Annotated in this window: 59 protein-coding genes and 1 tRNA gene (2 of these 60 running past the window's edge); 15 read left to right on the forward strand and 45 right to left on the reverse strand. The window is 40.1% G+C overall.

Annotated features, from left to right (window positions below; genetic code table 11):
* The 12 genes from AAEU29_RS05980 to AAEU29_RS06035 all read right to left on the reverse strand — a co-directional run.
* Positions 1–519: the beginning of a FlgK family flagellar hook-associated protein gene (locus tag AAEU29_RS05980; RefSeq protein WP_421972472.1), read on the reverse strand. The gene continues 1,494 nt to the left of window position 1, outside the view; only the first 519 of its 2,013 coding nucleotides appear in the window; its start codon is at positions 517–519; its stop codon lies beyond the left edge, outside the window.
* Complete coding sequence (gene flgJ, locus AAEU29_RS05985; RefSeq protein WP_421972473.1) at positions 519–1,505, reverse strand: flagellar assembly peptidoglycan hydrolase FlgJ; 987 nt, start codon at positions 1,503–1,505, stop codon at positions 519–521. The genes AAEU29_RS05980 and flgJ overlap by 1 nt, the downstream gene beginning before the upstream one ends.
* Before the next feature lie 132 nt (positions 1,506–1,637).
* The gene (locus AAEU29_RS05990) at positions 1,638–2,732 is read right to left on the reverse strand and encodes a flagellar basal body P-ring protein FlgI (protein ID WP_421972474.1); all 1,095 of its coding nucleotides are present in this window, start codon (positions 2,730–2,732) and stop codon (positions 1,638–1,640) included.
* Between the two features lie 8 nt (positions 2,733–2,740).
* Positions 2,741–3,424, reverse strand: a complete 684-nt coding sequence (gene flgH / locus AAEU29_RS05995) for a flagellar basal body L-ring protein FlgH (protein WP_274761141.1) — start codon at positions 3,422–3,424, stop codon at positions 2,741–2,743.
* Between the two features lie 12 nt (positions 3,425–3,436).
* Positions 3,437–4,225: a flagellar basal-body rod protein FlgG gene (gene flgG, locus AAEU29_RS06000; RefSeq protein ID WP_274761142.1), complete on the reverse strand. Its 789-nt coding sequence runs from the start codon at positions 4,223–4,225 to the stop codon at positions 3,437–3,439.
* Between the two features lie 18 nt (positions 4,226–4,243).
* Entirely contained in the window at positions 4,244–4,990 is a 747-nt protein-coding gene (locus AAEU29_RS06005) for a flagellar basal body rod protein FlgF (RefSeq protein ID WP_421972475.1), read from the reverse strand.
* A 150-nt stretch (positions 4,991–5,140) separates the two neighbouring features.
* Positions 5,141–6,463: a flagellar hook protein FlgE gene (flgE, locus tag AAEU29_RS06010; protein ID WP_274761145.1), complete on the reverse strand. Its 1,323-nt coding sequence runs from the start codon at positions 6,461–6,463 to the stop codon at positions 5,141–5,143.
* An 81-nt stretch (positions 6,464–6,544) separates the two neighbouring features.
* Positions 6,545–7,231 carry a flagellar hook assembly protein FlgD gene (locus AAEU29_RS06015; protein ID WP_421972476.1) on the reverse strand — a complete coding sequence of 229 codons (687 nt, stop codon included), beginning with the start codon at positions 7,229–7,231 and terminating at the stop codon, positions 6,545–6,547.
* Positions 7,232–7,243: 12 nt separating this feature from the next.
* Positions 7,244–7,666 carry a flagellar basal body rod protein FlgC gene (gene flgC, locus AAEU29_RS06020; RefSeq protein ID WP_274761147.1) on the reverse strand — a complete coding sequence of 141 codons (423 nt, stop codon included), beginning with the start codon at positions 7,664–7,666 and terminating at the stop codon, positions 7,244–7,246.
* A gap of 2 nt (positions 7,667–7,668) precedes the next feature.
* Entirely contained in the window at positions 7,669–8,073 is a 405-nt protein-coding gene (gene flgB / locus AAEU29_RS06025) for a flagellar basal body rod protein FlgB (RefSeq protein WP_421972477.1), read from the reverse strand.
* Between the two features lie 65 nt (positions 8,074–8,138).
* A complete protein-coding gene (locus AAEU29_RS06030; RefSeq protein WP_421972478.1) occupies positions 8,139–8,963 on the reverse strand; it encodes a CheR family methyltransferase in 825 nt (274 codons plus the stop codon).
* Positions 8,964–8,980: 17 nt separating this feature from the next.
* A complete protein-coding gene (locus AAEU29_RS06035) occupies positions 8,981–9,913 on the reverse strand; it encodes a chemotaxis protein CheV (RefSeq protein ID WP_421972479.1) in 933 nt (310 codons plus the stop codon).
* A 140-nt stretch (positions 9,914–10,053) separates the two neighbouring features.
* On the opposite strand from AAEU29_RS06035, the gene flgA reads away from it, so the two are divergent.
* The 3 genes from flgA to flgN all read left to right on the forward strand — a co-directional run bounded on the left by flgA (position 10,054) and on the right by flgN (position 11,639).
* Positions 10,054–10,770 carry a flagellar basal body P-ring formation chaperone FlgA gene (flgA, locus tag AAEU29_RS06040; RefSeq protein WP_421972480.1) on the forward strand — a complete coding sequence of 239 codons (717 nt, stop codon included), beginning with the start codon at positions 10,054–10,056 and terminating at the stop codon, positions 10,768–10,770.
* A 131-nt stretch (positions 10,771–10,901) separates the two neighbouring features.
* A complete protein-coding gene (flgM, locus tag AAEU29_RS06045) occupies positions 10,902–11,222 on the forward strand; it encodes a flagellar biosynthesis anti-sigma factor FlgM (protein ID WP_421972481.1) in 321 nt (106 codons plus the stop codon).
* A 3-nt stretch (positions 11,223–11,225) separates the two neighbouring features.
* Positions 11,226–11,639: a flagellar export chaperone FlgN gene (gene flgN / locus AAEU29_RS06050; RefSeq protein WP_421972482.1), complete on the forward strand. Its 414-nt coding sequence runs from the start codon at positions 11,226–11,228 to the stop codon at positions 11,637–11,639.
* A 35-nt stretch (positions 11,640–11,674) separates the two neighbouring features.
* On the opposite strand, the gene AAEU29_RS06055 is transcribed toward flgN, so the two are convergent.
* Positions 11,675–12,139 (reverse strand): LPP20 family lipoprotein, encoded by a 465-nt coding sequence (locus AAEU29_RS06055; RefSeq protein WP_421972483.1) that lies wholly within the window; start codon positions 12,137–12,139, stop codon positions 11,675–11,677.
* Positions 12,140–12,215: 76 nt separating this feature from the next.
* On the opposite strand from AAEU29_RS06055, the gene AAEU29_RS06060 reads away from it, so the two are divergent.
* Positions 12,216–13,397: a flagellar assembly protein T N-terminal domain-containing protein gene (locus AAEU29_RS06060; RefSeq protein ID WP_421972484.1), complete on the forward strand. Its 1,182-nt coding sequence runs from the start codon at positions 12,216–12,218 to the stop codon at positions 13,395–13,397.
* 403 nt (positions 13,398–13,800) lie between these two features.
* Here AAEU29_RS06060 and AAEU29_RS06065 read toward each other — a convergent pair.
* From AAEU29_RS06065 to rppH, 10 genes are all read right to left on the reverse strand, one after another.
* A tRNA-Arg gene (locus AAEU29_RS06065) sits at positions 13,801–13,877 on the reverse strand.
* Between the two features lie 82 nt (positions 13,878–13,959).
* Entirely contained in the window at positions 13,960–14,520 is a 561-nt protein-coding gene (locus AAEU29_RS06070; RefSeq protein ID WP_421972485.1) for a FlgO family outer membrane protein, read from the reverse strand.
* Between the two features lie 10 nt (positions 14,521–14,530).
* Positions 14,531–15,187, reverse strand: a complete 657-nt coding sequence (locus AAEU29_RS06075) for a FlgO family outer membrane protein (RefSeq protein ID WP_421972486.1) — start codon at positions 15,185–15,187, stop codon at positions 14,531–14,533.
* A complete protein-coding gene (locus AAEU29_RS06080; RefSeq protein ID WP_421972487.1) occupies positions 15,187–15,786 on the reverse strand; it encodes a FlgO family outer membrane protein in 600 nt (199 codons plus the stop codon). Before AAEU29_RS06080 ends, AAEU29_RS06075 begins: the two co-directional genes overlap by 1 nt.
* Positions 15,787–15,880: 94 nt before the next feature.
* Complete coding sequence (galU, locus tag AAEU29_RS06085; RefSeq protein ID WP_421972488.1) at positions 15,881–16,759, reverse strand: UTP--glucose-1-phosphate uridylyltransferase GalU; 879 nt, start codon at positions 16,757–16,759, stop codon at positions 15,881–15,883.
* 23 nt (positions 16,760–16,782) lie between these two features.
* Positions 16,783–17,634 carry a thymidylate synthase gene (locus AAEU29_RS06090; RefSeq protein ID WP_421972489.1) on the reverse strand — a complete coding sequence of 284 codons (852 nt, stop codon included), beginning with the start codon at positions 17,632–17,634 and terminating at the stop codon, positions 16,783–16,785.
* Complete coding sequence (gene lgt, locus AAEU29_RS06095; protein WP_421972490.1) at positions 17,631–18,422, reverse strand: prolipoprotein diacylglyceryl transferase; 792 nt, start codon at positions 18,420–18,422, stop codon at positions 17,631–17,633. The genes AAEU29_RS06090 and lgt overlap by 4 nt, the downstream gene beginning before the upstream one ends.
* Before the next feature lie 18 nt (positions 18,423–18,440).
* The gene (locus AAEU29_RS06100; protein WP_421972491.1) at positions 18,441–19,244 is read right to left on the reverse strand and encodes a sulfite exporter TauE/SafE family protein; all 804 of its coding nucleotides are present in this window, start codon (positions 19,242–19,244) and stop codon (positions 18,441–18,443) included.
* A 14-nt stretch (positions 19,245–19,258) separates the two neighbouring features.
* Positions 19,259–21,535 (reverse strand): phosphoenolpyruvate--protein phosphotransferase, encoded by a 2,277-nt coding sequence (ptsP, locus tag AAEU29_RS06105; protein WP_421972492.1) that lies wholly within the window; start codon positions 21,533–21,535, stop codon positions 19,259–19,261.
* Positions 21,536–21,549: 14 nt separating this feature from the next.
* Positions 21,550–22,059 (reverse strand): RNA pyrophosphohydrolase, encoded by a 510-nt coding sequence (gene rppH, locus AAEU29_RS06110; RefSeq protein ID WP_274761166.1) that lies wholly within the window; start codon positions 22,057–22,059, stop codon positions 21,550–21,552.
* Between the two features lie 419 nt (positions 22,060–22,478).
* On the opposite strand from rppH, the gene mutH reads away from it, so the two are divergent.
* Positions 22,479–23,156: a DNA mismatch repair endonuclease MutH gene (gene mutH, locus AAEU29_RS06115; protein ID WP_274761164.1), complete on the forward strand. Its 678-nt coding sequence runs from the start codon at positions 22,479–22,481 to the stop codon at positions 23,154–23,156.
* 135 nt (positions 23,157–23,291) lie between these two features.
* Here mutH and eno read toward each other — a convergent pair whose 3' ends face one another.
* From eno to rlmD, 5 genes are all read right to left on the reverse strand, one after another.
* A complete protein-coding gene (gene eno, locus AAEU29_RS06120; protein ID WP_421972493.1) occupies positions 23,292–24,584 on the reverse strand; it encodes a phosphopyruvate hydratase in 1,293 nt (430 codons plus the stop codon).
* A 105-nt stretch (positions 24,585–24,689) separates the two neighbouring features.
* Positions 24,690–26,324, reverse strand: coding sequence for a CTP synthase (gene pyrG / locus AAEU29_RS06125; RefSeq protein ID WP_421972494.1), 1,635 nt, complete (start codon positions 26,322–26,324; stop codon positions 24,690–24,692).
* Between the two features lie 105 nt (positions 26,325–26,429).
* On the reverse strand, positions 26,430–27,221 hold the full coding sequence (gene mazG / locus AAEU29_RS06130) for a nucleoside triphosphate pyrophosphohydrolase (protein ID WP_421972495.1): 792 nt from the start codon (positions 27,219–27,221) through the stop codon (positions 26,430–26,432).
* Between the two features lie 8 nt (positions 27,222–27,229).
* Positions 27,230–29,416 carry a GTP diphosphokinase gene (relA, locus tag AAEU29_RS06135; protein ID WP_421972496.1) on the reverse strand — a complete coding sequence of 729 codons (2,187 nt, stop codon included), beginning with the start codon at positions 29,414–29,416 and terminating at the stop codon, positions 27,230–27,232.
* Positions 29,417–29,421: 5 nt separating this feature from the next.
* Positions 29,422–30,744, reverse strand: coding sequence for a 23S rRNA (uracil(1939)-C(5))-methyltransferase RlmD (rlmD, locus tag AAEU29_RS06140; protein ID WP_421972497.1), 1,323 nt, complete (start codon positions 30,742–30,744; stop codon positions 29,422–29,424).
* 95 nt (positions 30,745–30,839) lie between these two features.
* On the opposite strand from rlmD, the gene barA reads away from it, so the two are divergent.
* On the forward strand, positions 30,840–33,611 hold the full coding sequence (gene barA, locus AAEU29_RS06145) for a two-component sensor histidine kinase BarA (RefSeq protein WP_421972498.1): 2,772 nt from the start codon (positions 30,840–30,842) through the stop codon (positions 33,609–33,611).
* A 155-nt stretch (positions 33,612–33,766) separates the two neighbouring features.
* Here barA and pdxJ read toward each other — a convergent pair whose 3' ends face one another.
* From pdxJ to rpoE, 10 genes are all read right to left on the reverse strand, one after another.
* The gene (gene pdxJ / locus AAEU29_RS06150; protein WP_421972499.1) at positions 33,767–34,498 is read right to left on the reverse strand and encodes a pyridoxine 5'-phosphate synthase; all 732 of its coding nucleotides are present in this window, start codon (positions 34,496–34,498) and stop codon (positions 33,767–33,769) included.
* A gap of 3 nt (positions 34,499–34,501) precedes the next feature.
* Positions 34,502–35,182 carry a DNA repair protein RecO gene (gene recO, locus AAEU29_RS06155; protein WP_421972500.1) on the reverse strand — a complete coding sequence of 227 codons (681 nt, stop codon included), beginning with the start codon at positions 35,180–35,182 and terminating at the stop codon, positions 34,502–34,504.
* Between the two features lie 10 nt (positions 35,183–35,192).
* On the reverse strand, positions 35,193–36,119 hold the full coding sequence (gene era, locus AAEU29_RS06160) for a GTPase Era (RefSeq protein ID WP_421972501.1): 927 nt from the start codon (positions 36,117–36,119) through the stop codon (positions 35,193–35,195).
* Positions 36,109–36,786 carry a ribonuclease III gene (gene rnc / locus AAEU29_RS06165; RefSeq protein WP_010560767.1) on the reverse strand — a complete coding sequence of 226 codons (678 nt, stop codon included), beginning with the start codon at positions 36,784–36,786 and terminating at the stop codon, positions 36,109–36,111. The genes era and rnc overlap by 11 nt, the downstream gene beginning before the upstream one ends.
* A gap of 17 nt (positions 36,787–36,803) precedes the next feature.
* On the reverse strand, positions 36,804–37,739 hold the full coding sequence (gene lepB, locus AAEU29_RS06170; RefSeq protein ID WP_421972502.1) for a signal peptidase I: 936 nt from the start codon (positions 37,737–37,739) through the stop codon (positions 36,804–36,806).
* 12 nt (positions 37,740–37,751) lie between these two features.
* Entirely contained in the window at positions 37,752–39,542 is a 1,791-nt protein-coding gene (gene lepA / locus AAEU29_RS06175) for a translation elongation factor 4 (RefSeq protein WP_421972503.1), read from the reverse strand.
* 69 nt (positions 39,543–39,611) lie between these two features.
* Positions 39,612–40,061, reverse strand: a complete 450-nt coding sequence (locus AAEU29_RS06180) for a SoxR reducing system RseC family protein (protein WP_421972504.1) — start codon at positions 40,059–40,061, stop codon at positions 39,612–39,614.
* A gap of 1 nt (position 40,062) precedes the next feature.
* Positions 40,063–41,007, reverse strand: a complete 945-nt coding sequence (locus AAEU29_RS06185) for a MucB/RseB C-terminal domain-containing protein (protein ID WP_421972505.1) — start codon at positions 41,005–41,007, stop codon at positions 40,063–40,065.
* A gap of 3 nt (positions 41,008–41,010) precedes the next feature.
* Positions 41,011–41,604, reverse strand: coding sequence for a sigma-E factor negative regulatory protein (locus AAEU29_RS06190; protein ID WP_421972506.1), 594 nt, complete (start codon positions 41,602–41,604; stop codon positions 41,011–41,013).
* A gap of 9 nt (positions 41,605–41,613) precedes the next feature.
* Complete coding sequence (gene rpoE, locus AAEU29_RS06195; RefSeq protein WP_421972507.1) at positions 41,614–42,195, reverse strand: RNA polymerase sigma factor RpoE; 582 nt, start codon at positions 42,193–42,195, stop codon at positions 41,614–41,616.
* 289 nt (positions 42,196–42,484) lie between these two features.
* On the opposite strand from rpoE, the gene nadB reads away from it, so the two are divergent.
* Complete coding sequence (nadB, locus tag AAEU29_RS06200; protein ID WP_421972508.1) at positions 42,485–44,086, forward strand: L-aspartate oxidase; 1,602 nt, start codon at positions 42,485–42,487, stop codon at positions 44,084–44,086.
* Between the two features lie 5 nt (positions 44,087–44,091).
* Here the strand turns inward: nadB and AAEU29_RS06205 are convergent, their stop codons facing one another.
* Positions 44,092–44,457 (reverse strand): hypothetical protein, encoded by a 366-nt coding sequence (locus AAEU29_RS06205; RefSeq protein ID WP_421972509.1) that lies wholly within the window; start codon positions 44,455–44,457, stop codon positions 44,092–44,094.
* Between the two features lie 25 nt (positions 44,458–44,482).
* Positions 44,483–44,734, reverse strand: a complete 252-nt coding sequence (locus AAEU29_RS06210; protein ID WP_421972510.1) for an FAD assembly factor SdhE — start codon at positions 44,732–44,734, stop codon at positions 44,483–44,485.
* Between the two features lie 107 nt (positions 44,735–44,841).
* Between AAEU29_RS06210 and ygfZ the strand changes: the two genes are divergently transcribed.
* Together ygfZ and AAEU29_RS06220 are read left to right on the forward strand one after the other, a co-directional pair.
* Positions 44,842–45,744 (forward strand): tRNA-modifying protein YgfZ, encoded by a 903-nt coding sequence (ygfZ, locus tag AAEU29_RS06215; protein WP_421972511.1) that lies wholly within the window; start codon positions 44,842–44,844, stop codon positions 45,742–45,744.
* A gap of 7 nt (positions 45,745–45,751) precedes the next feature.
* Entirely contained in the window at positions 45,752–46,270 is a 519-nt protein-coding gene (locus AAEU29_RS06220) for an FKBP-type peptidyl-prolyl cis-trans isomerase (protein ID WP_421972512.1), read from the forward strand.
* Positions 46,271–46,303: 33 nt separating this feature from the next.
* Here the strand turns inward: AAEU29_RS06220 and AAEU29_RS06225 are convergent, their stop codons facing one another.
* From AAEU29_RS06225 to AAEU29_RS06245, 5 genes are all read right to left on the reverse strand, one after another.
* Entirely contained in the window at positions 46,304–46,735 is a 432-nt protein-coding gene (locus AAEU29_RS06225) for a hypothetical protein (RefSeq protein ID WP_421972513.1), read from the reverse strand.
* Between the two features lie 15 nt (positions 46,736–46,750).
* Positions 46,751–47,533 carry a DUF481 domain-containing protein gene (locus AAEU29_RS06230; protein ID WP_421972514.1) on the reverse strand — a complete coding sequence of 261 codons (783 nt, stop codon included), beginning with the start codon at positions 47,531–47,533 and terminating at the stop codon, positions 46,751–46,753.
* A 122-nt stretch (positions 47,534–47,655) separates the two neighbouring features.
* Complete coding sequence (locus tag AAEU29_RS06235; protein ID WP_421972515.1) at positions 47,656–47,970, reverse strand: HI1450 family dsDNA-mimic protein; 315 nt, start codon at positions 47,968–47,970, stop codon at positions 47,656–47,658.
* 93 nt (positions 47,971–48,063) lie between these two features.
* Complete coding sequence (locus tag AAEU29_RS06240) at positions 48,064–51,177, reverse strand: efflux RND transporter permease subunit (protein WP_421972516.1); 3,114 nt, start codon at positions 51,175–51,177, stop codon at positions 48,064–48,066.
* 9 nt (positions 51,178–51,186) lie between these two features.
* Complete coding sequence (locus AAEU29_RS06245) at positions 51,187–52,374, reverse strand: efflux RND transporter periplasmic adaptor subunit (RefSeq protein ID WP_372771520.1); 1,188 nt, start codon at positions 52,372–52,374, stop codon at positions 51,187–51,189.
* A 287-nt stretch (positions 52,375–52,661) separates the two neighbouring features.
* Here AAEU29_RS06245 and AAEU29_RS06250 point away from each other — a divergent pair, with 287 nt between their 5' ends.
* From AAEU29_RS06250 to AAEU29_RS06275, 6 genes are all read left to right on the forward strand, one after another.
* Complete coding sequence (locus AAEU29_RS06250) at positions 52,662–53,462, forward strand: crotonase/enoyl-CoA hydratase family protein (RefSeq protein ID WP_421972517.1); 801 nt, start codon at positions 52,662–52,664, stop codon at positions 53,460–53,462.
* A gap of 48 nt (positions 53,463–53,510) precedes the next feature.
* Entirely contained in the window at positions 53,511–53,870 is a 360-nt protein-coding gene (locus AAEU29_RS06255; protein WP_421972518.1) for a CidA/LrgA family protein, read from the forward strand.
* The gene (locus AAEU29_RS06260) at positions 53,867–54,559 is read left to right on the forward strand and encodes an LrgB family protein (RefSeq protein ID WP_421972519.1); all 693 of its coding nucleotides are present in this window, start codon (positions 53,867–53,869) and stop codon (positions 54,557–54,559) included. The genes AAEU29_RS06255 and AAEU29_RS06260 overlap by 4 nt, the downstream gene beginning before the upstream one ends.
* Positions 54,560–54,637: 78 nt before the next feature.
* Positions 54,638–56,095 carry a phospholipase D family protein gene (locus tag AAEU29_RS06265; protein ID WP_421972520.1) on the forward strand — a complete coding sequence of 486 codons (1,458 nt, stop codon included), beginning with the start codon at positions 54,638–54,640 and terminating at the stop codon, positions 56,093–56,095.
* A gap of 79 nt (positions 56,096–56,174) precedes the next feature.
* A complete protein-coding gene (locus tag AAEU29_RS06270) occupies positions 56,175–56,759 on the forward strand; it encodes a TetR/AcrR family transcriptional regulator (RefSeq protein WP_274761073.1) in 585 nt (194 codons plus the stop codon).
* Between the two features lie 196 nt (positions 56,760–56,955).
* A protein-coding gene (locus AAEU29_RS06275; protein ID WP_421972521.1) for an efflux RND transporter periplasmic adaptor subunit crosses the window boundary here: on the forward strand, positions 56,956–57,671 show its 5' portion. Its footprint extends 409 nt past the window's final position; the window shows 716 of its 1,125 coding nt (coding positions 1–716); the start codon lies at positions 56,956–56,958; its stop codon lies beyond the right edge, outside the window.

Consider the following 57,671-nt stretch of genomic DNA (forward strand, 5'->3'; position numbering starts at 1 on the left):
TAGGTTTAACTCACTAATTTTAGAAATAAGGCCATTGGCTTCATCGGCATAAATTTCCAATTGGTCATTCACAATCGTTTTTTGGTCAAAAACAATGCCCGATAAACGACCTAATTGATCAATGTAACCTTGCGCATCGTTAAAAAACAAACTGCGGCTAACGGTTGATGATGGTTGATTTAAACTTTCTTGTAATGAACTAAAAAGTGAATTTATGCTAGTCGATAAACTATTTGATTCTTCTGCAAACAAACTATCTACACGCGCAGATTCATCAACAAACTGATTAAAGAAAGCAAGGTTTGAAACATCGCGATTTAACTGCTGCTGAGCAAAATCATTTACTAAACGAAACGTCTGCCCAAGACCCACTTGGTTATCGAACAATGTTCTATGCTCGGTGCGTTCACGAACATATCCCTCAGTATTAACATTGGTAATGTTTTTACTGGTCGTTTGTAGCAGCTCTGAACTAGCACGAACCCCAGAGTTAGCAATATTAAGTAGATTAAAAGACATTAGTTACTGCCTCCTAAACCTGTTATCGAACTTTTCATAATATCCTTTACATTCATTCCAGCAGCGACAGATTTAATCGCATCATGAAATTCACTTCTGTTTAGTACATTAATTATTTTATTTGCGTAATTTGGGTCGGTTGCGTAACCCGCTTTTTGCAACTCGCTAAGATATTCAGTGGGGTTGTCAGTGGTTTTTAATGCAGATCGGTAACGCGGGTTCTGCTGTAAGAAATTAACAAAGTCATCAAAACTCTCTGCAATACTGTTATAGGCTCTGAAGTTAGACTGTTTTTTAACTGCAACACCATCTTCAAATTCAAGCGATGCTTTAGCGGCCTTATCACCTTGCCATGATTTATCTGCTTTAATATTGAAAAAGTTATTAGAGCTTTGCCCGTCACTTTTAGTAATAACATGTTTGCCCCACCCTGTTTCTAATGCCGATTGCGCAAGCATAACAGCAGGGCTTAAACCAATTTTCTCAGCAGCTTGTTTCGCATGTTGCCAAAGTTCTGACACAAATGACTGCTCACTTTCAATTGGCTTTGTATCCGCCGAGCTTGTAGTCGTTTCATCTGGGATAGCTTTCACTCTACTTGACTTAGAAACCTGAGGTGCAATCTGACTTGGCGCAAATAAACTTGCAGGTGTGTATTTTCCTGGTGTTGGCGAAAGCTGTTCAACAATAATATCTGCAAGGCCTAATGCCCCGCTTTGTGATAGCTCCATCGATAGCTGCTGATCATGCATATCACGATAAAACTTAACACTACTTGCATTAAATGGGCTGTCTTCATCTTCAAATGCTTCATTTGCTTTACGCATACTTTTAAACAGCATTTGCGTGAAGATTGATTCAAATTGCGCAGCAACCTGTTTCAATGCCTTTTTATCAGGATCGCCTTGCAACGCTTCTTTCCTAAGTGAGTTTAAGTTACTCAGGTCAAAAAAGCTTTGATGTTGATTTATGTTGTTGCCATCCATAATTCAGCTCTCATTCAATAAATTGGCTACGAAACACACTAGAAAAACAATGCAAAAATCAAGCCAACGAACTAAAATTAAAGCCCATAACAAAAAAGCCCTGCAATGCAGGGCTTTAAGAAATCGATAAACTTAAATCACTATTAACTGACCACTTATTGCGCCAGCTTCTTTCAGCGCCTCTAAAATCGCCATTAAATCACCTGGCGCTGCGCCAACTTCATTGATAGCACGTACCAAATCATCCAAACTCGCGCCAGGATCAAATACAAATGCACGGGTGTCATCTCGCGCAACATCAATAATACTCTGCTCTGTGACAACAGTTTGGCCACCAGCAAGCGCATTGGGCTGATTCACATTTTGCTGCTCAGCAATCGTTACGGTTAAACCACCATGGGTAATCGCAGCTGGTTCTAACGTCACATTTTTACCTATCACAATAGTGCCGGTTCGCGAATTAACGATAATTTTCGCGCTGTTATCTGCTGGTTCAAACTCTAGATTTTCAAGCGTTGCAAGGTATGCAACACGCTGTGCTGGATCACGAGGTGCTAATACTTTTACAGAGGCTGCGTCCATTGCCGTTGCCGTATTTGGACCAACTAAATCATTAATGGTATCTGACAACGCTTTTGCCGTAGAAAAATCTGGACGATGCAAATTAAATGTAATGTGATCCCCTTGATTAAACGGCGATGCAACAGCACGTTCAACAATTGCACCATTAGGTACCCGACCCACAGTCGGTGTATTGACTAATACCTTACTGCCATCGGCACCTTCGGCACCTAAACCACTAACAACTAAACTCCCCTGTGCAATCGCATATACATTGCCATCTACACCTTTAAGAAAAGTTTGAATAAGCGTACCGCCACGAAGGCTCAGTGCACTGCCAATTGACGAAACTGTCACATCAATTGTTTGCCCTGGTTTAATAAAGGGGGGTAAATCCGCATGCACGGCAACAGCAGCAACATTTTTGATTTTAGGTTTCAAATTCGCAGGTAATGTAATCCCAAAGCTACTTAACATTGCTTTAAAGCTTTGCTCCGTGAAGCTACTTTTTTCACCCGTTCCAGGCAAACCTACAACTAGACCATAGCCTACTAGTTGGTTACTTCTCACTCCTTCAACCGCTGTAACATCTTTGATGCGCTCAGCAGATAGCGGAAAATGAATCACACTCAGTAATGCGATAACGATAAACGCTAATTGACGCATGCTGCCTCCTAAAATGGATTTAATGGGCTTAAGAAAAACTGCGCTAACCAACCCGCTTCTTGCGCATCGGCAAGAGCACCTTTGCCAGAATACTGAATACGTGCATTAGCAATGCGATTTGACATCACCATATTATCAGCACTGACATCCTTAGGACGAACAATGCCTTCTAGGCGTATAAACTCTTCCCCAGTATTTAACGTTAGCCATTTTTCACCACGAATAACCAAGTTACCGTTTGGCAGAACGCGCATTACATTCACGGATATATTGCCATTTAAGCTATTGGATTGATCCGATTTTGCATCACCTTTGTAAGAGCCTTCCGAACCCACGCCATATTGCAATGCATCACCATTAATCGTAATTGGATTTCCACCTAACCCTGTCACGGGTGATAGTGCAAAGTCAGTTTCACGATCTGTTTCGGTTTTTGCCGTTTTAGATGCTTGTGTCGACTCGCTCAACACCACTGTAATAATGTCACCTTGGCGCAATGCCTTTTGATCAGAATAGAGGTCATTTGAGTAATGAGTATTAAATAGCGAACCTGTGTTTACTTGCGAAACATTGGTGTCTTCTGGGTACAGTGGCGCATAATAAGGATCATCCCGTTCAACAAAACGGTTCGCCGTCGTTACACATCCACTCAACAACACCCCTGAAACAACTGCCAAAACTAACTTACTCATGGGACTCACCTATTAAAGCTGCTGGTTAATGTAACTTAACATCTCATCAACAGATGAAATGACCTTTGAGTTCATTTCATAAACTCGCTGAGTTTCAATTAAATTAACTAACTCTTCGGTTACATTTACGTTTGAAGTTTCAAGGGCACCTTGCACAATAACACCTAAACCATCAATACTCGGATTACCTTGCACAGGCGCACCACTCACAGCCGTTTCGGTATAGAGGTTTTGCCCCATCGGTTCCAAACCAGAAGGATTAATGAAATCTGAAATTGTTAGCTGACCAATAACAGCGTTATCAGCCTGCCCTGCAATGCGTACAGACACCTCACCATCTTGCGAAACAATGATCTGCTGCGCATCATCAGGTACATTCATTTCTGGTTGCAAAGGATAACCTGCACCAGACGTTACGATGCGGCCCTCTTCATCGGTGGTAAACTGACCATTTCGCGTATAAGCAAGACTGCCATCAGGCATTGCAACTTCAAAAAAACCTTGCCCTTGGATCATCCAGTCCATTGAGTTGTCGGTTGTTAACATATTCCCTTGCGAGAAATTCTTTTGAGTTGCAACCACTTTTGAACCCGCGCCAAGCATTAAGCCTGACGGTAACTGCGTATCTTGTGATGAGCGGCCACCCGGTTGATTAATGTTCTGGTAAAGCAAATCTTCAAAAATTGCACGACTCTTTTTATAACCAACCGTACTTGCGTTCGCTAAGTTATTTGAGATGACAGACGTATCGGTTTGCTGAGCATCGATACCTGTTTTACTAATCCACAATGCAGGATGCATACTAACCTCCAAAAACCATTAATAAATTCGCATAAGAGAAGCTTGGCTTTCGTCAATTTTCTCTGCTGTTTTCATCATTTTGACTTGTAACTCAAATTGGCGTTGATGGGATATCATTCCCACCATTTCATCTACAGGATTTACATTAGACATTTCTAATGCGCCGCTGGTTACTGTCATATTTGGGTCAGTATCGAGCACATCCCCATCTTTACTTCTAAAAAGACCATCAAGTCCTTTTTCAAGGGGTTGAACCCCATAGGCACTGACCAATTTCAACCTATCGATATCTTCAATAAAATTTGCTGGCGCGCCTTGTGGTCTCACTTGGATCATGCCATCTTTCGATATCTGTACCTTCTCGATAGGCAGAGGTAAAATCACTGGGCCTGCTTCACCAATTACTGGTAATCCATTAGCTGTAAATAACTGCCCCGTTTCGCTCATTTTTAAATTACCCGAACGGGTATAAGCTTCTTGCCCATTGGCATCTTGTACAGCTAACCAACCATTCTCACCAATCGCGATGTCGAGCTCGCGCCCTGTCATTGACATTGCACCTGCACTTAATCGAGAACCAGGTCTTTCTTCCATTGCAAAAACACGTGTAGGTAACCCTTCACCAAATGCCTGCATTGAACGTGCTTGTTCTAAATCAGCTTTAAAACCTGTAGTTTTTGCATTTGCTAAGTTATTCGCTTTAACCGCGATACCAAGCATGTTTTGCTTTGCACCTGAGGTGGCGATGTAGAGTAATTTATCCATCAGCACAACCTTTAAAAAATCTCTAATAACTAGTTAGAGCAAAAATAGTGCCAATAAAAAGAGTAGAAAATTGACGCCAAAACTATGACTGAAGTCAATTAAAAAAGGGCTGATAAATCAACCCTTTGAAGAAGTGAATAACGTAATGAATTATCGAATCTGTAAAATATTCTGCTGCAGAGTTGAGTTAACTTCTAACGCACGCGAGTTTGCTTGGAAGTTACGCTGAGCTGAAATTAAATCTACTAACTCATTCGTTAGATTCACGTTCGACTGTTCAAGTGCACTTGAGTTAACGGTACCAAGCGTACCTGATCCTGGCTCACCTGCAATGGGTTCGCCTGAGGTTAAGCTTTCTTTCCAAGCGGTATTACCTACTTGTGATAGACCTTGCGAGTTGGCAAAACGTACCATAGACACTTGGCTAATATAAGTAGAATCACCATTACTATATGAAGCGACAATTTTACCATCAGTACCAATATCAATCCCAGTTAAACGACCTACTGTAGCACCATCTTGCTCGAGTGCTTTTACTTCAAAACGACTTGCGTACTGAGTTGGTTGTTTATTAGCTGTACCCGCTTCATCACGCCAGTTGATATTTACATCATTTGGAAAGGTAGCACCGTTGGTTAAAATATTTGAAAGGTTAGCCGAAGTCAGTGATACCGGGTCAAAAGTTGTGTTAGGTGCAGTTACTGGTGCAGAAGGCAAACCACTAGAATCAAATGTAAAGGTAGATAATGGACCACCAGCAGGGCTAGTACCCGTGTTATCAAACTCCTGCCCATCTAAAGTTGCACGTACTTCCCACTGGTTATTAACACCTGTCTTCAAAAAGAAAAACTGCATAATATGCGGTTCACCGAGTGAATCATATACCGTTGTTGATGTTGACGCGTTAAACGTTGCAGAATCAGTCGGATTAAATGGTGCAACCGTAGGTTGAGTCGCACCTGCATCTAAGTTAAATGAGGTATAAACATTATTTGTAGCACGTGGCGCACCTGACGCATCAGGTATTTGAATTGGTGTTGCCGTACTTAAACTCACAGAAGTCGTATCCCCATTAGAAGGATCTACAGGAAAACCTCGTAGGAAGTTATTTTGAGCATCTACTACAAAGTTGTCTTTGTTAAGCTTAAACGCACCCGCACGCGTATAAGTATAATCTTGAGATGAAAGTGAGTCTGTCATTGCAAAGTAACCTTCACCTGTAATAGCTAAATCAAGTGCATTTTGGGTAAATTGCAATGAACCTTGATTAAATTGTTGTGCTACTACGGTAGTCTGTACACCATCACCATTCTTCGTTTTACCTGAACTAAATACAGATGCAGCATATACATCCGCAAATTCAGCGCGTGATTCTTTAAAACCTGTTGTATTTACGTTTGCAATATTATTTGCTGTAACATCGAGATCTTTTTGCGCTGCCGCCAATCCCGTTAATGCAATATTAAAACTCATAATTCACCTCTAAATTTTGCAGTTTAATTTATGTAATGAACTGCCTTACACTGAGTTATCTATTCAACTTTAATGCCAAGATTAACCTTGAGCGATTTCCACAACATCGCTTAAATTAATCGAGCCTGCGCCTGTATTAAGCACTAGGCCATGCGTACCTTTTAAACTTACGCTTGATATATTTAAAAACGCGCCAGTTGGGAAGCTCATATATTCACCGTCCGCCACACGACCTTCTGCGGTCATCGCATAATTGCCAGGTGGCAATGGATTTCCGCTCTCGTCTTTGCCATCCCATTCAAACTTAACTGCTCCTGCAGCGTTTGAACCAATGTCAAGGGTACGAACTACTTCACCAGCTTCATTCTTAATTTTTACTGTGACATCATGAGCAGCAGTATCAAGTGCAACACTGCCTTTGGAAGGCTTACCGTCACTCAGTTCCAAAACTGTAGAAGGTACTAAAGCATCTTTACCGACAAGGGTTGATGCCTGAAGCGCTGAATTTGATGTCATTGAAGATGCAAAGCTTTCAAAATTTGCATTTAATTGGCTAATACCATCCGCCATTGAAAAGCTTGTCATTTGCGCAATCATTTGGTCATTATCTGCAGGCTTTGTCGGATCTTGATAAGATAATTGCTGTGTCAGCAATGCAAAAAAGTCTGACTGAGTTAGCTGGTCATTATTATTCGGGTCTGGCACTCCCGAAGGTGTTTGCCATTTTAATGAGTCGATATAGCTATCATTAGATACATTAGTTGTCATCGTCATCCCCTATTAGTTCTGACCCATACGCAATGTACGAGACAACATCTGCTTGGCGGCATCTGCTACTTGAACATTGGTTTGATAATTTCGTGAAGCAGAAATCATATTTGCCATTTCCTCAACGACATTGACATTTGGTTTATAAATAAAGCCATCTTTGTCAGCTAATGGATGTTCAGGATTAAACTCTCGTTTAAGTGGCTTATCACTTTCCACAATACCCAGCACTTTAACGCCTACAGCTTCCCCTTGTTGCGCATTAACAGCTTTACTAAGTTCAGCTGAAAAAATAGGATGCCTTGCACGATATGTTTCATCTGCACTTGAACTTACAGTATTTGCATTTGATAAATTACTGGCTGTCGTATTCAATCGAACCGATTGCGCACTCATGCCCGTACCAGAAATATTAAATACGTTGTACAAACTCATAATTATGCTCCTTGACCGCCAAGTGCTTTTTTCAAGCCCTTAAACTTGCCACCTAGAAAATTAATACTCGCTTGGTATTCCATTGCATTTTGAACATATTTACCTCGTTCAAGTTGCATATCTACCGTGTTGCCATCACCAGTGTCAGGTTGGTTAGGTACACGGTATAGCGTGTTACTCTCTAAACTGTTAATTGATAAATCGAAGTGTTTTTCGTGAGTGGTTACAAGGCGCTTAGATTGACTCGATTTAGCCTGTTCGAGAGCTTTTGAAAAATCAATGTCGCGCGCTTTGTAGTTAGGCGTATCTGCATTAGCAATATTAGTTGCTAACACCTCTGCTCTTTGAGAACGAGCAAGTGTTGCTTGCGGATGTATACCTAATGCTCTGTCAAAACTGATAGCCATAACTTCTCCAAAAAAGTGACTTTGAAGAAGTTATGCAATTAGTAAGCCAGCACTAGTTCGTGGTGTTATTTTTTTTGATAAATAATGCCTGGGTTACAGCGGATCATTTCAAAATCATCGCTTAGCCCGGTCATAGATTCAGATGCACCTAAAAACAAATATCCTTTTGGATTAAGTGCTTGATGGAATTGTTTGATGATCTTAGCTTTCACTTCAGGTGAAAAATAAATTAATACATTACGGCAAAAAATGATTTCAAATTTACCCATTAAGGCATAAGAATCAAGTAAGTTTAAATGGCGAAAATTGACCATTCGCTTGATATCATCATTTACTCTTGCCATACCATGACCCGAATCGGTAAAAAACTTACGTCTTCGCTCTGGTGAAAGCCCGCGAGCTAATGCCAAAGAGTCATACTCAGCATTTTTACAAATATCGAGCATGGTATTTGAAATATCCGTCCCTACAATATTCACTCCCGCTAGAGCACCGGGTTTCATCTGCTTATATTCAGCCGCGCTCATTGCAATTGAATAAGGTTCTTGACCAGAAGAACTTGCCGCCGACCAAATCTTAATAGGTCGGCGTAACTCTGCTAATTCAGGGAATAATTTGTTTTTCAATAACTCGAAAGGATAACTGTCTCTAAACCATAACGTTTCATTAGTTGTCATTGCGTCAACAACGGCTGCACGTAATTGCCGCTCACGTGGACTCAATGTTTTAGTAACTAATTCAGACAAAGAACCAACTTCAAAACGAGCCATTAATGGCGCTAAACGACTTTTAACTAAGTACTGTTTATTGTCACCTAGCACAATACCACATTGCTGCTCTAAAAAGCTTCTAAACTGCTGATATTCTCTATCATCTAAATCTTTGTTCAAATTTATTACTCGCTGGTCTACGCTTCATGAACCCACTTTTTAACCGCAGTTGCTAATTCATCTGGGTTAAATTTCGCAATAAAATCGTCAGCACCTACTTTTTCAACCATTGCCTGATTAAACACCCCACTTAATGAGGTGTGCAATATCACATGAAGTGGTGCAGTTCGAGGGTCTGCTTTTAATTCTGCTGTTAACGTATAGCCATCCATTTCAGGCATTTCAACATCTGAAATCAATAACGCTACTCGCTCAGTTACAACACTCTGACAGTCTTTTTCGGCAATTTCTTTCAGCCTAATTAATGCTTCACGGCCATTTTTTGCAACTTCAGTTTGCACCCCAAGAGGTTCAAGCGCTCTTTTTACTTGGTTTCGGGCTACAGTTGAATCATCCGCAATAAATACGATACGTTCGCCTAAGTCTTTTTGCATTTCACCGTCAGCAAGTAACTCTGCGCTAACTTCCGTATTTACCGGACAGATTTCATTAAGGATTTTCTCTACATCTAAAATCTCAACCAACTCTTTTTCAATTTCAGTAACCGCAGTTAAATATGAGTATCTGCCAGAGCCTGATGGCGGTGGCATAATTGATTCCCAATTAATGTTAACAATACGTTCAACTGAATCGACCAAAAAGCCTTGAACTGAGCGGTTATACTCAGTGATGATAATAAAACAGTCTTTGGTGTTTTGAATTCCTGGCCCGCCAATCGCAAGTGAAAGGTCAATAACCGAAATGGTTTGACCGCGTATATGCGCCACACCTTTCACAAAATGGTTTGATTTTGGCATTGCCGTTAAGTTAGGACACTGTAAAACTTCACGTACTTTAAATACGTTGATACCAAATCGTTGCCTGCCTTTTAATTTGAACAGCAACAACTCAAGTCTATTTTGGCCTACGAGCTGCGTTCGCTGATTAACCGAATCTAAAATGCCTGCCATTTCAATCTCCTAACTTGAAGCAATGAAAGGGTATACTTCTTGCTTCTTTGTTATTGTACTACCGTATAACGACATCGTGCCATAATTTTGACACTGTGAAGTTATACCTTGTTTTACCCATAAAGCATAGTCGAAACATTATGAGTTTGTTTAAAAAAAACCTGTATTTATTCATTTTAATACAAATTGCGTCTCTTGCTATGACTTCACTCAAAGCAAAAGCATATACAAAATTAGAGTTGCAACAAATGGCGATTGATTTTGTCAGTCAACAAGTGCAAGCAAACAGCTCAGAAATGACTAATTCAGAGCTTTCAATTACTGCATTACCTCTCGATTCACGTATCGAAACACGTGATTGCGACACACCACTTCAGTTAAGTGCTGCAAACCCTATAGATAATAATCGGCAATCTACTATAAAAATTAAGTGTTTAGATCAAAATTCTTGGCAAGTATTCGTTTATACACGTCAATTGGAGCTGGTTGAAGTTATTACGGCTGCAAAAGGGATCAGTAAAGGCCAGAAAATTACAGCCCAACATCTCGCGACCAAAAAAGTAGCAAAACATCTTTCACGTTCTAACCAATATAAATCTAAACAATTTTTAATTGGTGGACGCAGTAAACGAAATGTTCGCGCTGGCCAATCTATTAACTACAATTACATATGCAATGTCTGCAAAGGTGATAAGGTAACTATTCTTGCAAGTTTTAAAGGTATGACAATTAAAACTCTAGGAGAAGCTTTGGAAGATGGCCGAGTGGGTGACAATATTGCAATTAAAAATGTAAAGTCAGGCAAGAAAATACAAGCCCAAGTAACCAATGCTCAACAAGTTAAAGTGATTATTTAACACTGTACTAAAAGATAAAATTCAGGTTAAATAATAGGTTATAAAATTTAAAAAAATATCCATTTTTTTATTAAAGGTTGTACCTTATATGCCGATAACTAGGATGAGAAATCTTAGTAGAGAGAAATGTCATGGTTAATCAGATAAATCAAGGCTCAAACAGCCAAGCTAATGTCAGGCTTGAAAGTACCAAGCAACAAGCAACTGAATCAGCAAACAAGCAGGTGCAAGTAAATACTGCAACAGCAAAAGCAACTAGTGACTCTGTTAGCATTACGCCACAGGCTCAACAATTGAAAAAGCTTAACGAAAAAGCAGAACAAGCATCAGGTGTTGACCAAAAGAAAGTAAATGAGCTTAAAAAAGCAATTGCTAATGGTGAATACAAAATTGACGCTGAAAAACTTGCTGAAAACATCAATAAATTAGAATTTAAACTTTTTGGCCGATAACGAATGAATTTAGAACAGATATTATCGCAACAACTAGATGAGCTGAATGAAATGGCTCAACTACTAACACAAGAGCTAGATGCAATTGTGTCACGCGATCATGAATCATTAATATCTGTTGTGGAAAAAAAAGTAGAATCGCTGCGTTCAATTCAACAGCGAGATCAACATATTGCTAAATTTTTCGAGCAAGCAGGTACTGATGTTGCAACTTATCAAGAAATGATAAGTAAAATTAATCAGTCACTTGCAGAATGTAAAAAGCAAAATGATGTGAACCAAGTTGCGGCAAATCAAAGTCAACTTGCGTCGCAAAAGTTAAAAGATATTTTGTTTGGTAAAAACCAATCAGGATACGATAAAACGGGTAAATCTATCTCTCTACCTAATCCTATTGCCCGTGGATTAAAAGCTTAAGATTTTAAATCTTCTGAAATGAAAGTGACCAACAATTAAAAGTAGGTCACTTTTTTTACGCTTCGTGGTTTTGTTTGACCAATATAGAGATCATGTACTAGCTTCATATCAAGCTCAACCTCAGTTGCATAGGTATCACCTACAGCATAACTTTTAGTGACTTTAGCACCACGCACAACTCCTTGAACCCGAACTTTTAATGTATCGTTACTAGCAACCATACCTTGAACATTTGTCTGTGCGTCAACTTTTTGCCCATACACTTGTTCAGCGAGTTCTCGATAGGCCTCTAGTTTTGAAGCCTTCATTGCCATAATCGCTTTTTGCTCTTCAGTTGCACCTGGTTGTAAACTTATTGGAGCATAACCAACAGCATGTAATACCGGAAAACTATCAGGTTTTTGATATTCGTATTCAATATGTTTATCAAATAATTGACTACAACCTGCAAGCAATAAAACGCTTGAAATAATCGTTGTTTGTAAAAAATGTTTCGACATGCTTATCACCATCATATAGGTATCTAAACCCTTTGAAGCAATTTTTAAGCCAGTTGAAGTTTGGTATAGAAATTGAATGTTAAAAATCACTATTTTTCTAGAGACATTAACTATGCGCTTAATCGCACTGCTGATATTTGTGAGTTTTTCAAGTCATGCTGTTTGGTATGAATCGACAGGACAAGCCAAAATTAGGAATGGTGATATTGAGCAAGCAAGATTAATGGCAACCGAAGATGCCATTCAACAAGCACTGCTTTTTTCTGGTGCCCAAGTTAATAGCTTACAACAAGTTATCAATGGTATTTGGCAAACGCCAACCACGCAAATATCTTCTCATGGCGCAATCGACCAAATTGAAGTAATTGACGAACTCCAGTCATCAGATACATTATCAATCACCTTGCGTTTGGATATTTTAGACGACAGTGAAACCTGCCAAAATTCATCGCTCAAAAAGAACATTGCAATTACCAGAGCCGGTTTTAAATTTCCTGAGCAAGCGACCTACGGCCAAATTTTTGAACTGCCAAAAGCCTACAGCAACAAATTAGTTAACCATTTAAATCAATTCAGTCATTTGTTTAACACAAAACCAGATATTAACCGTAAATTAAATACAACATCGTTATTCACAGCGCATCATGATGCAAATTCGAGCGCACTTATTCAACAAATTGCAGATCAAAATAACAGTCAGTTTGTTTGGGTTTCTCAAATAGACGATGTTTCACTAGGTGAACAACAAAGCTCATCGCTTTCTTTTTGGCAAGATAAAGCATTTGAACGCTTTTTTAGTTTAAATACTGCTTTATATAACGGTCTTACAGGTGAATTAATGACGCAAAAGCGTTACGACAGCTTTGCAACCTGGCAGACTAAAAAAACAGCCCGTATCGATGTAAATAGTGAAAAATTTTGGACCATGCCCTATGGCCAAGAAATCACAGATATTAATTTAAAACTAGGCCAAGATTTAGCAAGCTACCTTGCCTGCGTACCAGCACAAGCACGTATTCTTAATATAGATCACGACACCATTATTATTAGTTTAGGCGCCGAAAATAACCTAGTAAAAGGGCAAAAATTACAAGTTGCTTTACGCAAAGGGTTTAATCAAAAGCAGTTAATCATTGACACTGATTACCAACTTCGCGTTACACAAGTAAATCAAAACACAGCCATAGCGCAAGTAATTGGTGATAAGTTATTAGCCAATGTTCAATTAGGTGACTTAGTCACACTAGCAAGCTTCTAATTGAACCATGGATTCGTTTTTTTAATAACTCAGTTGAAAAATTGTATCGACTTAATCAAAGATAGTCAGAGTAAACTTTTGAAATGAGGCACTTTCAGTGCAAAGAAAAGCGATTCTGTTCTTAGCTCTAGGGGCTGTCGATTTTGGTTCTGCCAACTGCACTGATTGCTCACACAAATAGCACAACTAAGCCACTTACATGTCACTTTGCTATCAAAATAAATATGCTATTGCGGAACATATCAATATAAATAAGCGTCATTAATTTACTGCAAGAATACTCACTTCCAAGCTTAATAACATATTAAATTCAATAAGCTGTCAGATAAGTAAAGCAGTAACGTTAAAACTTACGCTAGCACATTTACTTTTAACAAATCATAAAGGAAATTCAAGGATTTAATGGCGTTCCCGGCAGGAGTCGAACCTGCAACCCTTCGCTTAGGAGGCGAATGCTCTATCCTACTGAGCTACGGGAACATATTGAAATGATATAGCTATTAATAACTTAGAAGAATATGAGGTGAATAAAACTCTGATTTAATATAAACCTGTTTGTATATCAGTTATCAAATGCAACACTATACGGAATAATGTATTTAGCGCTTGCTAAAATACTTTGATTTTCTAAACTGGTAATTCTTGAATTAATCACAACACCATTTTCTTTATATAACAAAGTGCCACTTAATACAGCGTTAATATGTCCTTTCGTATTTAACTGCATAACATCCCTAGAATAACTATAGTCTCCCCCACTATCAATTCTCACCATTGGCATTACTTTATGATCAACAATATTTAGACCAAAAGCTTGAACTTCTGTAATCATAGATTCAGCTAACTGATTACCTAAACGACTGGCTGTTTGAAGTGAACCATCAAGATCAACAAAAGAAGTCACAGCTAGCCTAATTGTTTCTGGCTCAGCAGCTAGATTTTCCATTAGTTTTATAGCTAACTGTTCAACATATTCATCTAACAGATAATCATTAATTGGATAAACACGATAAGAAGGATGATAAGTTTCCACTTCACTTTTAACAGGCTCGACAGATTGCTGTTGTGTATTACTTGCACAACCTGTCAGTAGAATGGCTGATACAATAAATGATAATTTCATAATCACCTCATCACCCTCTTCGTAGAGGAATACCATCATTATTCTTAGTATTCTGTAAAGATTTGATCGCATAATCAGGCACTAAACCTTGTGCCGAGGCAACAACTGCTTTCGATTTTATACCAATAATTCTAGCGTTTACTAAATAACCTTTCTGATGTTTGGTCAAAGTACCAGTTAAAACATAATCAATGGGAAGATCCGTTCTCAACTCCATATAATCACGGCTAAATATAAAATCACCTTCTTCACTAATTCTAAAAAAATCTGTCGTTTTATAATCTAATACAGGTAATCCAAATTTATGCACTTCATGAACAAAACTTTCTGCGATTTGGTTGCCCACTAAGGTAGTTTTTTGTAGATCACTATCAAGCAGAACAAAACTCATGACAGCTATAGGTGTGTTTTGATTAACATACTTAATATTGTCGGCTAATTGATGCATCAGACCACGGACATAGTGATTAATATTCTTAATTTCTTTTACAGAACCTTTATTAGCCATAAAGGACTCAGCACTGTAAGCTTGAAATCGGCTATCAACTTGCATTGCCGTTTTATCATTGGCTGCAACAGTTTCCTTAGGAGCATAAAATGTCGAACAACCCATCATTGAAACAGTCAACGATGCGACACATAAAGATTTAAAATAATAAACTTTCATTAGTAATTGCTCCTATAAAGTTTTCCATCTCTGAGTAATACTTTATTTTCTTGCCAATTAATATTGGCAGGAAATATTTCAGTGGCGGCCGATACAACGCGTTTATCTATTAAGTCTATTAAACGAGCATTTACAATAAAGCCGCTTTCAACTTGGCTAATCGTGCCAGTTAAAAAATAATTAATGGCCAGCTTATTTGCCAAATCATTTTGTGTGCGAGATAGCATAATATCTTGGTTATCGGCGATATTTATATATTCTGAAGCCTTAAACTCAATGACATTAGCGCCCACTTGAGTGTATAGGGTTTGCAAACTTGATTGCACCTGATTCCCCAAAGAGACCAATTGAGCATTCGTTTGATTATGTAAGTCACTTTCTGGCAAAAATGTTCCTACAGCAATTCGATTATCCGCATTAAGTTTTGGCATAGTATCAAACATACTTACCGCAAGTTGCTTAGCAAAACTATGAAGATTACGCTCTGATACGGTCGTTTTATTAAATACTCTAGCCTCTTCAGATACTGCGACCTTAGGCTCATTTGCACATCCTAAAAGTAATGCACTTGCTAAAACTATAAAGCCAAGCTGTTTCATTTATTACGCCTTCAAATACGTGTGAACTGCTATAAGCAAAGCAAAAAAAATGCCACTTTGAAGTGGCATTTTCTTATTTCTATTCCAAAACGAATTAAAGCAGTGTTTTAATATATGCTTTTAGCTCATCTTTTAGTTCGTCACGGCGCAGTGCATATTCAACATTGGCTTTCATATAGCCTAATTTTGAGCCACAATCATGGCTTTTGCCTTTCATGTAATAGGCATCCACTTGCTGCTCTTTCATTAACATAGCAATTGCATCAGTAAGTTGAATTTCATTACCTGCTCCCAGTGGTGTTTGCTTAAGCAGTGGCCAAATAGATTTATCCAGCACATAACGGCCAACAACCGCTAAGTTTGAAGGTGCATCTTCACGAGTGGGTTTTTCCACAATATTTTTAATTGCAGTACTACCACCAGGTAATAAGTCGTTACCATTAATATTTACAATACCGAACTTATCAACATCTTCATCAGCTACTTTTTCAACCATAATTTGGCTGTGACCAGAATCTGAAAAACGTGTAATCATTTCAGCAAGATTATCTTTTTTTAGATTGCAGCTCGCATTATCTAAAATAACATCTGGCAGTATTACGGCAAAAGGCGCATCCCCTACGATTGGTCTTGCACACTCAACCGCATGCCCTAACCCTTTTGCTTCACCTTGACGCACATGAATAATAGTCACGTCTTTTGGGCAAATTGCCTGTACTTCTTCAAGTAATTGACGTTTTACACGGCGCTCTAAAGTTGCTTCAAGTTCAAAACTCGTATCAAAGTGGTTCTCAATCGAATTTTTACTTGAGTGGGTTACCAGTACAATTTCTTTAATACCAGCAGCGGCAACTTCTTCAACAATGTATTGAATTAAAGGTCTATCAACAATCGGAAGCATTTCTTTAGGAATTGCTTTGGTTGCTGGCAACATACGTGTGCCAAGGCCTGCTACAGGAATAACTGCTTTCATTATTATTCTTTCCTTAGTACTTTTTATACGGCAAATGGGTATTTTATTGCCTCATGATATTGATAACCTTCCACTGTAAAATCATCAGTACTGACCCAAGTTTCAATATCTACTAGCGTTTTAATATTCGGGTTTATTTGTAGTGTTGGTGACTCAAACGGTTCACGTTTAAGTTGCACATCACGCATCAATTCCAGCTGATTTTCATAAATATGGGCATTTACAATTTTATGGTACGCCTTACCTGGTTTTAAACCACAAATCTGTGCCATTAAAGCAAGTAAAACGAAACACTGAATTTGGTTAAAATTAAGCCCTAAAGGCACATCACAACTACGCTGATAAGATGTTAAATAAAGCGTATCGCCCAACAGTGAGAATGTATGTGTGTGCATACATGGGCGTAGGCAGCCCATATCAAACTCACCAGGATTGTAAAAAGTTAAGATTTCAGCGCGATCATCAATGCCATTTTTAAGGTTATCAACAATCTTTTTAAGTTGATCAAGCGTTGTGCCATCTGGCTTTTGCCATGAACGACCTTGCACCCCGTAAACACGCCCCATATCATCTTCACCTTTACGGTGTGAATTATTAAGCCATGCACTATTTTCGTTAGCATTCGCGTTCCAGGTGTTACATCCAATAGCTCTAAATTGCGCGGCGTTATCATAACCACGTAAATAACCTAGTAGTTCGGCAATAGCCGCTTTATAAAAGCTTTTACGCGTTGTAATTAATGGGAATTTGTTGTTAGCAACATCGTACTCTAAATCAGCATTAACGACAGTTAAACAACGAATTCCCGTACGTTTATTTTCAACCCAATGGCCTTCATCAACAATACGCTGACATAACTCTAAATACTGTTTCATGCGTTACACTCTTTTTGTTGGCGCTTTACAGCCCAAATCATCAATCCTAAACCTGCTAATACCATTGGCAATGACAAAATTTGTCCTTGCGAAATTACACCGCCATAAAGGCCAATGTGCGCATCAGGCTCACGGAAGTATTCAACAATAAATCTAAAGAAGCCGTAACCAAATAAGAATAAGCCACCAATAACACCTTCAGCACGCGGTTTTCTATTCACAAACTGAATAATCGCAAAAAGCACTAAGCCTTCTAAAATAGCTTCATAAAGTTGTGATGGGTGACGTGCAACTGGCCCGCCGGTTGGAAAAACCATCGCCCAAGGCACATCTGATGCTCTGCCCCACAACTCACCATTAATAAAGTTACCAATACGGCCAAAAAGCAAACCTAAAGGCACTAACGGCGCAACAAAATCGCCAACGCCTAGTAGGGTTTTATTCTGTTTTTTAGCAAACCATGCAATGGCTGTAACAACACCTATTACACCACCATGGAATGACATTCCCCCTTCCCAAATTTTAAATAGGTAAAGTGGGTTTTCTAAAAAGTAACTGAATTGATAGAAAAAGACATAGCCAAAACGGCCCCCTAAAATTACACCTAACATGCCATAAAATAATAAGTCGCTGGTTTGTTCTTTTGTCCAACCACTATTTGGTTTACTTGCAGCACGTGATGCTAAAAATGATGCAGTAACAAATGCAATTAAATACATCATGCCATACCAATGCACCTTTAATGGCCCTAACTCAATAAATACTGGGTCAATATTAGGAAAATCCACTTATTTCCACCTTTCCTTTTAACTACTTAACATTCTAATAGCGACAATAACTAACAGTGCCGCAAAAATTCGTTTTATTATTTTAACAGGTAAATATTGCGCTGCTTTTGCTCCAAACTGAGCAAAAAATGCAGATGTTAATACAATGCCAAACAATGCAGGCAAGTACACAAAACCAATAAATCCTTCGCTTACTTCATGGTATTGTAAGCCCAAACTAATATACCCGACTACACCAAAAGTAGCGATCAAAATGCCACTCAGTGCAGCACAACCAATGGCTTTACGCATATCGAGTTTAAAGTGCGTCAAAAATGGCACTAATAGTGCGCCACCACCAATACCAACCATGCCTGAAATAGCACCAATTACGCTGGTACCAAGGGTTAAAATACTGCCATGCGGCAATACTGATTGCTCTTTTGGTTGATGCGGTAAAATCATCCGAATGGCAATAAAAATAACACAGCTAGCAAAAATTAATTGCAGCGTGTCATTACTAATCCCAGTAGCAATCACTCCACTCAAAAGTGCACCAATTGACACACCCACTAATACCCAAGGGGCAATTTTCCAAGGAATATTTTGATTGCGATGATGCGCAAAAGCTGAACTCGATGAAGTGAAAATAATGGATGCCAATGAGGTAGCAATGGCAACTACCATGGCTTGATCTTTTGGTACTAAATCAAGTGCTAACAATAAGTAGCTAAGCACAGGGACAATAATAAGTCCGCCGCCAATTCCCAATAAACCAGCCAAAAAGCCAACTAAACACCCGAGTGCTAAACAACTAAAAAAAACAATCGAAATATCAGACATGAATAACCTAGGTTTTAGTGGACGGAGCTAGTATACAGAATTTGGCTTAAATTGTGATGAATAATAAATTCACGTAACAATCGGTGAACTTGTTTTGCATTTTTAGCAGCTAAACACTCTTTTAATAGCAATTCCATATCGCTAGCATTAAGGCGCCTTAATACGTATTTCACTTTATTAATCGCACTTGGGCTCATACTTAAATCACGATAACCCATTGCCACTAATAAAAGTGCGCCCTCAGGATCCGCAGCAAGTTCGCCACACAAACTAAAAGGCAATTCATAGTCAATGCATTGAATGGCAATATCATTTAACACCCTTAAAATTGCAGGATGGTAACTGTCAAATAAATTAGCAACGCGTGAGTTAGTTCTATCTACCGCTAACATATATTGCGTTAAATCGTTGCTACCAACCGAGCAAAAATCAACACACTTAGCCCACTCAGGTAATAAGTAAACACTGGAAGGTACTTCTATCATAATGCCCACTTGCGGCATTTCTAATTTTCCCTGAGCCGGAGCCCACTCTTCTTGCAGTTCAAAAAAACCTTGCTGGATAAGGCGTTTCGCTGATTCCACTTCGTTTACATCAGCGACCATAGGCAACATAATTCTAAGATTACCTAAGCCCATATTGGCTTTGAGCATCGCTTTTACTTGCTCTAAAAACAGTTCAGGATGATCTAAGCTGATGCGAATACCGCGCCAGCCTAAAAACGGATTTTCTTCTGTAAAATTAAAATAACTTAAGGATTTATCACCACCAATATCCAGTGTACGCATGGTGACAGGTGCAGGATGATACGCGGCTAAAATCCCGCGATACCAAGCTTCTTGCTCTGTCTGGCTTGGAAACGAAGCTTGCTGCATAAACCATGCTTCAGTGCGGTATAAGCCGATTCCATCAAGGTATTTTGCATTAATTAAATCGTTTGATACTTCAAGCCCAGTATTGGCATACAAGTTAATTTCTTCACCATCAAGGGTCACAGCTTCTAACTGATATTCAGCATCAAAGGTATCGTGTAAACGCGCATCCTCACGCTTTAACTTGGTGTACTCATTAATTAGCGCCTTGCTCGGAGATATATATATTCGACCGGCATAAGCGTCTAGAATTAAATACTTTTCCGCAACATGCGAAATAGGTAACCCTGATAAACCCCATATAGCTGGAATGCCCATCGCACGCGTTAGTATTGATGCATGTGAATTTGCCGCGCCACTAATACTCACAACCCCGGCCAACATTTCTCTTGGTATTTCAGCAAGCATTGTTGGTGTTACCGTATCAGCCACTAAAATAATAGGCTCATCAAAATGGTGTTTCTTGTATTCACTATTTAACAGATGATGTAAAACCCTCAGACCAATATCTTGAATATCAATGGCTCTTTCACGAATATAGGTATCTTGCATCGACATAAACTGCGCAACAAGGGCTTCAATCACTAATTTTAGAGCGCTTTTAGCACACCAGCCTTCATGTATTTTTGCTTCTACTTGGTCACCTAAGCTTTTCGCTTCGAGCAACTGCTCGTAAACAGTAAACACAGCCAAAGTTTCTTGTCCAAGTTCAGAGTCTAGCTGAGCCGCCATGCGTCTAAACTCTTTGCGTGTTGTAATTACTGCATGGTGGAATAAACGCACTTGCTCTACATGGGCATCCGATTTCATTAATTCTAATTGGCTAAAATCGATACTTGGCGCAACTACATAAGCTCTTCCAAGGGCAATACCAGGGGCAGAGCTTAAGCCCTTCAAACAGGTGGTCTTTTGTTCTGATTCATCAAATTCAAGCAAATGCTGAATTTCGGCGTTGGCTAGTTGAGCTGCGAGTTGTGCAGATAATGTGACTAAAAAAGATTCTTCATCTTGACTAAACACTCGCGCTAGTACTTGCTGTACAACAATAACACCAAGGATTTTACCTTGATGCACAATCGGCACAGCTAAAAAAGCATTAAAACTTTCTTCATCAACTTCAGGTGCTAATTTAAAGCGAGGGTGGGATTTTGCAAATGCTAAGTTTATGGCCTCTTCACGTTGCGCTACAAGCCCAACTAAACCTTCGGTGAAACCAATTCTAAATTCGCCAACAGCATCTGGATTAAGGCCTTCAGTAGCCATTAATACAAAAGAATCTTGCGCATAATCTGCGAAATAAACCGAGCAGCAATCAGTGTTCATAGTGTTTTTCACACTTAAAACAAAACACTCAAGCGCCGCTTTTAAACTGGTTTGTTGCGACACTTTTTGCGCGATTTCTCGTAATGCTGTTAGCACAGTTACCTCATTTATTAACGCCTATGTCGCCAGGCTTGTTCTTTTTTATGAAATGGCATTGCATGAGGAGCAAATTCTTTCATCACTCGACGATACACATCTCGTTTAAATGAAACAACTTGGCGTACAGGGTACCAGTAACTCACCCAACGCCAATCATCAAATTCAGGATGATTTGTTTTCGATAAATCAACATCTTCGTCAGGACAACGCAACTTTAGTAAAAACCACTTTTGCTTCTGACCAATACATACTGGACTTGAATCTCTACGAATTAAACGCTTAGGCAATTTGTAGCGTAACCAGTGTTTTGAACTCGCGATAATTTCAACATCTTCAGGTTTCAATCCCACTTCTTCGTTCAATTCACGGTACATGGTTTGCTCGGCAGTTTCGCCCTGATCAACACCACCTTGTGGAAATTGCCAAGAGTGCTGACCGTATCGCCTAGCCCAAAATACCTGTCCCTGATTATTACAAATAACTATTCCAACGTTGGCACGGAACCCTTCGGCATCTATCACCCGCATGTGCCTCTTTTAATTCTTAATATAGCTCGATTGTTCCATAATCCTTACGTAACAGCAAATGAAAAACCAGCATATACTCAGCTTACCCACAAGTTGTGAATAAAATTATAAATAAACGCACATTTCTCAAACAAATCCACAATAGACTGTTATTTTCCATTAGTTCTCCACAGTTTCTGTGGATAACATTGTTTATATTTGTGTATTTAGTGCATAAATACATCACCAAACATCAAAGACCCGGCCATCAACACAAAATAAAACATTAAATTTCAATGAGTTATAAATATTTTTCCAGAAAAAAACACCACCCACAAAAAGCAGCACATTTTCTATACAAGCAATTCAACTTTTAAGGTTATTCAAGTAATCAATATTTGCTAAACTTAGCTTTTATTTTTAAATGCATTTTTATGAACAAGCCAAACGCCCCTAGAGACATTCCTGAGTTAATGATGCGAGTTAATACTATTGCAGGATTAACACTTGGCGAAATTGCTGCGCAATATGCATTTAAAACGCCTGAAAACCTGCTGAGAGAGAAAGGTTGGATTGGTCAACTGATTGAGTATGTGCTTGGCGCGACTGCAGCGTCAAAGCCTGAACCTGATTTTCCACATTTAGGCGTGGAGCTTAAAACACTGCCTATCTCTTACACCGGAAAACCCTTAGAAACCACCTATGTTTCAATCACACCTCTTACAAATCTCCATGGTGTGACTTGGCAAAATTCTGTGGTAAAGAAAAAGCTTTCTCACGTTTTGTGGTTACCGATTTTATCTGAGCGCGATCTCGCACCAACCGATCGTATTATCGGAAATGGTTTTTTATGGAAGCCCAGTCAGCAAGAAGAAGCCTTACTAAAAAAAGATTGGGAAGAACTCACTGAAATGATTGCCCTTGGCAATATTGAGCAAGTAAACGGGCATTTTGGTCAAGTACTGCAACTTCGCCCAAAAGCAGCAAACAGTAAAGCACTGACTCAAGCAATAGGCCCAAATGGCAGCGAGATTATGACCTTACCACGCGGTTACTACCTAAAAACCGAATTTACCAAGCAAATTTTAGCCAAGCAGTTTGGTGGTGGGTAAAAAAGCTTTTAGAGTTTAGGATTAAGAAAAAACCTGAAATCTGAAATCTGAAATCTGAAATCTGAAATCTGAAATCTACAAAATAAAAAACCGCTGTAAAAACAGCGGTTTTTTTAGCTACAAATCAAATATCAATTATTGACCTTTGATTTCGCTACGACCATTGTAAATCGCTTTTTCACCTAACTTCTCTTCGATACGAAGAAGTTGGTTGTACTTAGCAACACGGTCAGAACGACAAAGTGAACCAGTCTTAATTTGGCCTGCCGCAGTACCCACTGCTAAATCAGCAATAGTTGCGTCTTCAGTTTCACCTGAACGGTGCGAGATAACCGCTGTAAAGCCAGCTTCATGCGCCATTTGAATCGCTTCAAGTGTTTCTGTAAGTGAACCAATTTGGTTGAACTTGATTAAGATTGAGTTACCAATCTTTTCATCAATACCACGCTTTAAGATCTTCGTATTAGTTACGAATAAATCGTCACCAACTAGCTGTAGTTTGTCGCCAATCTTATCTGTTAGTACTTTCCAACCAGCCCAGTCGCTTTCATCTAAGCCGTCTTCAATAGATACAATTGGGTAACGTGCAGAAAGATCCGCTAGGAAGTCAGCAAAACCTTCTGAATCGAATACTTTACCTTCGCCTTTAAGGTCGTACTTGCCGTCTGTATAGAATTCAGATGAAGCACAGTCTAGCGCAAGCGTTACATCTTCATTCATTTTGTAGCCAGCAGCTTCAACCGCTTCAACGATTACAGCAAGCGCTTCTTCGTTAGATGATAAGTTAGGTGCAAAACCACCTTCATCACCAACAGCTGTGTTTAGGCCACGTGCACTAAGTACTTTCTTCAGGCTGTGGAAGATTTCTGCACCCATGCGAAGTGCTTCTTTAAAGTTAGGTGCGCCTACTGGCTGAACCATAAACTCTTGAATGTCTACGTTGTTATCTGCATGCTCACCACCGTTGATGATGTTCATCATAGGTACTGGCATTGAGAACTTACCCGGCGTACCGTTTAGTTCAGCAATGTGCTCGAATAACTCTTGACCTTTGTCTTGTGCTGCTGCTTTAGCATTTGCTAGAGAAACAGCTAGAATCGCGTTCGCGCCCAGTTTTTCTTTGTTTTCTGTGCCATCAAGATCAATCATGATGCCATCAATGTCTTTTTGCTGGTGAGAGTTTTTGCCGATTAAAGCGTCAGCGATTGGACCATTGATGAAATTCACCGCATTTAAAACACCTTTACCTAAGTAACGGCTCTTGTCACCATCACGAAGTTCTAATGCTTCGCGGGTACCCGTTGATGCGCCTGATGGTGCACATGCACGACCCCAAATGCCATTTGCTAAATGTACTTCAGCTTCAACAGTTGGGTTACCACGTGAATCCATTACTTCACGACCAATGACTTTTACGATTTCAGACATCTTATATCCTCTTTCCCATAAAGGTTGTTGTGCTAAGCCTGTGAAGGGTTCAAAATCACAGGCAGTTTAAATAAAAAAGCCGCGACATAGGTCACGGCTTAACAATTACTTTTCGTCTTTTTGCGCAGCGAACGCCGCACCCACGAAGCCTTCAAATAAACGATGGCCATCGCGAGGAGTTGAAGTAAACTCCGGGTGGAACTGTGCAGCCACAAACCACGGGTGATTTGGATGCTCAATCATTTCCACCAGCTTCTTATCTTCCGATAAGCCTGAGAAAACAAGACCAGCTTTCTCTAGTTGCTCAACGTAGTGGTTGTTCACTTCGTATCTGTGACGGTGACGTTCGAAAATTTCTGGCGCGCCGTATACTTCACGTGCTTTAGTGCCTTCAACTAAGTGACACTTTTGCGAACCTAGACGCATTGTACCGCCAAGGTCTGACTCTTCAGAACGTTGCTCAACGTTACCTTCTTTATCTAACCACTCAGTAATTAAACCAATTACTTTATGTTCAGCGTCTGCATCAAACTCAGATGAGTTCGCGCCTTCAAGGCCTGCAACATTTCGTGCAAATTCAATTAGAGCAACCTGCATACCTAAACAAATACCTAGGTATGGTACTTTGTTTTCACGTGCGTATTGTGCCGTTAAAATCTTACCTTCTACACCACGACCACCAAAGCCGCCCGGAACTAGAATACCGTCAAGACCAGCTAAAACTTCAACACCTTTTGTTTCAACATCTTGTGAGTCAACATACTTGATGTTTACTGTTACACGATTTTTAAGGCCTGCATGCTTTAATGCTTCGTTTACTGATTTGTAGGCATCTGGTAATTCAATGTATTTACCAACCATACCAATTGTCACTTCACCATTTGGATTTGACTCTTGATATAGCACTTGTTCCCACTCAGAAAGGTCTGCTTCAGGTCTTTCAATGTAGAAACGACGACATACTAAATCATCAAGACCTTGCGACTTAAGCAGCGCAGGAATTTTATAAATACTGTCGACATCTTTTAATGAGATAACTGCTTTTTCTTCAACGTTAGTGAATAACGCAATCTTTGCACGCTCATTTGGTGGAATTTGACGATCAGAACGACAAATTAGAATATCAGGTTGAATACCAATCGAACGTAACTCTTTTACAGAGTGTTGTGTTGGTTTAGTTTTAACTTCACCTGCAGCACCAAGGAAAGGTACTAGTGTTAAATGCATGTAAAGCGCAGATTCACGTCCTAATTCAGTACCTAATTGACGAAGTGCTTCAAGGAAAGGTTGTGACTCAATATCACCTACCGTGCCGCCTACTTCAACAATTGCAATATCATAACCTTCAGCACCATCAAGTACACGACGTTTGATATCGTTAGTAATATGTGGGATCACCTGAATAGTAGCGCCAAGGAACTCACCACGACGCTCTCGACGTAATACGTCTTCAAAAACACGACCTTGCGTAAAGTTATTACGCTTAGTCATTTTAGTGCGAATAAAACGCTCATAGTGACCTAAATCTAGGTCAGTCTCAGCACCGTCTTCGGTAACAAATACTTCACCGTGCTGGATAGGGCTCATAGTGCCAGGATCAACATTAATGTAAGGATCAAGCTTTAGAATCGTAACGTTAAGACCGCGCGCTTCTAAAATAGCAGCTAGTGACGCTGCAGCAATACCTTTACCCAAGGAGGAAACAACCCCGCCTGTAACGAAGATAAATTTTGTATTCATGTGAACCCTAAGATGTCAGGAATTAATAGACAATATTGCCGTTAAAGGCAATCAACAAGACGGGAAAACATTATACTAAAAGTTGCCATTTTGCTCAAATGAAATTTACGCTTTCTCAAGCTTTTTCACTCGCTGCCAAACTGCTTCCATTTCTTCAAGGGTTGCTTCTTTCATCGGTTTGGATTTAGAGATTGTTAATTCCACTTGGTTAAAACGGCGAGTAAACTTGTTATTTGCATTGCGCAGCACGTGTTCTGCATTAAAACCAGCATGGCGAATTACATTCACCAAAGCAAACATCAAATCACCAAGCTCTTCTGCCAACTTTTCATCAGGCGCGTTTGTTTCAAGCTCTTCGCGTACTTCTTGAAACTCTTCTTCCACTTTATCAAGCGCCCCTGTTATTGAGGGCCAATCAAAGCCAACGCTCGCAACTCGTTTTTGAATTTTTTGCGCGCGCGATAATGCAGGTAATGCATGGGGAATATCATCGAGAATATTCACCAACGTTTTTTGCTTGCGTTCACCCGCTTTTTGCGCTTCCCAGTTTGCTTTCAATTGCTCTTCTGAAAGCACTTCTTCGTTCGCAAATACATGCGGATGACGGCGTACTAATTTATCGCAAATAGCGGCAACCACATCGTCAAAATTAAATAACTGCTGCTCTTTCCCAAGCTGCGCATAAAAAACGATTTGAAATAGTAAATCACCCAACTCGTCTTTTAATTCAAGAAACTGCTCATGCTCAATACATTCTGCCACTTCATATGCTTCTTCAAGGGTATGCGGCACAATTGACGCAAAGTCTTGCTTTAAATCCCAAGGACAACCGCCGTCAGGGTCGCGGAGCTTAGACATGATATTTAGCAAAATATCGATATTGTGACTTTGGCTCATAGTGCTCTCTATGTTCTAACCGCTGAAAAAACATCATCCACTTGCGATAGCTTAACAAGTAGTTTGTTCATTTGATCGATGTTACTAATTTCGACTTTCATTTCAAAAATCGCAATTTGTCGCTCGTTATTAGTTTGCAAATTCATGTTCAGTACATTGGTTTTTTCATTGGCTAGTACAGAAGAGATATCACGCATTAATCCTTGACGGTCATTTGCCTCAATGCGAATAGTTACCGCATAGTGCTCGCACACTTCATCAGCCCAACTAACATCAATAAAGCGCTCTGGAAACTGACCACGTAAATGTTCTAACTGCTCACAGTCACTGCGGTGCACAGCAATACCACGCCCTTGGGTGATAAAGCCTTGAACACTGTCACCTGGCACAGGCTCGCAACACTTGGCAACATGGCTTAGCAAACTACCTACACCTTCTACCACAATTCCGTTTTTATCACCTTTACGCGGTTTGGTTGATTTGCGGAATTTTGGTAATTCATCGTCCTGTGGCAAATGTTTATTTTGCAAAAAGTTAATCAACTGATTTATGCGAACATCAGCTGCACCCACAGCTACTTGTAAGTCTTCAATTGAATTCAAGTTAAAACGCGTTAATGCCGGTTTTAAATCTTTGGTTTGTAAATTAAGCTTTGCTAGTTCAGTATCAAGTATTTCTTTACCTGCAGCTAAGTTTTTATCTCTGTCTTGCTGCTTAAACCAATGGTGAATTTTAGAGCGCGCACGCGATGATTTTACGTACCCTAAAGATGGATTTAACCAATCTCGACTTGGGTTCGGCTCTTTTTGTGTAAGAATTTCAACTTGGTCGCCAGTGTGAAGTTCATGAGTAAAAGGCACAATTTTGCCAAATACTTTGGCGCCAATGCAGCGGTGCCCTACATTTGAATGAATATAGTAGGCAAAATCAAGTGGTGTTGCTCCAGTTGGTAAATCTAGAATATCGCCGCGCGGTGTAAACACATATACACGGTCTTCAACCACTTGGTTTTTAAGCTCTTCAGCAAACTCTTCATCGTCAACAACTTCTTCTTGCCATTGCAGCAGTTTTCTCAACCAGCTAATTTTTTGCTCATAGCCCGAGTTTTTACCAGGCAGTGAACCTTCTTTATAAAGCCAATGGGCAGCAACACCAAGCTCTGCATCTTGGTGCATGGCTTCGGTGCGAATTTGTATTTCAACGGTTTTACCTTCTGGGCCAAACACGACCGTATGAATAGATTGATAGCCATTAGCTTTTGGCGTGGCAATGTAATCATCAAATTCTTTATTGAGATGACGCCAGTTGGTGTGCACAATACCCAGTGCACCGTAACAATCTTGCAGTTCGTTAACCACCACGCGCATTGCGCGAATATCAAAGAGCTGATCAAACTCGTAGTTTTTATTTTGCATCTTCTTGTAGATGCTATAGATGTGCTTTGGACGACCGTACACTTCAGCTTCAATACCCGCATCAGCCAATTTAGCTTTAACCAGCGCCACCATATTGCTCATATAACTTTCGCGTGCAATACGCTTATCATCGAGTAATTTGGCTATTTCTTTGTATTTTTCTGGGTGAAGATAACGCAGTGAAAGATCTTCAAGCTCCCACTTTAATTGGCCTATACCTAAACGGTTCGCCAGTGGTGCGAATATATTGTCGGTTTCTTTTGCAGCAATAACGCGCTCTTCTTCGCTGGCATTTTTAAGCTCGCGCAGTAGGCACACTTGCTGTGCCAATTTAATCACCACCGCGCGCACATCTTCTACCATTGCTAGTAACATGCGGCGGATATTATCGATTTGTGTACTGCCCTTACCTTGGAAGCTTAACGCACCAAGTGCTGCCATTTGCTTAACACCCGTTAACAGTTCAACCACTGATTTCGAAAAATGTTTAGCTAGGTGTTCTTTGTCTAATTTTTTACTCAAATACAAAGGAGTTAAAAATGCTGTTAATAGAGTTTCCGCATCCATATTAAGTTCAGCAAGAATTTCGACAATTTCCTTGCTGGCAGGCAAACTCGCTTCAAACTCACTTTCTAGCTTTTTTTGCTCACAAAATGCTAGGCAATAGTCATAGGCTCGTTCAAGCTGCTCTTGCTTCTCATGACTTAATGCAAGCATTTCTAACCAAGCATTAAAGCTCTCTACATTAGAAAGTAAGTGAGATTGCCTAATGGATACCATGTCTATTAATTCTCCTTTTCAAACAGTGCCATCGTTTCAATATGGGACGTATTAGGAAACATATTCATTAATGAAATTTTACTCACTTTAAAGCCCGCATTAATTAATAGCTTGCTGTCGCGTGCCATCGTTACCGGATCGCATGCAACATAAAGTACACGAGAAAAACGCTTTAATTTAAGTTGAGTTAGAATATCAAACGCCCCCATACGCGATGGGTCTAGCAATAGTACCGAATACTCGCGATTAAACCAGTCTTGCGTCTTAATATTTTCAGTTAAATCCTGACAATAAAATGCCGCATTGGCCAATTGGTTTTCTTGAGCATTGTGTTTTGCCAGCGCAATAGCTGATGCAACACCTTCTACACCAACCACGTTCTTACACTGAGTTGCGAGCGGTAAAGTAAAGTTACCCACACCACAAAAAAGGTCTAATACAGTGTCTTCTTTTGTTACATTAAGCCAGTTAAGTGCTTGCTTAATCATGGTTTTATTTACATCTGCATTTACTTGAATAAAGTTATCAAAGCCAAAAAACAGTTTTAACTGATAATCATCAAGTAGGTAATACGGTATTTCTTGACTATCAAAAAGCCCTTTATCGCTATTCAGCACTAACTGCCATTGATGTTCAAGGCACATGGTTTGTAGTTGCTTAATATCACTGTCTTTAAGGGCTTTAGTATGACGTACGATTAAATAATTTCCGCTTTCAACCGAACATAACTGTAAATGTGAAATCGAATCACCTCCTTTTAATTGAGGTAATAGCGACCTTACCGCACTGAAAACAGCTTGCCACGGCTTAAGCAAAACATCGCACTGTGAAATATTGATTATTTTTTTTGATTGTTTTTGACGATAACCAACTAAAAATTGATCTTTTTGTTTGTCGTAAATAACCGCAATACGACCGCTGCGACGATAATGAACGGGCTCACTCGTTAACGGTTTTTGCCATGGTAAATTAGATACTTCAGCAAATTTTTCGAAGAGCTTGTTCACAGCGGTTTGCTTTTCTTGCACTTGCTGCTCGGCGTCTAAATGCTGTAATTGGCAGCCGCCACATTGTTCATAATGCTGGCAAAAAGGCGTTACTCGAAAAGCGCTTGGCTCAAGTACTTTTACCGTTTGGAATTTTTCAAACTTACTTTTATTTGAAAGTTGTTTGGCTAATACGGTTTCGCCAGTTAATGCCCCTTCAACAAACACCACTTTTTTATTATGACGGGTAACCCCTAACCCCTCGTGATTCATTGAATCGATAGTAAATGTTTGTTTCTCTTGTGAAAGCTGCTTTTTCTGTGGTTTAAAAAACCTTGCCACTGCTATTAACCCTATAAATTGTTTGCCTAATACCGCTTTAGTCTTTAACCTTACCTATTAAGTGTCATAATAAATTATTATAACAATTGCACCCGATGAGTAGATTTGGTTTAAGAGATTGGATAATACTATTAACTTTAGTACCCACTTTAGCGGTTGGTATTATCCTTGGCAGTTATTTTACCTTAACTCGCTACCAAGAGCTTAATGATTTTCTTACAGAACAAGGTCAAACCATTTCTACACCTTTGGCAAAAGCCATTGAGCATGCACTTAATGAAAACAATGTTGCCGAGCTAAAAAGTGTCATCAGTGACACCCACAATCAACATGCACCCTTAATAAAATCTATTGTTTTGTTTAATGCAAACCATCAACTGATTTTAACCAGTAACTATTACCCTGAAATTGAGCAATTTAAATTTGAAAACGGCAATGCTCTACCCTCACAACTGCACATTAAGCAACTAGACAACAGCCTTTTATTTTCACTGCCAATTTTCGATAAAAACGCACTTTCAAACGAAAGCTTGTTAATTTCTCAAGATTTACCAATAAAAGCTTATGTAAATGTTGAAATAAGCACTGATCGCGCCGTAATTGCACGGCAAAGCGCAATGTTGTTTAGCATAATTATGATTAGCCTTGCTATCGCAATTGCTTTAGTTATTGCGTTTCGTTTTTCAAATCGATTAAGCGACCCAATCAAAAAGCTAGTGTTCGCTGTTGATCAACTTAAAAGCGGGCAACTTGAAACCGACTTACCGCAGCGCATGACAGGCGAATTTGAAATTTTACGTCGCGGGTTAAACGATATTGCAGAAAACATGGTCTCGCAAAAAGACGAAATGCAGCGTCATATTGACCAAGCGATTAGCGACTATCGCGAAACATTAGAGCAATACGAAACGCAAAACATTAAATTAAACTTTGCTAAACGTGAAGCTCAAAGAGCGAATCAGGTTAAATCAGACTTTCTGGCAAAAATGAGTCACGAACTAAGAACCCCGCTCAATGGTGTAATTGGTTTTACTCGTCAACTGTCAAAAACACCGCTCAATAAACACCAAAAAGACTACTTAGACACCATTGAGTTTTCAGCGAAAAGCTTACTTACTATCATCAGTGATATTTTAGATTTTTCAAAACTTGAAGCAGGTGCAATGGAACTTGAACATATTCATTTCCAACTGCGCGACACCATCAACGAAGCTCTCACCCTATTAGCGCCAAACGCCCATGACAAACATATTGAACTCTCACTTTATGTGGCTGAAGGAATATCGGATCATGTAATAGGCGACCCAACACGCTTTAAACAAATATTGATTAACCTTATTAGTAATGCCATTAAATTTACCGAACATGGTAGCGTCACGATAGATGTCACAGGGCGCAAAATTGATGATTACAAACAAGCACTGCTTATTTCAGTAAAAGATACTGGTATTGGTATTGATGCAAGTAAGCAAGATTCATTGTTTTTGGCCTTTGGTCAGGCTGACTCAAGTATTACCCGTAAGTTTGGTGGCACCGGTCTTGGCTTAATTATTACTAAACACCTTGTTGAGGCAATGGGTGGAAAAATTTCACTAAACTCAGCCATCGGTAAAGGTAGTTGCTTTACCTTTAATGCTGAACTTGAAATTCCAAAACATCAGTACGCAATCGATTTACCTCTCGCACCACTTGAGCAAAAGCGCATTCTCTTTTATGAGCCTTTTGAACACAGTTTTGAAGCTGGCTGTGAGCTATTTGAAAGTTGGCAATTAAATGTAACCCCTTGTGCCACGCTTGGCGAACTAGAACAAGCACATAATCAGGCGTTTAATTTTGATATTGGCTTACTGGCCATCAATATTGACCCAAACGATTTGCAATCATGCCGCGATATAATTAAACGCACACGTGAAAAATGCGATTATTTATATGTTTTAGTGAATACCATTTCACACAGTTACCGTGAAGTTGTGATTAATGCTGGCGCCGATGCGTGCTTGTCTAAACCTATGAACCATCGCAAACTTTGCCACACTTTAGCAGCGCCATACCGCTTAGATCACCCAACGATTAGCACACCAACGAACAGCAAAGAGAAACTGCCGCTTAAAGCGTTAGTCGTTGATGATAATGATGCTAACTTGCGTCTAATGTGCGCACTGTTACAAGACAAAATAGAAAGCTTTGATACAGCTCACAATGGCGCACAAGCGGTTAGTCTTGCTAAAAGCCGTAAGTACGATGTGATATTGCTCGATATTCAAATGCCAATTATGGATGGCGTAACAGCATGCAAACTCATTTTAGAGTCATCTCTTAATGAACAAACGCCAATTATTGCGGTAACTGCGCACGCACTTGCCAGCGAAAAAGAGTCGCTGTTAAGCAATGGCTTTACCAGCTATCTAACTAAACCTATCGATGAAGAAATTTTGATGAAAACCATCGCTGAGTTTGGTTCAAAAGATTATCAACCTAAAGTGCAACCAGCTAAACTAATAAGTAGCGAGCCACCTTTTGAAAGTACCATGATTGACTGGCAGCTGGCGTTACAACGTGCTGGCGGCAAAGAAGATCTCGCAAATGAAATGCTGAGCATGTTGTTGCTTAGTATTCCCGAAACACAAAAGTTAATTAGCGAAGCGTTTGGTGATAATGACAGTAAAGAGCTATTAAGTATTATCCATAAATTTCATGGTGCCTGTTGTTACACTGGCGTGCCCAAAATCAAAGATCTCGCAGAAACCATTGAAACTGCGCTAAAACAAGCACAAGCACTTAAAAACATCGAGCCAGAAATCTTTGAACTGCAAGATTGTTTATCGGGATTGATGCAAGATGCAGGCGCAATTCAGAGTGTGGAGTAAGAGTTTACCGTTCAAGCAGAATGAAGATTTTGACGGGTACTTTTGAGTTAAATCTCTTCTAAATCATGGAATAAGCAAAGCAATGTCGCTGTTTTTAAAAACAGCGACAAGCAAAATTTAGCTCTGTACTAAGCTAAAACTCAAGGCTAGAAAGCTTACATTCTCGCTTCTAACATTAAGCGCTTCATATCTGAAACCGCTTTTGCTAAGCCATCAATCGCTGCGCGGGCAACAATTGCATGGCCAATATTAAGCTCATAAATTTCTGGAATGGCTGCGATTGGTTTTACATTATGGTAATGCAAACCATGGCCAGCATTAACGGTTAAACCAAGGCCTGCTGCGTATTTACAGCCTGCAGTGATACGCGCAAGCTCTTCATCACGGTCTTTATCGTTTTCAGCATCGGCGTAAGCACCCGTGTGAATTTCAACAAACGGCGCTTTTACGCGGGCACATGCATCTAACTGCGCTTCAATTGCATCAACAAATAGCGATACTTTAATACCTGCTGCACTTAGCTTTGCTACTGCATCTGCTATTTTTGCTTCGTTGCCAATCACGTCTAAACCACCTTCGGTAGTAAGCTCTTCACGCTTTTCTGGCACTAAACATACGTATTCTGGGTTTACTTCAAGCGCTATACCTATCATCTCATCGGTAACGGCCATTTCTAAATTCATACGTGTTTGAATGGTTTTTGCCATCACATATACATCACGATCTTGAATATGACGACGGTCTTCACGTAAGTGAATAGTAATACCATCTGCACCTGCATGCTCTGCAACCGTTGCCGCATGGGCAGGATCTGGAAATTGTGTGCCACGAGCTTGTCTTAACGTAGCGATATGGTCAACATTGACCCCTAATAAAATCTCTTTCATATTTTAAGATCCAAATAATTCTCTGCTTTTCAGCTGTTTATATCCTAAAAGCGGATTAAGTAAATAGCGCGCCAGTTGCTTTGCCAATGTGCGGGTTAGCTTATCAGAAAAATCTAACTGTGCAATTTGTTGAATTTGTTTGCCACTTAAGCCTCGCTTACTGCCCTTCAGCGAGAGCCAACCGAGCTCATTTTGGTACTGATAATACGTTTCATCTTGCAATTCAGAGCCATGGGCATCAAAAGAAAAATCAAGCCCAACACCAAGTGCTTCTAACAATTGAAATTCGTACGAACGTAAAATAGGTTCAAAGTCTTCGTCAGTGGCTAACTGCGTTAAATGTTGGTGGTATAACTCATAAATGTCATCGAGTGGTTCGTTAATCGGGGTTAAACGTGCGGTAAGCTCGTTGAGGTAAAAACCGCAATACAAAGCTTTATTTTTGAGTGCAACAAGGCTCTCTAGCTCGTATTGGTTTAAGTATTTAATATCGCCTTTGCCAGCATATTGTACGCTAAGACGACTAAATGGTTGTAGGTTAGCTTTTTGTTTGATGCTGTTGCGCCCTTTGATACGGGCTAACAAGCGAAGATGACCAACACCTTGTACCAATAGGTCCAACATTAACTGCGAGTCGCTAAATGGCCGAGAATGCAGTAAATAAGCTGGCACAAAGTGTTGCATTGATTAGGCCTTAGTCTTCACCATAGCCTAAGCTGCGAAGTGCGCGTTCATCATCAGCCCAACCTGATTTCACTTTCACCCAAAGCTCTAAAAACACTTTGTTATCAAGCATGCTTTCAAGGTCTTTACGTGCTTCACGGCCAATCACTTTAAGCTTTTCGCCTTTATTACCAATGACCATGCGCTTTTGCGTTTGGCGCTCAACCAAAATTAGGCCGTTAATTTGCCAAACACCGTTATCCATCCATTTAAACTGTTCAATTTCTACAGTTACTGAATAAGGTAATTCATCGCCCATAAAGCGCATTAGCTTTTCACGAATGGTTTCCGCCGCCAAAAAACGCATTGAGCGGTCGGTTACGTAATCTTCAGGGAAGTAAAACTCACACGCAGGTAACGTGTTGTGAACGTGTTGTTTGATTTGCTCAACACGTTTGCCGTGCTTTGCAGAAATTGGGATCATATCAAGGAAATTACCTTTCGTTGCTAACCACTGCAAATGTGGAAGTAACTCTGCTTTTTCCTTAACATTATCTTCTTTGTTGATAGCAAGAATGACAGGCACACCACTGCCCATCACCTTAGTGAGTACCATCTCGTCGTCGTCTGTCCAACGGGTACCTTCAACGACAAAAATAATTAACTCAACATCACCAATAGAACTGGACGCTGCTCTGTTCATTAAGCGGTTAATTGCACGCTTTTCTTCACTGTGCAGACCCGGTGTGTCAACATAGACCGCTTGGTATTTACCCTCTGTATGAATACCCATAATACGGTGACGTGTGGTTTGCGGTTTACGTGAAGTAATACTTACTTTTTGCTCAACCAAACGGTTTAGTAAAGTTGATTTACCTACATTTGGGCGACCAACAATCGCAATCATGCCACAATGGGTATCAATTGGTGCATCTAACAGTTCTTTATCAAGCGTCATCTTTAATCATCTTCAATGCAAGCTCAGCTGCTTTTTGTTCTGCTTTACGACGCGAACTTCCTTTAGCTACTACTTGAGGTTTATTCTCAATTAAGCACTCAACCGTAAATACTTGGTTGTGCGCTTGGCCTTTAGTATCAATTACATTATAGCTAGGCAAAGGGATCTTGCGGGCTTGCAGATACTCTTGCAGCAAGGTTTTAGGGTCTTTTTGATTGTGCCCAGGGGTAATTGCTTGTAAACGCGTTTGATACCAGTTAAGTACTAATTCGCGACATGTTTCAATGTCTGAATCTAAAAATACAGCACCTATAATTGCTTCAACGGCATCCGCAAGCGTTGATTCGCGGCGGTAACCACCACTTTTCAGCTCACCTGGACCTAAGCGAAGAAAATCGCCTAGTTCAAATTCCACACCAAATTCTGCCAATGTTTGGCCACGCACCAGCGTAGAACGCATGCGGCTTAAATCGCCTTCACGGGCTTTTGGAAATTGATGATACAAAGCATCAGCTATAACGAAGCTCAAAATCGAGTCACCTAAAAACTCAAGGCGCTCATTGTGAGCACCTCGGTAACTTCTATGGGTCATTGCTTGCTCTAGCAAGCGAACGTCGTTAAAGCTGTAACCTATCTTCTTAAATAATAAGTTTACGTCTTTAGTCATTATTAACTTTTACAAGATTATTGAATTTTGCCAAGGCGTTCAAAACGCACACCAGTTGGCACCCAAGACGGTAATAAACTGTCTTCGTCTTCTGAAAAAGTAAAGCTCATCCAAATAAATACGGCTTTACCTACTAAATTTTCTTTTGGTACAAAACCCCACACACGGCTATCTTGGCTGTTATCACGGTTGTCACCCATTGCAAAATAATGGCCTTCTGGTACACGCCACTCATCTTGTGCCGTCCCCGCTTGCTGATAATAGCGACCTGATAATTCAGGCATTGCAGGGTTAATTAAAATATCGTGTTGAACACCTGAAAGTTGTTCAGTAGCACGAATTTGTGGAATTCCCGCAAGGCTAAACTCACCTTGGTTTACTAGCTCACGTTCCATTTTATTAAACTGACCACAGGTTAAACCTTGGCTGTCAGTTTGGCCTGCTTCACATTTAGGCTTAATGTAAATTTCCTTATTACGATAAATAATGGTATCGCCCGGTAAACCAATTACACGTTTAATAAAGTCAATTTTATCGTCTTCAGGATATTTAAATACAAATGGGTCTCCACGCTCTGGCGTGCCTACATCCATCAATTGCGAGCGCCAAACTGGGTCTTTAACACCATAAGAGTATTTTTCCACCAGAATGAAATCGCCCTTTAATAAGGTTGGCATCATTGAACCTGATGGAATTTGGAACGGTTCATACAAAAACGAACGGAAAATTGTAATGGCGGCTACCATAGGAAAAATCGACTGCGCCGTTTCAGCAATTGAATGCTGTGGTGCAATCTGTTCAATCACATCATCAGTTAATGGCACTTGGCTTGAGCCCTGTGCGATAGCAATGCGCTCTTTACGCTTTGGCGCGTAAACTAAGTGATCAATCAACCAAATCAGGCCAGAACCTAAGGTCAACAATACAAGGAATATTGAAAAATAACCCGCCATGTAACTAACTCCTTACTTACCCACTTTCAAAATGGCTAGGAAGGCGTCCTGAGGTACTTCAACATTACCTAGTTGTTTCATACGCTTTTTACCTTCTTTTTGTTTTTGTAATAGCTTTTTCTTACGTGATACGTCACCACCGTAACACTTCGCGATTACGTTTTTACGAAGTTGTTTAACAGTTGTACGTGCAATTACGTGACCACCGATAGTTGCTTGAATCGCAATATCGAACATCTGACGCGGAATAAGCTCTTTTAATGCTTCCGCTAATTGACGACCGCGTGATTGTGACGCTTCGCGGTGACAAATAATTGCCAGTGCATCAACACGGTCGCCATTGATAAGAATATCAACGCGCACCATATCGGCTGGTTGGAAATGCTTAAAGTTGTAATCAAGTGACGCAAAACCACGGCTGGTTGACTTCAACTTATCAAAGAAGTCCATCACCACTTCACCCATTGGTAATTCGTAAGTAACAGCAACTTGCTTACCGTGATAAGCCATTTTTGTTTGTACACCACGTTTTTCAATACATAGCGTAATTACATTACCAAGGTATTCTTGTGGTACTAGAATATTCGCTTCAACAATTGGCTCGCGGATTTCGTCAATGTTACCAACTGGCGGTAACGCAGACGGGTTATCGATATGAATAACATTGCCGCCCTTCTCAACAATTTCATACACTACCGTAGGTGCGGTAGTAATAAGATCCATGTCGTATTCACGTTCAAGACGTTCTTGGATAATTTCCATGTGTAGCATACCCAAGAAGCCACAGCGGAAACCAAAACCAAGAGCGGTTGAATTTTCTGGTTCATAGAATAACGACGCATCGTTAAGGCTTAATTTTGACAGTGCATCACGGAAACTCTCATATTCATCAGATGAGATTGGATACATACCCGCGTAAACTTGCGGTTTGATTTTTTGGAAACCTGGCAGTGGACCATCAGCTGGTTCTCGTTGAAGCGTGATAGTATCACCTACCGGTGCACCGTGAATTTCTTTAATACCAGCAATAACAAAACCTACTTCACCCGTTCTTAAAATACCGGTGTCAGTTTGTTTTGGTGTGAAAATACCCACTTTATCAACAATATGAACCTGACCATTTGACATGATCTGGATTTTGTCGCCTTTTTTCAGCTCGCCGTGTTTAATACGAACAAGTGATACAACGCCCTGGTATGGGTCAAACCATGAATCGATAATCAGTGCTTGTAACGGCTTTTCAGGGTCACCTTCTGGCGCAGGGATATTTTTAACAATATCTTCAAGTACCGCATCGATACCTAAACCTGTTTTTGCACTACACTGAGTTGCACCCGTAGCATCAATACCTACGATATCTTCAATTTCTTCTGCAACGCGGTCAGGATCAGCTTGTGGTAAATCAATCTTGTTTAGAATTGGTAAAACTTCTAAATCCATTTCAATTGCTGTGTAGCAGTTAGCAACAGTCTGAGCTTCTACACCTTGACCTGCGTCTACGACCAATAATGCACCTTCACACGCAGCTAACGAACGTGATACTTCATAGGTAAAGTCAACGTGTCCTGGAGTATCGATGAAGTTTAACTGATAAGTTTCGCCATCATTTGCGGTGTAGTTAAGTGTTACACTTTGCGCTTTAATGGTAATACCGCGCTCACGCTCAAGATCCATTGAATCCAACACTTGCTGTTGCATTTCGCGATCAGATAAACCACCACAAACTTGGATTAAACGATCGGATAATGTCGATTTACCGTGGTCAATGTGGGCAATAATAGAAAAATTACGAATGTGCTTCATATGCTGGATTCAATACTTCTAAATAAATAGGGTTCAAAATCAAAACGCCGATTTTACCCTTAATTTGGGTTAATCACCATTAATTTGCGTGATTGGTAAGCTGATTGGGTGGATTTTTTTTATTTTTATACGATTTTTTAACCCTTTTTGCTTTGCTTTTGCTAATAAAAAACCAACATACCCGCCAAATATGGCAAACAAAACCTGCCAAAGTTCAGCCAATACAAATACGTTTGCAGCCACAATTGTAAATATCAGAGCAAGTAACAGTGGCACCATATAGGTTAAAAGCGACATTTTAATGACATGGGAGTCATCTAAGGCTAAATCTACTTTTTGACCGATTTCTAGCGGTGTTTCACTTTCAATGGTCAATTCTGAACGTTTATTAGCAAACAACTTGGCAAATGTAAGAGAGCCGCACTTACCATCACATCCGCTACATGCTTGTGGTTTTGGAAGTGCAAACGTGACCAAAGTATTGTCTACTTTGGCCACGGTAAAGGTTTTTTCGATCATGCTATTGAGCGCGCTGGACTGATTCTGCCACTAGTTTAGCAGTCATTGGCGGCAGTTGGCCAATTACAGAGACTTCGTAACCCGCTGCTTGATGAATAAATACCGTTGTTGCGCCAGCTGAAAGCGCTTTGCTGCGGCTATTACTCGCAAGCGGTCTTTGTATAAATACGGATACTTCAATCAAGCCATCACTGTAAAGATAGTAATCCGCTAATTCACCGTTTAAGTTTAACGTCTGACGCTCTGATTTAATCAATGCAAAACCTGCTGGCATCGCTTCAATCTGCCAAGTTTCAATGCTGTTATCGTCTGATGCTGCGGCTACAGGTGATGGTAAATTTTGCTGGCTCATTTCGATAAGTTCAACACTTGGCTGTTCACTGAAACTTACGTTGGTCATTTGAAGCTGTTCAACGATTTCACCTGTTGCTGAAACATATGCGGTTTTTAACGGCAATTTTGATTGGCCATCTAACCAAAGCCAGTAGTTAAATTTACTTTGATCTTTCGATTCTATTCTTACCAATTGAGCAACACGACCAGAAATACGTGATTTACCACCCAATGCAAAATGATAATGAGGCTCTAAATCAGCAATGTTATTAAAAATAATGCTTGGAATAGGCCCAGCAAGTGATGAACTGTACAACGAGTAAGGGGTATTTTGTGGTTCAAAATAAGTTACAACATTATCAATGCGTAACATTTCGACTCCTGCACCGTCAAGCAAACTTAAATGCTCTAACTCTTTACCATTGTAGTTAGCATGTCGCCATGCATAAGGTTCAATATTATTGCGCCCTTTAACTACAACAAATGAGGCGGTGAAGTTACTTTTTTGGACCGTTTCGGCCATATCTAATAATAGCTGCTTGGCTTCATTAGGTTCAGAAGCAAAGCTTGGCAACGCAACTACAAGCCAAGCTAAGACAACGAATATTCGCATCGACTAGTTGTTCTCCGAATCGTCTTCTTTTGCTTTTTCAGCTTGTGCAATACGTGATTGACGTTGATGTTCCATAAGAAGAGCACCTAAGCGCTTTTCTTCTAGCTCTTTTAGCCCTTTTTGCGCTGTTTCAAGCGCAGGCTCTGTAGAGTAACTCACTGGAGTTGCTGTGCCGCCGAAAGGCATAGTTTCGAGATTTTGTAATTGTGGTGCAGGGTTCAAAATATCAGCATCTTGCTGAGGCATCGTCTGAACACCAATAACCGCAACAGCCGCTACACTGGCAGCAATTGCTAATTGGGCAAATGGCTTCTTCCAATTTGATAGCACAGTGGCACTTGAATTATTTACCGCGGCAATATCTTCAACGATAGGTGCTTGGCTGTATGTTTCTTCTTGTTCTAGTGCCAACGCGACTTGATCTGCGATATCGATTTGAATTAGCGCTTTACCTTCGCCGCGCATAACATCACCAATCAGTGAATAGCGCGATGCAGCGTGCTCTAATTCGTCCCCCAAATGTCGGCTTTCAAAACTGTGTTCGTTATCAAACACTGCCGATATTTGTTCTTTTCGTTTCTCATTCAAATTAGTCATATAAGCGACCTATGCATTATTTAATATTGGATCAAGTCGGTTGTCGATTGCCTCGCGAGCACGGAAAATCCGCGATCTAACTGTTCCTACTGGACAGTCCATTATTATGGCAATGTCTTCGTAACTTAACCCCTCTAATTCGCGTAATGTAATAGCTGTTTTAAGATCATCCGGTAAACCATCAATTGTCTTAAAAATTACCTGCTTTATTTCATCACTTAGCAATAAATTCTCTGGTGTCGAGTTACTTCTCAGTGCATCAGCACCATCATAAAACTCTGCATCGTCTGCATCTACATCATTAGCAGGGGGACGACGACCTTGAGAAACCAAATGATTTTTAGCACAGTTAACAGCAATACGGTAAAGCCATGTGTAAAAAGCACTGTCACCTCTAAAACCGGGTAACGCTCTATATGCTTTTATAAACGCTTCTTGTGCAATATCAGCAACATCTCCATGGTTAGAGACGTAACGTCCAATTAAGTTCGCAACTTTGTTCTGATATTTTTTAACTAACACATTAAACGCGTTTTTATCACCTTGCTGAACTTTTCTTACTAGCGCTAAATCCAAATCCTGCTCGCTCATTCGAGCCGGTACTCCTCTTATTTATTATCTTTCTCTAGTTCCCGAGAATAAATTCACTATTTAGGACTCTAGGGTTTTGAAAAAGTTCGATACATTTTGTAAAAAACTTAATTAACTGACTTTAACACCTTTTCTAAAGCAAAATTAGCACAAAATTAACTTAACGCTATAAATCGCGGCCTTTTAACCATTTCCTGCATACTATGTGCGACTTTAGTCTTTTTATCATTGTCGTAATTGGTGTTAATATAGCGCCCATAACTCAATAGCATTGTAAAGTGATACTTGTATGACAAATACACCACAATTAACAACTGATGTTGTTATCGTAGGTAGTGGTGCAGCAGGCTTAACCCTAGCGCTGACTCTCGCTAACCATTGCCACGTCACTGTGTTAAGCAAGGGACCATTAACCGAAGGTTCTACTATGTATGCCCAAGGTGGCATCGCTGCTGTATTTGATAAAGAAGATAGTATTGAATCTCATGTTGAAGATACACTCGCTGCTGGCGGTGGTTTGTGTGACCGTGATGCGGTTCACTACACTGCTAGCAATGCAAAAACCTGTATGAAGTGGTTGATCGAACAAGGTGTGCCATTTGATATGGACAAAAGTGCACTAGGTAAAGAGCGTTACCACTTAACACGTGAAGGCGGCCACAGCCATCGCCGCATTTTGCATGCAGCAGATGCTACGGGAAAAGCTGTGCAAACCACGTTGATTGACCGAGTAAAAGAGCATCAAAATATTCAACTACTTGAACGTTATAATGCAATCGACTTAATCACTGATGAAAAGTTAGGCCATCAAGGAAAGCGTTGCCATGGCTTATATGTGTGGAATCGCACAACTGAACAAGTTGAGATTATAAATGCACGTTTCATTGCGCTCGCAACAGGCGGGGCAAGTAAAGTGTACCTTTACACATCTAACCCTGATGTCTCAAGTGGTGATGGTATCGCTATGGCATGGCGTGCAGGTTGCCGTGTTGCCAATATGGAATTTAATCAATTCCATCCAACCAGCTTATATCATCCTGAATTACAGAATTTTCTAATCACCGAAGCAATGCGTGGTGAAGGTGCGTATTTAAAACGCCCTGATGGCTCACGTTTTATGCCTGACTTTGATGAACGCGCTGAACTTGCTCCGCGTGATGTGGTTGCCCGTGCCATCGATTATGAAATGAAGCGCCTTGGCGCCAACTGTGTTTACCTCGATATCAGCCACAAAGATAAAAACTTTATTATCGACCACTTCCCTACTATTTATGCAAAATGTTTGAGCGTAGGGTTGGATATTACCAAAGAAGCTATTCCTGTAGTGCCTGCGGCACATTATACCTGTGGTGGTGTAATGACTGATTTTAATGGTAAAACCGATTTAGATAATTTATACGCGATTGGTGAAGTTGCCTACACAGGCCTTCACGGTGCAAACCGTATGGCGAGTAACTCATTATTAGAATGCATTGTGTTTGCTCAAGCTGCAGCCAAAGACATTATTGCTCAATTAGCGCAATCTCACACTCCAGCAACAATACCAAATTGGGATGAAAGCCGCGTTACAAATTCTGATGAAGAAATTGTAATCACCCATAATTGGCATGAACTACGTTTGTTTATGTGGGATTACGTTGGCATTGTTCGCACCACTAAACGGTTAGAGCGAGCTTTGCGTCGTGTTGAATTATTACAACAAGAAATTGATGAGTACTACACTAATTTCAGAGTTAGCAATAACTTGCTGGAATTGCGTAACCTAGTACAAGTATCAGAGCTAATTATTCGCAGTGCACTTGAGCGGAAAGAAAGCCGGGGGCTGCATTACACGCTTGATTACCCCGAGCCAAAAGCAAATCCAAAACCGACAATTTTACATAAACACTAGTCGGGTTACTGCTTTTGATAAACGGCTCTTAAGAGCCGTTTTTTGTCTCTTTTTGAAAGTGAACTTAGCATAATAAACTGGTTTTTATTACTTGGTTTATGTTTAAACTTTAGCAACACAAACCAAGCGGTAACGATACTAAATGGGCTTATTTCACCAATCAGTTTACCGCTCGATTCACTTAGCATTGCACGCTTTTCATCTAACAATAAATAGCTATCACTTACCAACATTTTATTGAGTTTGTAAAAACAATAATAACTAAGAAAGAGTAAAAAGGTAGTAACACATATAACTGCAAAGAGATTTTCTGCAGGCAATAGTGCAATGGTAAAAATAGGAAGGTTAATGCCGATGTAAACACTCGGCATTATTTTTGATTCGCCAACGTATATTCTATACTCGGACACGATTTAAAATAGTATTAACCATGTACTTTAACTCAGCGTCTTTACACTCTTCATGACCCATAAACCATGCAAACAGATCGGGATCGTCGGCGGTCAGTAAACGCTGAAAAATCGCTTTGTCGTTGTCACTTAACGCATCAAAGGCTTCATCAACAAATGGTCTCAGTAAAACATCCAGTTCCAACATACCACGGCGACATGCCCAACGTAATTTAGCCTTACTATCTAAATTGCTCATTTCATACCTCGTTAATTAGCGCTAGCTAATAGTAGCAAAAGCTAAGCATGCAATCATCAGGAATCTAAGTTAAAATCAACGCATTAATTTATAGTGATATGTCAATTATGGTATTAGCAAATCGTATAGCTGAAAAAATTGTTGTAATAAGTGGTCAAGACAGAAAGTCTTATCTCCATGGTCAAGTAACTCAAGACCTTAATTTACTTAATGAAAGTACGTTTTTATGGTCAGGTCACTGTAACGCCAAAGGCAAACTATGGTCAGTACATAAGCTTATCGCAAGCGATGAAAGCTACTTATTACTTGCAAGTGAAAGTGAAGCAAATCAAAGCTTTAGTGAGCTTAAAAAATACGGCGTATTTTCAAAAGCTGAATTTGAGCTAAGCGAGACATTGCACACCATTGGCCTTATCGCACAAAGCACCAGTGAAATTGAGTCCCTACTGTCTATTTCATTTGGCGAACGTAATTTAGTCAGCTTTGACTTAGGCTATGCACTACAATTAGCAAACGGCCTTGTTGAGCTTGTTATCGCTGAAGACAAACTTGCAGCACTTGAAAGTAAAATCACTATCGAAGCCCATGAAAATGATTGGCTTGCGGCCACAATTAAAGCAGGTTTACCACGTTTAAGCGCAGAAACGCTAGACGAATTTGTACCACAAATGGTAAATCTTCAAGCAATTGGAGGCATTAGCTTTAATAAAGGTTGTTACACCGGGCAAGAAACCGTAGCTCGCATGAAGTACCTAGGCAAAAACAAACGTGCCATGTACAGCTTATTTGCTAAAGAGCAAACGATTGAAAGTGCCAGTGAAGTTGAAATTCAACTGGGCGAAAACTGGCGAAGAGCCGGTAAAATTACCAATATTGCGGTAACCGCAGAAGGCACGTTTGTGCAGGCAGTGTTACCAAACGATACATCTGAGCAAGCTCAGTTACGAATAAAAGATCTCGAAGAGTCTCACCTTTGCGTGACACCTCTTCCATACACACTTGAAGATTAGGTTAGATATGAAAATTGCACAGCAAAAAGTGGTAAAACTACATTATTCAGTAATGGATAAAGACAACAATGCAATCGATAGCTCATTTGATAACGAGCCGCTTGAATTTATTGTTGGCTCAGGTTTTTTAATTCCAGGCCTTGAAGATGCGCTAATTGATAAGCAAGCTGGCGATACATTCACAGTAGCAGTAGCTGCAAAAGATGGCTACGGTGAACGTCATGATGGCCTAATGCAAGCAGTGCCAAGATCAATGTTTGAAGGCATGGACATCGAAGTAGGTATGCAATTTCGTGCAACCACTGATGAAGGCGAGCAAACAGTTGTAATTATCGACATTCAAGACGAAGATGTCGTTGTCGATGGTAATCACCCTCTATCAGGTATTGATTTAACATTTGATGTTGAAGTACTAGAAGTACGCGATGCAACTGAAGAAGAGCTAGCTCACGGCCATGTGCACGGTGCTGGCGGTTGCGGTTCACACCATGATCACGTTCATGACGAAAACGGTGGCTGCTGTTAATTAAGCAGTAATTTACATAAAAAAATAGCGCTATTAAGCGCTATTTTTTTGTTTATCTAAAGCAGCAATTAAGCCAGCTTGATCGTTTGTTCCAAGGCGTATTTTAGTGTCATCTTGTAATACTAACTCTACCGCCTTAAAACCATGGGCAGAATACACAAAACCATCATGACTGATGCGAAGGCCTATGCCATGACGCCAAGAATTTGTAACTGCTTGATACGAAACAATGTCAGATAGCGGCAAGTTTTGACCAAACCAGCCAAAAGCAAAGCCCCATTTAATCGTGTTATCTTTCACTGTTACCGTCATGCCATGAAATAACAAAGCAACTAACAGCACAAACCCTGCAAATAATAGTAAGCCCATAATTGGCCCAACTAAATAAACGGCTAATAAGGTGAATGAGAAAATCCACGACATTAAAAATAAAATAGCCCAAGCCATTTGCTTATGTGAATACATTAAGATGTTTCCCAATTAATTGAAGCTAAAAACAAAAGTAGCACTTGTTTCAGCATCATAATTTCGCTTACCTGCTTCTGGCAGGGTGTTGTAACGATAAAGGTAAGAAAATTTTAAACTCAGTGCACCACTGATTTGACTAACCAATGATGTTTCGGACTTAATACGCGAATTTAAACCACTTAGCGAATGCTCGGCACTGATATCTTGGTTAAAACGAGTACGTTTACTAACAATGCGCTCCCATTGCAGCGCAAGCCTTAGCAAATAACCTAAATTAGATTCTTTCGATTCGGTTACTTGGTAATTCATACCTGGCCCAATATCCAAATCAATACTGTCTTTCTTGGTTTCTAAAAAACGCCAGCCATAACCAGTTGCAAAACTCGCCTGTTTTTCAATACCGCTAAATTTATCAAATTCGTAGTCACCATATAAAAATAGTGAGGTATTCTTATCTTCAAGTAAGTAGTTACTTTGTAATGAAGAAAAATAACGCGCTGCAGACAGCCCTTTACCATCTTCATTTTCTTTTTTAACTAAGGAGTCAAACTTCAGCTGATTTCGCCAGTTATTTAGGTCTTGCATTAGGTTGGTTTTTAGCTTTGCACTGGATGTATTGGTGTTTCCGGTGGTAACAATAAAGCCCAACTCTAAATCACCGAACAACAAGCGGCCTTTGTTTTCTTCGTATCTGTCATCAACAGGTGTTTCACCATAAATAGCAAAATCTTCGAACGGATCGGCTGCTATTACCTCAAAACAAAAACACATACACAAAAAAACTAACCAGCGCATTACAAACTACTTCAAACCTCTATTCGTAAATGAAAACCTAGCTTAACTAAATCAATTCAAAAAATCCGCGCAAAAAATGTAATTTTGCTAACAAATTTTTTAAATCTTACCGAGTGACTGAATTATTTCCAAAGCACGTGAACAAACGGCGCTGCTTTGTCACGACTTATCAAAATACGTGCAAACAGCACATCTTGATTTTCAAACTCTAATCCAACCAGCACTTGCACATAAAGCTCTGGTTCAATTTCAAATTCAGTAAATTCATGCCAAGATTCATCTGGCTCACTCTCTTCGATAAAACCTAAGTCTTCACGGTATTGGTTAAATTCAACAATATCCTGCTCAGAAAGGTTGTCAGGTGCCAGCTCTAAAAACACCTCATAAGCGTGGTTAGTGGCTTCTTCAATGGTCCACAAATGATCTTCTTGTGTCATAACTATGCTCAAATTTTTTTTCTAATTATATCAAAACAAAAAAGGCAAAGAAGTCCCTCTTTGCCTTATATTTTTGTGATTTTAACTAGCAGACTACTCGCTTGCGAGCTTGGCCTTTACTTTTTCACGCATTGTTTGAATTAACGCATAGAAAATCGGGATAAGCAGCGTACCGAAAATCGTTGCAGCCAACATACCCGCAAGTACTGTTAAACCTAAGCTTACTCGACTACCAGCGCCTGCACCGGTTGCAAATACCAAGGGTAAAACACCGAGCACAAATGAGAATGCCGTCATGAGTACCGCTCTAAAACGCAGCCTTGCTGCATTAAGCGCAGAATCGAATATGCTATGCCCTGCAGCACGTTGCTCCATCGCAAATTCAACAATCAAAATTGCCGTTTTGGTGGAAAGACCAATCAGCAATATTAAACCCACTTGGGCATAAATATTGTTAGCCATTCCAACAGCATAAAGTGCAGCCATCGCACCAAAAATTGCGAGCGGTACAGCAGCAATTACTGAGAACGGAATCGTCCAGCTTTCATATTGCGCCACTAAGAATAAGTAAACAAAGATAATCGCTAAACCGAAAAGTAACGGTGCTAAGTTACCAGCTTGAATTTCTTGTTTAGTTTGTCCAGCCCAATCGTAGATATAACCTGTTGGTAACTGTGCTGACAGCTCTTGCATTACTTTAATCGCCTCACCACTTGAGTAACCAGGAGCAGGTTGACCTGTAATACTCGCACTGCGATATAGATTAAAGTGGTTAATGCTGGTTGGGCCTAAAATTGGCTCAAGGCTGGCAAGCGTGGTTAATGGTACCATTTCACCATTACTGGCGCGCACATAGTAATTATTCAAATCAGATGGATCTTTACGATATTCCGTTTCCGCTTGAATAACCACCTGATAAGTACGACCAAACTGGTTAAAGTCATTAATATATAACGAGCCTAATTGCGCTTGAAGCGTAACAAACACATCACTTAGTGCAACTCCTTGCGCCTTTGCTTTATCACGGTCAATTTCTAAAAAGTACTGTGGTACATTGGCACGGAACGTACTAAATACACGGCTTAACTCTGGGCGTTGGTTAGCTTCATAAATTAAACCATTCATTACCTGTGCCAGTTCATTTGGGTCACGCCCTTCGCTATCAAGTAATCTAAATTCAAAACCTGAACTCGTACCTAACCCTGGAATTGGCGGTGGGTTAAAGACAAAAATCTGTGCATCAGGCATCGCAAATAACTGCCCCATTAAACGCGGAATAATCTGCCTTAAACCAAGTTCTGGCGCTGTACGCTCTTCCCAGTCTTTTAAGATAATAATACCTAAACCATTATTTGAGCCTGGGCCACCTAATAGCGAACTGCCCGATACTGAAATAAAATCAGTGACTGCTGGGTCTGCCAAAATAACTTCATTGATTTTCGCCATTACCTCAGCGGTACGGCCACTTGCAGCTGCATCTGGCAATTGCACATCAACAAATAAATAACCTTGGTCTTCAGCAGGAACGAAAGCTGTAGGAACCGCTTTTGTTAGCCAACCCGTAGCGGCAAAAAGCAATACAGTTACAACACCCACACGCGCAGAACGTTTTAATAACCAATTTACACTAGATGAATATTTTGCAGTTGATGATTCAATGCCACGTTCAACAGGTGCAAGCCATTTCACTGGCTTCATTGCCTTTTCACTTAATAGCAAAGTACAAAGCGCGGGGCTTAATGTTAGTGCATTAATCGACGAAATTAATACAGCAAATGAAATTGTCACCGAGAACTGCTTATAAAGCTCACCGGTAATGCCCGGCATAAAACCAACCGGTACAAATACCGCTAAAAGAACTAACGTGGTCGCCACAATTGGCCCTGACACTTGTTCCATTGCCTTGGTTACCGCCTCTTTAATCGGCAATTTCTCTTCTTTTAAAATACGCTCAACGTTTTCAATAACAACAATCGCATCATCAACCACGATACCGATTGCCAGTACAAGGCCAAATAAAGTAATGGTGTTAATTGAGTAACCCATCAACATCATAAAGGCAAACGTACCTACCAACGATACTGGAATAGCCACAGAAGGAATAAGCGTTGCACGCCAGTTTTGTAAAAATAAGAACACCACTAAAATTACCAACGCAACCGCTTGGTAAAGGGTAATTACTACTTCATCAATTGAGCGGTTAATAAACTCGGTAGTGTCGTAAGGAATACTGTAATGAAGGCCATCAGGGAAACGCTCAGCAAGAATCTCCATTTCTTTTTTTACATTCGCTGCCACTTCGGTCGCATTGGCATCAGGTAATTGGTAAATAACCAAAAACGCCGTATCGTTGCCGTTTAATTTTGCTGTAAAACCATAAATTTTAGAGCCTAATTCAATGCGGCCGATATCTGATAAACGAACAAAGTTACCTTCGGTGGTAGCTCGGATAATGGTATCGCCAAATTCATCCGGTGTTTTTAAACGTCCGCGCGCTTGAATCGAGTATTCAAATTGCTGATTTTTGGGAGCAGGGCTTGCACCTAATTTACCCGCGGCAACAATTAAGTTTTGCTCTTTTAGTGCATTTTGCACATCCGATACAGCCACCCCAAGCGACGCCATTTTATTTGGGTTTAGCCAAATACGCATTGAGTAAGTTTTTTCCCCCATCACTTCAGCATTAGCAACACCTGGAATACGACCTAGCGGCTCGGTTAAGTAGTTGGTTGCATAATTACTTAAGAAAATATCGTCGAGGTTTTCTTGTGAACTATAAAGTGTTACACCCAAGAGCATATTGCTTGACTGTTTTCGCACCACAACACCTTGACGCTTAACTTCTTCAGGTAACCCCGCCTCAGCTAATGCTACGCGGTTTTGTACGTTAACCTGCGCCATATCATCGTCAGTACCTACTTTAAAGTACACAGTGATCGTTGCTGTACCATTATTGGCGGCTGTAGATTCGATGTAGAGCATATCTTCCACACCATTGATTTGCTCTTCAATGGGCCGGATCACCGACTCCTCTACAACTTGCGCACTTGCACCAGGATAAACTGCCGTTACCTGAATTTGCGGTGGCGTGATCTCTGGGTACATGTTTACAGGTAGCAGGTATAACGAAATTAAACCCGCAAGCGTTATAACAATCGAAATAACCAGCGCAAATTTAGGCCGATTAATAAACGTTTTACTAATCATTTATCTCACCTACTCTGCGCTGTTTGTGATAACACCAGTTACCGCATCTACATTTTTATCAACTGGGTTTACTTCAACGCCAGGGCGCACTTTTTGTAGGCCTTCAATAATAATCTTCTCGCCGGCTTCAATGCCTGAATTTACTACCCACATGGCATTAACACGACGACCTAAATCAACATGACGGGTAGTAACTTTATTATTGCTATCTACAACCAATACAAACTTACCTTGCTGATTTTCTTGTACTGCAGCCTGTGGCACTAACGCCATTTGCGATTTATTTTTACTTTCAGCAATCAGTTTTACAAATAAGCCAGGTAACACAATGCCATTTGGATTAGGGAAAGTCGCTCGAAGCTCAACAGTACCTGTATTACTGTCAATTTTAGTATCAGCAAAATCGAGCATGCCCGCTTCTGCGTATTCAGTGTTATTTGGTAAGCGAATTTTTAAATCAATCGGTACTTGATCAGGGCTTTTTATACTGTGATGTTCCTGCAAGTAAGTGGTGTAAAGCGCCTCTTCAACCGAGAAGTTTACATAAATTGGGTCAATTGCAGTGATTGTTGCAAGCACACCACTTTGTGGGCTAATAATATTACCCACATCAATGTTCACTCGGCCAATTTGCCCATCAAAAGGCGCACTAATTTCAGTGTAACTTAAATCTAATTTTGCTTTGGTTAAAGCGGCCTCACCGGCCTTAACAGCCGCTTGTGTTTGCGCTGCATTGGTAATCAATTTGTCTAAATCGGATTGCGAAATAAAACCTTGGTCTGCAACTTCTTTACCACGCTTCAAATCACGTGCAGCGCCAGCAGCGCCAGCAATTTTCGATTTAAGGTCGGCATCATATTGTGCCACTAACGCTTGGTATTCACTCGGGTCGATCTTTAGCAATAAATCGTCTTTCTTAACCTTAGAGCCTTCCACAAACTTACGCTCAATCAATTCGCCTTGAACTCGGGTGGTGATTTCTGCTTCTTTAGAAGCCTGGGTACGTGCAGTAAATTCGCGATAAGTACCCACCAAGTCACTGTTTACCGTATAAACAGAAACAGCTGGAGCTGGCGCCTTTTGCACTACTTGCTCTTTACCACACCCCGAAAGTGCTATTGGTCCCAACAAAATACAACTAACAAACAACGCGGACTTAGTCGGGGAACTAATCTTTTTTAATGTGGTTCTTAACATGCAACTCTCCCTCATCACAAATAGAGCAAATTTTTGTTTCCAGCAAACGCGCCGAAATTTCTAATAAAATCTTCTGGTTATCAATCATAATACGACATGGCATTAAATGTAATTTAATATTTAACTAATTTTTAGCAAATAAACACGGGCATATTTTTAATATCTAATATGCTGAATAACGCCGTTATTTTGCAAAGAAAATATGAACCTAGCGTGAAGTATGGCGCTTTACAGCAGCTTTTTTCCACGTTAATCTCAAACACCTAACAGGTCGGATGAGAATAAAAATGAAGCACCTAATCACCTTAAGTATTGATGCAGGAATTGCCACTGTCACCTTTGACCGCGCTGAAAAGCTCAATGCCCTGAGTTTTGATAGTTTTATCCAGCTCGACAGCATTATTAAACAACTTAAAAAAGAAAAGTCATTGCGCTTAGTCATTATTGACGCAAATGGCAGTGATTTTTGTACTGGCCTAGATGTTAAAAGTATCAGTCGCTCTGCACTTACTATGGTTAAGCTATTGTTTAAATGGCTGCCTGGCAATGCAAATTTAGCACAGCGAGTAACACTTGGATGGCAAGAAATAAAAGCGCCGGTCATTTGTAAAATTCATGGCCGTTGTTTTGGTGGCGGTATGCAAATAGCCTTAGGTGCCGACTTTCGCCTTGCCAGTAAAGATGCTCAGCTTTCAATTATGGAAACGCGCTGGGGACTGACACCTGATATGGCAGGCAGTGTGATATTGCAGGGCTTAATGCCTTACGATCAAGCATTAAAGCTCACTCACCTTGCTAACCCAATTGATGCAAAAACAGCTCTTTCGCTTAATTTAGTTACTGAGGTCTGTGATGATTTAGACAAACGCTGCGAACAACTTAAAGATGCACTCTTAAAAAAATCACCAGATGCCCTAGCTGCTAACAAACGTACGTATCAAAAGCATATGTTAGTTAATCGCCGTAAATTACTGGCCGCAGAAACACTGAATCAAATTAAAATTTTACGCGGTAAAAATGTAAAGCGTGCAATAAACAATCGATTAAAAGACGAATCAAAACCCTTCTTCGACTCTGCAAACTGGTAACGACTAAAGACCAGTAGATCTGGCATAAAGCTGTGGTAGGCTAGCAATATGAAATATATTTTTAGTCTGATTATTTTACTCTCAGCCCTTGGAATTGCCCACGGGCTGCTGTTTTTGCTTGATTTTAAATTTCCGCCTGCGGTGCTCGCTATGGGGGTATTATTACTTGCGCTCAAATTAAATATAGTGTCGCTGAAAAAGTGTGAAGTCGTGGGTAATCTATTACTTAAATATTTTCCGCTTTTTTTCATTCCTGCAGGGGTCGGTATCATTCAGCATTTAGACCTAATAAAAGAAAACCTATTTTTAATTATTTTCTCGGTACTTGCTGCCACCATAGGTACTTTGTTTATTGTTGGGAAAGTAGCAAGTTTACTTTTTGCAGCTAACGATAAGGAACAATCATGAGCTTACTTTTGATTGTTTTCTCGCCAATATGTTTTTTTGTCTTTAAATGGCTTCAAACTCATTATCTTAAGCACAGTTTATGTAATCCCATTTTGTTAAGTATTTCGCTGATAAGTTTAGTACTGATATGGGGGGATATTAGTTATACACAGTTTGCTGAGGTAAATACCCCGTTTTTCTGGCTATTAGATTTAGCCATTGTGGCGCTTGCAATTCCACTTTACAAAGAGTCACGTACCATCAAAAAAGCAACATGGCGTTACATTCTATGCAGTGTTATTGGCGTTGCAAGCTCATCCATCATTGCAATGTTAACAGCATATAGCTTTGGCGCGAGTGAGCAACTGGTTGTCAGTCTTGCTCCTAATGCGGTTACCACCCCCATCGCAATTGAAGTAAGTGAGCAACTTGCTGGTATTAGTGCACTTTCGGCTGTTGTGGTTATTTGCGTTGGTATTTTTGGTGCAGTGATCGGTTTACCTTTGCTTCGCTTTTTTGGTGTAAAGCATGTTCCAAGTCAAGGACTCGCTCTCGGCGCGGCCTGCCATGCGGTTGGTACAGCAAGGGCAATTGAAGTTGATGAGCGCATGGGGGCATTTGCATCGATTAGCTTAGTATTAAGCGCCATATTGACGCCATTGCTATTACCTGTAATCTATACCCTATTAAGTCTCATATTTACAACCTAACTTAACGGTAAATAAATGTTACTAAAACGGATTTTATTAATAGGAGTGGTGCTTGTGATGGCGGGATGCGCAACACATATGAAGCCGAATCCCGGCGAAAAAAGCTATGCTATGCCACCTGCAAACTCCGGCAAGTTAGCAAACTTCGTAACCGAACTTACAACCCAAAATAAAAATAAAACAGGCGTTTTTACCTTAGGGCAAGGCGTTGATGCGTTCATGTCACGCGTCAGCCTTATTAATGCAGCCAGTAGTAGCATTGATTTACAATATTACATTTATAACAAAGACATTACAGGCAACCAAATAAACTACTCTTTGTATTTAGCTGCGGAACGCGGAGTACGTGTTCGCATTTTACTGGATGATTTAAAAGCGCCTGACTCCAACCCACAGTTACAAATTTTGAATCAACATAAAAACGTTGAAATCAAACTATTTAACCCCTTACCTAATCGCAGTAACAAAGCGCTTGGGATCCTATCCGATTTTTCACGGTTAAATAGCCGTATGCATAATAAATCACTCACCGTCGACAGCCTTTCTTCGGTGATTGGTGGTCGCAATATTGGCGATGAATATTTTAGTGCCAGCCATGAGGTAGAGTTCGGTGATTTTGATTTGCTATTAATTGGCGATGCCGTTGGCGATATTAATCGCCAGTTTGATGAATACTGGAACAGTGAATACAGCTATCCGCTTTCTGTGTTCCACCCAAAACTTTATTCAGATGAAGAGACCATTGAAATTTTAACTAAATGGGATCTTGAAGTTAGCGAAGCTGCACAAGCAGAGCAAGAATATGTAAACGCGCTTAATAACTCACAATTTATCGAATACATTACTGAAGGCGCATTACCTTGGTCATGGGGCAACGCAAAAGTGCTTTACGACCCACCAAATAAAATTAGCGCCAATGGGGTTACAAGCCCATTACTGGATGATTTAGCCAGCACATTTGCTGATACGAAGCACCACCTTTATATTATTTCTCCTTACTTTGTGCCAGGCAAAGCAGGCACGGCCTATCTTAAAAAGATGGTTGAGCGTGGAGTTAAGGTTACGGTGCTGACAAATTCTCTTGCCGCGACCGATGTAGTCGCTGTGCATTCTGGTTACGCACCATATCGTAAAGCGCTGCTAAACGCGGGAGTGACTCTGTATGAATCCAAAGTAATGCCCAACTTTAAACCCACAGCATGGCGAGGCTCAACACAAGCCAGCCTTCATGCAAAATCCATTATTTTCGACAGTAAACATATTTTTGTCGGTTCGCTTAATCTCGATCCTCGTTCAATGTTTATCAATACCGAAATTGGTGTTTTGTTTGAAAATGAAGAGCTCACAGGCAAGGTTGTTGATACACTTAAAACAGCAATTTCAAATTCGGCTTACCAAGTAAAGTTAGAAGATGGTGAGCTGCTTTGGTATGACATGGCAAGCCAAAATGTCTATACCAAAGAACCCGATGCCAGCATCTGGCGTAAAATTGGTGCATGGTTCTTTCGTGTATTACCCATTGAAGACCAACTGTAATCACATCGTGAAAGTTGACTTTCGAGACGACTGGTCTAATAATACCCACAAAGTGTGTACGTAAAAAATTAACCCAAATATGAATAAGCCAGATACCAAAGAAGCGATTTTGGCGGCAGGTCATGCGCTGATTATCGAAAAAAGTTACAACGGATGTGGCTTAAAAGAAATCCTAGATAAGGCTGGAGTGCCTAAAGGGTCATTTTATCATTACTTTAAGTCTAAAGAAGACTTTGGTTTAGCGTTAATTGAACGCGCCCAAGATCAAACTCACGACTTTATGCGTGAATTTCTTCGCGACCGCAAATACTCGCCTCTGCAGCGGATAAATAACTGGTTCAAACGCATTCAACAGTTTCACGAAGAAGAAGGCATTGACTGCGAATGTCTTGTACCAAAATTAATTCTGGAACAATCACAACTCAGTGAAAATATGCGTGGCGGCATTAAGTGTGCGCAAGATTTAATGCACAGCATGATGGCGCAAACAATTAGAGAAGCCCAGCAAGAAGGCGAAGTAAACGAAAAACTCGACCCACATAAAATTGCAGCATTCTTGTTTAATGCCAGCCATGGCGCTGCAATACAAATGCAAGTAGAGCGCTCAACAGAGCCTTACGATAATTTTGTCGATATTATTTTTGAAACAATTTTAGTGCCTTAATTGGCACTTTCACCTTGAAAACCCACCACTCTAGACCAATCGGTCTAAAAAATACTTTTTAAATATAAATAAAAAATTCAATCACTTAAATAAATTCATCTTACCAAGAATAGCATTCAGCCGAAATTCATCTTGCAACAATTGCCATTATAAAAGACAATAAACTAGACGACTGGTCTACTAAATTGGAAATACGATGACTTCTCCACGCTCATTTAAACAAATTGGACTTTTATTAAGTCTTTTGTTTTTGGTGTTTCATGCTAATGCACAAGTGGTGCGTTTTAGTGAAGCAACCGAACAACAATTACAACCACGCAAACGTGTCGTTGGCACCTTAAAAGCCTTTAATCAAGCCAATGTCGCTTCTGTTGAATCAGGTAAGGTTGTTAATGTACTGGTTAACGAAGGCGATATTGTGACAAAAGGTGCTGTTTTAGCACATTTAGACACCCGCCGACTTGATGCTGAAAAGCAGCGTTTGCAAGCGGAGAAAATGCTTGCTGAGGCGAATTTATCGTTAGCAAAAGCAGAGTTTACGCAAGCCGAAGAAGATTATTTAGCGTATAAACAATCAGCACAAAAAAGCGCCGTATCAAAACAGCGTCTAAATCAAAGTAAAACACAAACAATCGCTAATCAAGCCCGTGTGATAGCTGCAACGCAAGCAATTGAAGCGTTAAATGCTCAGCTCGACGCTTTACAAGTTCGCATTGATGATATGTCAATCCGTGCTCCGTTCGATGGTCAAGTTACGAGTCGACTCGCAGAGCTTGGGCAGTGGTTAGGCAGTGGCGATCATGCTTTTACACTTACCTCACTAAATAAATTAGAAGCTTGGTTAGATGTACCTGAGCGATTTGCTTTCTTAGCCAGTAAAGCTCCCTCTGAAATTGCTCTGCAAATTGGAGA

The sequence above is a fragment of the Pseudoalteromonas aquimarina genome (assembly GCF_049257255.1).
Taxonomy (GTDB): Bacteria; Pseudomonadota; Gammaproteobacteria; order Enterobacterales; family Alteromonadaceae; genus Pseudoalteromonas.

Excerpts from the sequence above, each read along its gene's own strand:
- flgJ (WP_421972473.1), bottom strand. The coding sequence starts at position 1,505 with ATGGATGGCAACAACATAAATCAACATCAAAGCTTTTTTGACCTGAGT.
- AAEU29_RS05990 (WP_421972474.1), bottom strand. The coding sequence starts at position 2,732 with ATGCGTCAATTAGCGTTTATCGTTATCGCATTACTGAGTGTGATTCAT.
- flgH (WP_274761141.1), bottom strand. The coding sequence starts at position 3,424 with ATGAGTAAGTTAGTTTTGGCAGTTGTTTCAGGGGTGTTGTTGAGTGGA.
- flgG (WP_274761142.1), bottom strand. The coding sequence starts at position 4,225 with ATGCATCCTGCATTGTGGATTAGTAAAACAGGTATCGATGCTCAGCAA.
- AAEU29_RS06005 (WP_421972475.1), bottom strand. The coding sequence starts at position 4,990 with ATGGATAAATTACTCTACATCGCCACCTCAGGTGCAAAGCAAAACATG.
- flgE (WP_274761145.1), bottom strand. The coding sequence starts at position 6,463 with ATGAGTTTTAATATTGCATTAACGGGATTGGCGGCAGCGCAAAAAGAT.
- AAEU29_RS06015 (WP_421972476.1), bottom strand. The coding sequence starts at position 7,231 with ATGACAACTAATGTATCTAATGATAGCTATATCGACTCATTAAAATGG.
- flgC (WP_274761147.1), bottom strand. The coding sequence starts at position 7,666 with ATGAGTTTGTACAACGTATTTAATATTTCTGGTACGGGCATGAGTGCG.
- flgB (WP_421972477.1), bottom strand. The coding sequence starts at position 8,073 with ATGGCTATCAGTTTTGACAGAGCATTAGGTATACATCCGCAAGCAACA.
- AAEU29_RS06035 (WP_421972479.1), bottom strand. The coding sequence starts at position 9,913 with ATGGCAGGCATTTTAGATTCGGTTAATCAGCGAACGCAGCTCGTAGGC.
- flgA (WP_421972480.1), top strand. The coding sequence starts at position 10,054 with ATGAGTTTGTTTAAAAAAAACCTGTATTTATTCATTTTAATACAAATT.
- flgM (WP_421972481.1), top strand. The coding sequence starts at position 10,902 with ATGGTTAATCAGATAAATCAAGGCTCAAACAGCCAAGCTAATGTCAGG.
- flgN (WP_421972482.1), top strand. The coding sequence starts at position 11,226 with ATGAATTTAGAACAGATATTATCGCAACAACTAGATGAGCTGAATGAA.
- AAEU29_RS06055 (WP_421972483.1), bottom strand. The coding sequence starts at position 12,139 with ATGTCGAAACATTTTTTACAAACAACGATTATTTCAAGCGTTTTATTG.
- AAEU29_RS06060 (WP_421972484.1), top strand. The coding sequence starts at position 12,216 with ATGTTAAAAATCACTATTTTTCTAGAGACATTAACTATGCGCTTAATC.
- AAEU29_RS06070 (WP_421972485.1), bottom strand. The coding sequence starts at position 14,520 with ATGAAATTATCATTTATTGTATCAGCCATTCTACTGACAGGTTGTGCA.
- AAEU29_RS06075 (WP_421972486.1), bottom strand. The coding sequence starts at position 15,187 with ATGAAAGTTTATTATTTTAAATCTTTATGTGTCGCATCGTTGACTGTT.
- AAEU29_RS06080 (WP_421972487.1), bottom strand. The coding sequence starts at position 15,786 with ATGAAACAGCTTGGCTTTATAGTTTTAGCAAGTGCATTACTTTTAGGA.
- galU (WP_421972488.1), bottom strand. The coding sequence starts at position 16,759 with ATGAAAGCAGTTATTCCTGTAGCAGGCCTTGGCACACGTATGTTGCCA.
- AAEU29_RS06090 (WP_421972489.1), bottom strand. The coding sequence starts at position 17,634 with ATGAAACAGTATTTAGAGTTATGTCAGCGTATTGTTGATGAAGGCCAT.
- AAEU29_RS06100 (WP_421972491.1), bottom strand. The coding sequence starts at position 19,244 with ATGTCTGATATTTCGATTGTTTTTTTTAGTTGTTTAGCACTCGGGTGT.
- mutH (WP_274761164.1), top strand. The coding sequence starts at position 22,479 with ATGAACAAGCCAAACGCCCCTAGAGACATTCCTGAGTTAATGATGCGA.
- eno (WP_421972493.1), bottom strand. The coding sequence starts at position 24,584 with ATGTCTGAAATCGTAAAAGTCATTGGTCGTGAAGTAATGGATTCACGT.
- pyrG (WP_421972494.1), bottom strand. The coding sequence starts at position 26,324 with ATGAATACAAAATTTATCTTCGTTACAGGCGGGGTTGTTTCCTCCTTG.
- mazG (WP_421972495.1), bottom strand. The coding sequence starts at position 27,221 with ATGAGCCAAAGTCACAATATCGATATTTTGCTAAATATCATGTCTAAG.
- relA (WP_421972496.1), bottom strand. The coding sequence starts at position 29,416 with ATGGTATCCATTAGGCAATCTCACTTACTTTCTAATGTAGAGAGCTTT.
- barA (WP_421972498.1), top strand. The coding sequence starts at position 30,840 with ATGAGTAGATTTGGTTTAAGAGATTGGATAATACTATTAACTTTAGTA.
- pdxJ (WP_421972499.1), bottom strand. The coding sequence starts at position 34,498 with ATGAAAGAGATTTTATTAGGGGTCAATGTTGACCATATCGCTACGTTA.
- recO (WP_421972500.1), bottom strand. The coding sequence starts at position 35,182 with ATGCAACACTTTGTGCCAGCTTATTTACTGCATTCTCGGCCATTTAGC.
- era (WP_421972501.1), bottom strand. The coding sequence starts at position 36,119 with ATGACGCTTGATAAAGAACTGTTAGATGCACCAATTGATACCCATTGT.
- rnc (WP_010560767.1), bottom strand. The coding sequence starts at position 36,786 with ATGACTAAAGACGTAAACTTATTATTTAAGAAGATAGGTTACAGCTTT.
- lepB (WP_421972502.1), bottom strand. The coding sequence starts at position 37,739 with ATGGCGGGTTATTTTTCAATATTCCTTGTATTGTTGACCTTAGGTTCT.
- lepA (WP_421972503.1), bottom strand. The coding sequence starts at position 39,542 with ATGAAGCACATTCGTAATTTTTCTATTATTGCCCACATTGACCACGGT.
- AAEU29_RS06180 (WP_421972504.1), bottom strand. The coding sequence starts at position 40,061 with ATGATCGAAAAAACCTTTACCGTGGCCAAAGTAGACAATACTTTGGTC.
- AAEU29_RS06185 (WP_421972505.1), bottom strand. The coding sequence starts at position 41,007 with ATGCGAATATTCGTTGTCTTAGCTTGGCTTGTAGTTGCGTTGCCAAGC.
- AAEU29_RS06190 (WP_421972506.1), bottom strand. The coding sequence starts at position 41,604 with ATGACTAATTTGAATGAGAAACGAAAAGAACAAATATCGGCAGTGTTT.
- rpoE (WP_421972507.1), bottom strand. The coding sequence starts at position 42,195 with ATGAGCGAGCAGGATTTGGATTTAGCGCTAGTAAGAAAAGTTCAGCAA.
- nadB (WP_421972508.1), top strand. The coding sequence starts at position 42,485 with ATGACAAATACACCACAATTAACAACTGATGTTGTTATCGTAGGTAGT.
- AAEU29_RS06205 (WP_421972509.1), bottom strand. The coding sequence starts at position 44,457 with ATGCCGAGTGTTTACATCGGCATTAACCTTCCTATTTTTACCATTGCA.
- AAEU29_RS06210 (WP_421972510.1), bottom strand. The coding sequence starts at position 44,734 with ATGAGCAATTTAGATAGTAAGGCTAAATTACGTTGGGCATGTCGCCGT.
- ygfZ (WP_421972511.1), top strand. The coding sequence starts at position 44,842 with ATGGTATTAGCAAATCGTATAGCTGAAAAAATTGTTGTAATAAGTGGT.
- AAEU29_RS06220 (WP_421972512.1), top strand. The coding sequence starts at position 45,752 with ATGAAAATTGCACAGCAAAAAGTGGTAAAACTACATTATTCAGTAATG.
- AAEU29_RS06225 (WP_421972513.1), bottom strand. The coding sequence starts at position 46,735 with ATGTATTCACATAAGCAAATGGCTTGGGCTATTTTATTTTTAATGTCG.
- AAEU29_RS06230 (WP_421972514.1), bottom strand. The coding sequence starts at position 47,533 with ATGCGCTGGTTAGTTTTTTTGTGTATGTGTTTTTGTTTTGAGGTAATA.
- AAEU29_RS06235 (WP_421972515.1), bottom strand. The coding sequence starts at position 47,970 with ATGACACAAGAAGATCATTTGTGGACCATTGAAGAAGCCACTAACCAC.
- AAEU29_RS06240 (WP_421972516.1), bottom strand. The coding sequence starts at position 51,177 with ATGATTAGTAAAACGTTTATTAATCGGCCTAAATTTGCGCTGGTTATT.
- AAEU29_RS06245 (WP_372771520.1), bottom strand. The coding sequence starts at position 52,374 with ATGTTAAGAACCACATTAAAAAAGATTAGTTCCCCGACTAAGTCCGCG.
- AAEU29_RS06250 (WP_421972517.1), top strand. The coding sequence starts at position 52,662 with ATGAAGCACCTAATCACCTTAAGTATTGATGCAGGAATTGCCACTGTC.
- AAEU29_RS06255 (WP_421972518.1), top strand. The coding sequence starts at position 53,511 with ATGAAATATATTTTTAGTCTGATTATTTTACTCTCAGCCCTTGGAATT.
- AAEU29_RS06260 (WP_421972519.1), top strand. The coding sequence starts at position 53,867 with ATGAGCTTACTTTTGATTGTTTTCTCGCCAATATGTTTTTTTGTCTTT.
- AAEU29_RS06265 (WP_421972520.1), top strand. The coding sequence starts at position 54,638 with ATGAAGCCGAATCCCGGCGAAAAAAGCTATGCTATGCCACCTGCAAAC.
- AAEU29_RS06270 (WP_274761073.1), top strand. The coding sequence starts at position 56,175 with ATGAATAAGCCAGATACCAAAGAAGCGATTTTGGCGGCAGGTCATGCG.